Genomic DNA, 56,797 nt, shown 5'->3' with positions numbered 1-56,797 from the left:
TACTGCAGCGCCAGGGCGGTGATGGCCATGGCCAGGCGGTGCACATCGTCATCGGCAGTTTTCAGGCCGAACTCCTTGCACAGCAGGCCGACGAGCGCGGCGTGGGCAGGCTTGATCTCGCACTCCAGCTCCTGCTGCCACAGCCCGGTGGGGTCCAGCATTTCGCGAAAGTGCAGGCGCATGCACAGCTCGACCAGATCACCTTCGTGCAGGGGTTGCATGAAGCTCTGGATCAGCAGCTCGATGAACGCAGGCAAGGTGTCCGGCCAGGCATCCACGGCGATGGGGCTGCCCATGGGCTCGGTGAACGCTGCGCGGTACAGCCCGTTCTTGTCGCCAAAGTAGTAGCTGATGGACGCCGGGTTGACACCCGCCGCCTGGGCAATGTCGCGGATGGACGCCTTGGCAAAGCCGTTTTCGGCAAAGAGGCGTAAGGCGGCGTGTAGCAGCCGCGCGCGGGCCTGTGCGCCTTCCGTGGGCGGCGGGGGGGGCATGGAAGGCCGGGCTGGCTTGGGGGCTGAATCTGGCATGGAGCCGGATTACAGCACTGTTTAATCAAACGATTGATTAAATTTTTGTTTCAAAAAATATCGCGGGTGTTTCGGCCGTGTTTCTGCCAGGGCTGACCTGTTGTTTGCAGCAAGGGACGGGCAGATGGGATGGAGGTTTTGCACCGTCCCAATATATGGCGGGGAGGGGAAAGGCGACCCCTCCAGAAGTCGGCCATCCCTTGCGGAGTGCGCCCGGCCGATCAGGCCGATGGGGCGCCGGAGCCGAAGACCGCCGACCACAGCGCCAGCACGGCATCGCGCTCGGTCTGCAGTGCGGGTGGCGTGACCTGGGTGGGCGCCTCGTCCAGCCGCGCCACGTGCTGTACACGGCGCAGTTCGCGGTAGGCGTCGGCGGCTGCGTGGCCCACGCCTGGGGGCAGCAGGCCCACTTGCTCGGCCCGCTGCAGCAGTGCAATGTTGCCCAGGTTGCCCCGCAATTCGGGGTGGGCGGCAGACTGCGAGAGCACCAGGTACTGCACGGCAAATTCGGCGTCCACCATGCCGCCCGGGCTGTGCTTCACGTCGAAGCGACCGGCGGGCGTGGGGTGGGCTGAGCGCACCCGCTCGCGCATGGTCACGATCTCGCCCCTCAACGCCAGCGGGTCGCGGGCAGAGGTGATGACGGCCTCGCGCACAGCGTCAAAGCGCTCGCGCAAGGCCTCGCTGCCCATCACGAACCGCGCGCGTGTCATGGCCTGGTGCTCCCAGGTCCAGGCGGTGTTGCTGCCGCGTTGCTGCTGGTAGTTGGCGTAGGCCTCGAAGCTCGTCACCAGCAGGCCCGAGTTGCCATTGGGCCGCAGGGCCGTATCGATCTCGTACAGGTCGCCCTCGCCGGTCTTGACGGTGAGCCAGTTGATGAGCTTGCGCACAAAGGCCGCGTAGACCTCAGGCGCGCGTTCGTCGTCGTCATCAAACACAAAGACGATGTCCAGGTCGCTGCCGTAGCCCAGCTCCTTGCCGCCCAGCTTGCCGTAGCCAATGATGGCGAACTGGGGCTCGTCGCGGTGGCGGTTCTTGAGGCGGCTCCAGCACCACTGGCTGGTGATGCGCAGCACGCTGTCGGCCAGCGCGCTCAGGTCGTCGGCCACCTGCTCGACGGTGATGCGGCGCTCCACATCGCGCGCCAGGGTGCGGAAGGTTTCGGCATGTTGCGCACGGCGCAGCAGGTTGAGCAGGGTTTCGTCGTCGTCCTCGCCGGTAGAGCGCAGCGACGCCAGGCGCATGCCCAGCTCGCGTTCAAAGTCGGCCACCACAAAACGTTCGGACAACAGTGCATCGCCCACCAGCTCGTCGATCACACCGGGGTGCTGCAGCAGGTAACGCGCGGGCCACTTGGCTGCGCCCAGCAGGTGCAGCAGCTGCTCGTGCACCGAGGGCCGCTCCAGCAGCAGCGCCAGGTAGCTTTCGCGCCGCAGCAGCGGCTCCAGCCAGTTGGCCAGGCGCACGGTGGCCTCTTCGGTGACGCGTCCTTCCTTGAGCCACTGGGCCGTGCGCTGCACCAGGCGGAACAGGCGGGCCCGCGCCTCGTCACGGAGCCCGGCCACGCGTGGGTGGTTGCGCCACTCGGCCACACGCTCGCGAAAGCCCGGTGGCAGTTGCTCCAGCAGGCCTTCCAGCTCCGGAGGCGGCGGTGCCGCCGCCCGGGGGCCACCACAGCCACCACCACTGCATTGTTTTTTGCCGTTGCCACCCAGCAGGGTGTCGAACTCCTGGGCCACCAGCTCGCGGTGTGCGTCCAGCTCGTGCAGGAAGGCGCAGCAGTCCTTGTAGCCCAGGGTGCTGGCGATCCAGGCCAGGTCGTCGTCGCGGGTGGGCAGCACGTGGGTCTGCTGGTCGTCCAGGTACTGGATGCGGTGCTCCACCCGTCGCAGGAACACATAGGCCCGGGCCAGCGCGTCGGCGGTTTCCTGCGGCATCAGGCCCGCATGGGCCAGGCGCTGCAGCGCATCCAGCGTGGGGCGGCGGCGCAGCTCGGGGAACTGCCCGCCGCGCACCACCTGCAGCAGCTGCACGGTGAATTCGATCTCGCGGATGCCGCCGCGCGAGAGCTTGACGTCGTTGGCACGCTCGGGGTGCCCGGCGCTGCGTTTGGACGCATGGTCCCGGATCTGGCTGTGCAGCGAGCGCAGCGCATCGAACACGCTGTAGTCCAGGTAACGGCGAAACACAAACGGCAGCACCACGCCGCGCAGGGCCTGCACCTCGGGGCGGCCGATGCACTCGCGGGGGGCCACCACGCGGCTTTTGAGCCAGGCAAAACGCTCCCATTCGCGGCCCTGCACCTGCAGGTATTCCTCCAGCGCGGCCAGGGACACCGATGCGGGGCCCGAGTTGCCGTTGGGCCGCAGGGCCAGGTCCACCCGGAAGACAAAGCCATGCTCGGTGGTATCGCCCACCAGGCTGTAGATGGCCTTGACGGCGCGCGCAAAGTATTCGTGGTTGGAGATGCGGCCCCGGCCATCGGGCATGCCGGCGGTTTCGCCATCGTGCTCATACACATAGATGAGGTCGATGTCGCTCGAGACATTGAGCTCGCGGGCGCCCAGTTTGCCCATGCCGATGATCCACAGCTGCACGGGCTGGCCCTGTGGGCCGCGCGGGGCACCATGGCGTTCGTCCAGCTCGCGGCGCGCCTGCTGGCAGGCGCGGTCCAGGGCCAGCTCGGCCAGTTCGGTCACAGCCCGGGTGATGTCGGCCAGCGGTGTCTGCGCTTCGCAGTCCAGCTGGATCAGTCGTTCCATGACCAGCTGGCGCAGCACCCGCAGCGCGGTCCCAGTGTCGCAGCCACGCGCGCACAGGGCGTCGTAGGCCTGCTCCATGGTCGCAAGCACCGGAACACCTGGTGGCAGCAGCGGCAGGTCGTTGGCGTAGCGGCGGTGCAGGCGCTGGTAGAAGCGGGAATGCCCGGCCAGAGGTCCCTCCGGCAGAGGCTGATGGCAGCGGGGGTCAGACAGAGAAGGATGCATGGCAGCCACAGCCGGATGTTGGACGGGAAGCGGGGTGCTGGTCTGCGGGCCCGACGGCATACAAAAGCTCACTGGGCACTCGGGTCACGAGTGAACCCACGCCAGGGCTGCGGGTCATAATTCCTGCCACTTTCCATCTCACCATGATCGATCCCACCTCGCACCCCTCACGCCTGCTGAAAATAGTCGCAGGTTTTGCACGGTGGTCGCTGGGCTTGTTGCTCGCCTTCTGGCTGTTGCTGACCATCGCATGGGGGGCTCTTCATGGCTGGATTGTGCCGCGAATCGGTGATTTCCGCCCACAGTTGCAGGCGCAGGCCGCACGGGTATTGGGGGTTCCCGTGCAGATCGGCGCCATCGTGGCCCGCACCGAGGGGCTGATCCCGTCCATCGAGCTGTCTGATGTCGCGCTGCTGGATGCCTCGGGCCGCACTGCGTTGCGCCTGCATCGGGTGGTGGTGGCGCTGTCACCCCGTTCGCTGCTGCAGTGGGGGTTCGAGCAGCTTTACATCGAAGGCCCCGACCTGGATGTGCGACGGGCGAGTGACGGACGCATCTATGTGGCGGGTTTGGAGTTTGCCCAGAACCAGGGCGACAGCAGCGCGGCGGCCGACTGGTTGTTCTCGCAGGGCGAGGTCTACATCAAGGACGGCACGGTGCGCTGGACCGATGAGCAGCGCGGCGCCCCCGAGCTGGCGCTGGAAAAGGTGGACCTGGTTTTGCGCAACGGCAACTGGCGCCACAACCTCCGGGTGGATGCCACGCCGCCGCCGGAATGGGGGGACCGTTTCAGCCTGGTGGGATTGTTTCGCGCGCCGCTGCTGCGCGCCCGCGATGGCAACTGGAAGCACTGGAACGGTCAGGTGTTTGCGCACTTCACGCGGGTCGATGTGTCGCATCTGCGGCACCACGCCGATGTGGGCATCGAGGTGGCGCAGGGCCGGGGCGCGTTGCGGGCCTGGGCCGATGTGCGCAGCGGCCAGGTGGTGGGGGGCACGGCCGACCTGGCGCTGGCCGATGTGAACACCACGCTGGCCGCCGATCTGCGCCCGCTGGTTCTTCCTTCCATCCAGGGCCGGCTGGGGGGGCGGAGGCTCACCGGCGGCTTTGAGTTCTCGACGCAGGCGCTGCAGTTCCAGACCGATGATGGCCTGACCTGGCCCGGTGGCAACTTGCGGCTGGTGCACACCGATGCCAACGGCAAGGCCCCGGCGCAAGGCGAGTTGCGGGCCGACCGGCTGGACCTGGCGGCCCTGGCGCAGGTAGCCAGCCGCCTGCCGCTGGGGACGGCCGCCCACGACGCCTTGCGCACCTACACGCCCCAGGGACTGGTGGACGAGATCCAGGCCACCTGGAAGGGGCCTCTGGATGCGTTGCAGCAGTACCAGGTCAAAGGGCGTATCCGGGGGCTGGCACTGGCGGGTGCCACGGATGGCTCGGCACCCGCCCACCTGGGTCTGCGTGGCGCCAACGTGGACATCGACATGAACCAGTCAGGGGGCAAGGCGGCACTGACCATGGCGTCAGGTGCGCTGGTGCTGCCAGGGGTGTTCGAGGAACCCGTCCTGCCGCTGGACCGGCTCAGTGCCGACGTGCGCTGGCAGCTGGACGGCAGCCGTATTGCCGTGCAGGCCAATGATGTGCAGTTCGCCAACGCCGATGCGCAGGGCGATGCCCGTGCCACCTGGCACACCAGCGACGCATCCAAGGCGCCCCACCGGTCGCGCTTTCCGGGGGTGCTGGACCTCACCGGCACGCTGCACCGCGCCGACGGCACCCGGGTGCACCGCTACCTGCCCCTGTCCATTCCTGCCGATTCGCGTCACTATGTGCGCGATGCGGTGGTCGCCGGCAGCGCCAGCAATGTGCAGTTCCGCGTCAAGGGCGATCTGCACGACCTGCCCTTCAACGATCCCAAGCAGGGCGAGTTCCGCATTGCGGCGCGCGTCAAGGACGTGACCTATGCCTACGTTCCTACTGCGCTGCAGCCTGCGGGCACCCTGCCCTGGCCTGCGTTGACTGACCTCGGCGGCGAGCTGATTTTTGAGCGTTCGTCCATGCAGGTGCGCGGCGCCAGCGGCGGTTTTGCAGGCAGCAAGGGCCTGCGGCTGTCCAAGGTCGATGCCCGCATTCCAGACCTGGCGCACACCGTGGTGGGCGTGAGCGCCGATGCACGCGGCCCGCTGGCAGAGCTGCTCACGCTCATGACCACATCACCGCTGGGCCGTATGACAGGCAATGCGCTGGAGCAGGCCAGCGGCACGGGCAATGCCGACTTCCAGTTGCGACTGAGCCTGCCCATCAGCGACATCAACAAATCCAAGGTGCAGGGCAGCGTCACGTTGGCTGGCAATGAGCTGCGCATCACCCCCGACACCCCGGCGCTCACCCGCGTTCGGGGCGCCGTGCAGTTCAGCGAGACCGGGTTTTCACTGTCCAATCTGCAGGCCCAGGCGCTGGGCGGCCCCGTGCGGCTGGAAGGCGGCATGCGTGCGCTGGCAGCCAATGCCCCGGCCACCGAGTCGGCGGTGCAGATCCGCGCGCAGGGCACCGCCACGGCCGAAGGCCTGCAGCAAACCCCGCAGCTGGGCATGTTGTCACAACTGGCGCGGCGTGCCACCGGCAGCGCACCGTACACGCTGGCCCTGTCGTTTCGCCGCGGGGTGCCCGAGCTGCAGGTCAACACCAGCCTGCAGGGCCTGGCCTTGGCCTTGCCGCCCCCGCTGGGCAAGACGGCGGACAGCAGCCTGCCCCTGCGCTTTGACAACCAGGTGGCGCGCGAATCACTGGTGGGCTTGGCGAGCAGCAACGGCAGCGGGAGCAGTGCCCCCCCGTTGCGGGACCAGATCGTGCTGGACCTGGGATCACTTGGCTCCGCCACCTACCTGCGCGACCTGAGCGGCCCCCAGCCGCGCGTGCTGCGCGGCACCATCGGTGTGGGTCTGAGCAACGGCGAGTCCGCCCCGATGCCTGCGCAAGGCGTGGCTGCCAACATCAACCAGGGCAAGCTGGATGTGGACGCCTGGGACGAGGTGCTCACCCGGGCCACTGCCGCCGAGCCCGCCCTCCGGGGTGCCGCAGTGGCGACCACGCCTGCCGGGCAGGCCGTGGCACAGGACTATCTGCCCACCACCCTGGCGTTGCGCGCGCGCGAGCTCACGTTGCAAGGCCGCACGCTGCACAACGTGGTGGCAGGTGCGCTGCGCGACGGCTCCACCTGGCGTGCCAACCTCGATGCCACCGAACTCAATGGCTACCTGGAGTACCGCCAGCCCGGATCGCCCGACTTCAGCAACGGCCGTTTGTTTGCCCGGCTGTCGCGTGTGAACATGCCGCAAAGCGACGTGACCCAGGTCGAAGAACTGCTCAACGAGCAACCGGGCAACCTGCCTGCGCTGGACATCGTCGTCGAAGATTTCGAGCTGCGTGGCAAGCGGCTGGGACGGGTGGAGATGGAGGCCCAGAACCGGGGCGGTGAGGGGGTGCAGCGCGAGTGGCGCCTGTCCAAGTTCAACATCACGGCGCCCGAGGCCGCTTTCACTGCCAACGGCAACTGGGCGGTGCTCAATGCAGCCTCTGCAGGCCCCCGTTCGGCCGAGCGGCGCACCGTACTCAGCTTCAAGCTCGATATCCGCGACTCGGGCGATCTGCTGGCCCGCCTGGGCATGGCCAACGTGGTGCGGCGCGGCAAGGGCCGCATGGAAGGGCAGGTGGGCTGGATTGGCGCTCCCTTCAGCCCCGATTACCGCAGCATGACCGGGCAGATCAACCTGAATGTCGAATCCGGCCAGTTTCTGAAGGCTGATCCTGGTCTGGCCAAGCTGCTGGGCGTGCTCAGCCTGCAATCATTGCCGCGCCGCTTGACACTGGATTTTCGCGATGTGTTCAGTGAAGGTTTTGCGTTTGATTTTGTGCGCGGTGATCTACGCATTGAGCGCGGCGTGGCCACCACCAACAACCTGCAGATGAAGGGCGTCAATGCGGCCGTACTGATGGAAGGCAGCGCCAGCATCGACCAGGAGACGCAGGACCTGCGTGTGGTGGTGGTGCCAGAGATCAACGCCATGACGGCGTCGCTTGTGGCCACGGCCATCAACCCGGTGATTGGCCTGGGCAGCTTTTTGGCACAGGTGTTTTTGCGCGGTCCGCTCATCGAGGCTGCCACGCAGGAATTCCGCATCGATGGCACCTGGGCCGACCCGCGGGTGGTGCGCGTGGCCCGCCGCGGGCGCGAATCGAGCCCTGCCACCGAGGCGACGCCCCGGGCCAACCCACCCCCCAAGACTGGAGAACCTTCATGAAAGTCGCCGCCATCCAGATGGTGTCTGGCATCGCGCTGGACGATAACCTGCGTGTTGCACGCCAGCTGCTGGAACAGGCTGCGCAGGGCGGCGCTGAGTTGGCGGCGCTGCCGGAGTATTTTTGCCTGATGGGGCACAAGGACACTGACAAGCTCGCCTTGCGCGAGACCGCTGGTTCCGGAGTGATCCAGCAGTTTCTGGCCGATACCGCGCGCGCGCTTGAGATGTGGATCGTGGGCGGCACGCTGCCGATGGCCACGGGTACGCCGGACCGGGTGCGCAACACGACGCTGGTCTTCGACCCGACGGGTGCCTGTGTGGCGCGCTACGACAAGATCCATCTCTTTCGCTTCAGCAACGGCGCTGAACAGTACGACGAAGGCCGTGTCATCGACGCCGGTGACACCCCGGTGCAGTTTGATCTGCAAGCGCGCAGCGGTCAGCGCTGGCGGGTGGGGTTGTCCGTGTGTTACGACCTGCGCTTTCCGGAGTTATACCGCTCGCATGCCCGCGCAGGTGCGGACCTGCTGCTGGTGCCGAGCGCCTTCACGCACACCACGGGTCAGGCGCACTGGGAAGTGTTGCTGCGTGCCCGCGCGGTGGAAAACCTGGCCTATGTGCTGGCCCCTGCCCAAGGCGGTGTGCACGCCAACGGCCGCCATACCTGGGGCCACAGCATGCTGGTGGACCCCTGGGGCAGCATCATCGCGCAGCGCGATCAAGGCGCTGGCGTGGTAGCCGGCGAGCTGGACGCGCAGCGCCTGAGTGCCGTGCGCGCTCAGCTGCCCGCATTGACCCACCGCGTGCTGTGAAGCCAACGCCCGTCAAACGCACCCTGCTGCAGCGCTGGCGCGGAGCTTGGCGGCGCTGGTCGTTGTGGACGGCGCTGGTGCTGCTCGTGGTGTCCATGCTTGCCACCATGGTGTGGCTGGCCGGGCGCTACGAAGCCAGCCAGGTGCAGACCCGCCTGGAGCGGGACACCGCCGATGCAGTCTCGGACATCCGCACCGCGCTGACGCACAACCTGCAAAGCCTGCAGGCACTCCCCAGCGACAACCCGAGCCATCTGGCCTGGGAGGTCGAGGCGTCTGACCTGCTGCGTAACCGGCGCGAGCTCGTGCGCATTGAGCTGCGCGATGCGAATCTGCGCATGCGCACCCACGTGCAGTCGCCCTACCGCCCGGTGGCCTGGGACATGCGGCTGCGCGACAGTGGCCAGTCGGACCTCACTATCGCCTGTGCCAACGCGCGTCGCCTGGGGGGGCCAGCGTATTCCAGCAGCTACTTTCAGCCCCATGGTGACGGCCTGGGCTCGGAGATGATGGAGCTGTGTGTTCCGTTGTCTGCCAGCGGACGCACCATGGGGTATCTGGTCGCGACGTATGCGCTGCAGGACATCCTGGCCAATCTTGTGGGGCACAACCTCACGCGCAGCCAGGAAGCCTCCTTCACAGAGGCCGACGGCACCCGGCTGGCGGTGCTGGGTGCCGCGCGACGGGGGTCGCGCATGTTCTCGGCGCAGCATCTGCTGGACTTGCCAGGCAGTACATTGGTGCTGCGCATGGACAGCTGGCACAGTGCACCCAGCCTGTTCCCCAATGTGTTGACGGCCCTGGTCACGGCCATGTCGATTGCGCTGGTGACGGTGATGGTGGTGCTGGTGCGCGACAACCGCCGCCGCCTGCGCGCCGAGCGTGACCTGGCCGATGCGCTGGCCTTTCGCAAGGCGATGGAGGACTCGCTGGTGACCGGGCTTCGCGCGCGCGACCTGGAGGGGCGCATCACCTACGTCAACCCGGCCTTCTGCGAGATGGTGGGCTTCAGCCCGCAGGAGCTGCTGGGCCTGAGCATGTCGGCCCCCTACTGGCCACCCGAGCGTGTGGAGGAATACCGCCAGCGCCAGGCCATCCGTTTTGCAGGCACCATGCCACCGCGCGAGGGGTTTGAGTCCGAGTTTATGCGCAAGGACGGCACCCGGTTTCCCGTGCTGATCATCGAGGCCCCGCTCATCAATGCCCAGGGCCAGCACACAGGCTGGATGAGCGCGTTCCTGGACATCAGCGAGCAGCGCCGGGTCGAGGAGCTGTCCCGCGCCTCGCAGGAACGTCTGCAGGCCACGGCACGGCTGGCCACGGTCGGCGAGATGGCCTCGTTGCTCAGCCACGAACTCAACCAGCCGCTGGCCGCCATCTCCAGTTACGCCAACGGCTCCATCAACCTGCTGGAACATGCCGCGCCCGCCAGTGTCAGCGCTGTTGCCGGTGCTTCCTCCCCCGAGCAGGATGCCCTGGAGGATGTGCGCATGGCCATGCGCCAGATCGCCCGCCAGGCCGAGCGCGCGGGCCGCGTGATCAAGAGCGTGCACGACTTTGTGCGGCGCCGCGACCAGGCCCGCGAGGCCGTGCATGCGCAGCAATTGCTCGATGCCATCCTGCCATTGGTGAGTCTGCAGGCCCGCAAGCTGGGGGTGCGCGTGAACACCTCCATCGAGCCCGGCCTGGCGCCCGCGCTGTGCGACCGCACCATGGTGGAGCAGGTGCTTCTGAACCTCGCGCGCAATGCCATGCAGGCCATGGATGACCCTGGTGTGCGCAATCGTGTGCTGGATATCCGGGTGCGGCGTGCAGCCTCCAACCCGCACAATGGCTGGATTGAATTTGCCGTCACCGATGTGGGAACCGGGATTCCTCCCGAAGTCGCGGAAAAGCTGTTCACCCCGTTCTTCACCACCCGCCCCGAGGGCATGGGCCTGGGGCTGAGCATGTGCCGCACCGTCATCGAACAACACGGCGGTTTCCTCGGATTTGCGCCGAATGAACCCCGTGGTACGGTATTTACCTTCACGCTGCCTGTGAACAATGGCGCCACGTCCTGAGGCATATGGCATGAGCCTTTGCCGAGCCCTGGCGGTTTCATCGTGTGCGCGTGACAGATATTGCAATGGACCACTGAACTGATTTATGGAGCCCATCACCAACGCCACCGTGTACATCGTGGACGATGACGCCAGCGTGCGCGAGGCGCTGGCCTGGCTGCTGCGCTCGCGCAGGTTGCCCAGCGAGTCTTTTGATTCGGCCGAGGCCTTCGATGCCATGCTGCAAAAGCGGCCGCCCCAGCGCCAGCCCTGTTGCCTGCTGCTGGATGTGCGCATGCCTGGCATGAGTGGGCTGGCACTTTTTGACGTGCTGGCCGCGCGCGGCGACTTGGCCACCATGCCGGTGATCTTTCTCACCGGCCATGCGGACGTGCCCACCGCTGTGGACACCGTCAAGCGGGGGGCCTTTGATTTTTGCGAGAAGCCGTTTTCCGACAACGCGCTGGTGGACCGCATCGAGCAGGCACTAGCCCAATCGGCCGAGCGGCTGGCCCAGGTGCGCGAACGCAGTGACTTGCAGGTGCGGCTGAGCGAGTTGACCGAGCGGGAGCGCGATGTGATGGACCTAGTGGTCGCCGGTCTTCCCAACAAGCTCATCGCTGACCAGCTCGACATCAGCGTGCGCACGGTCGAGGTTCACCGCTCACGGGTGTTCGACAAGATGCAGGTCAAGTCCGCTGTGGAGTTGGCCAACCTGCTGCGCACGGGTAACTGAGCCCACCTTCTGGCGGGGAGTTCGCAGTCCGGGCGATCAGCCCCGCGGTCGTTCGCCCACAAAAATCTCGACCCGCCGGTTGCGCGCACGGCCCTCGGCGGTATCGTTGGTAGCGATGGGGTAACGCTCGCCCATGCCTTCGATCACGATGCGGCGGCCATCCACACCGCGCGCTGTCAGGTAGCTGCGGGTGCTTGCGGCGCGGTCCATCGACAGGGGGTTGTTGGTGGCATCGCTGCCTGTGCTGTCGGTGTGCCCCACGATGCGTACGTCACTGTTCGAGTTGTTGCGCAGGCCTGCGGCAAACTGGTCCAGGACCGGCGCGAAGTTGGGCTGGATGTCCGAGCGGCCCACGGCAAACGAGATGTCGCTGGGGATATTGAGCTTGAGCTGGTTGTCAGCCGTCTGGGTCACGGCGATACCGGTGCCCTGGGTGGCCTGTTCCATCTCGCGCTTTTGGCGCTCCATGTTTTGCGACCAGATGTAGGTGCCCAGTGCCCCGACACCGGCCCCCACCACGGCGCCGGTCCCGGCGCTGCCGCCGGTCGCGGAGCCTATGACCGCGCCTGCCAGCGCCCCAATGCCAGCTCCGGTGGCCGTACGGCGTTGGGTGTCGTCCATGTTGGCGCATCCGGTGACCAGAACGATGGCGGCGGCAGCGCCGAGAATTTGAATGTGTGTGCGCATGTGTGTGCTCCTTGAAAAAGCGGTGGCGCTGGGTGGGTGGGCCTTGCACCCGCCGCGCTGTCGGAGCGTTATCGCGTCCCGTGCAGTGGCATCACCCAGCTCACGCCATCGTGGGGCCCGCGATGAAGCTGTGCCATCGGCGCGCTGGCCCATCGGTTGTAGGACAGGGCCGTCCCTGGGGCGCAACTCACTGCCCGTTCAAGGCGCTGGCGGATGCTTGTCGCTGTCGGCGGGCGGTGGGGACTTCAGTTCCCCTCCCTTGCGACCCGAGAACATGGTCCACCACACGATAGCCACCAGTACCACCAGCGCCAGCAGCGCTTCAAGCAAAATCAGCCCCATGAAATTGACACTCCTGCGCGTTGCGTTGACCGCGCTGATTGTAGGAACGCTGGCCGCCTGCTCCACGCCCCCTGCCCCAGTCCCCGCACGCCCTGGGGGCACTCCTGCGCCGCTGCCGCCCAGTGCGGTGGTGCTGCCGGGCGACACCGGCCCGCTGCCATCGCCCATGGCGCAGCCCAAAAGTCGCTGGATTCCCGTGCGCTGGGCCGAGCTGCCGGGCTTTACCGAAGACGCGCTGCACGAAGCCTGGAACGCGTGGATCAAGAGCTGCGAGCGGCCCCAGCCGCCCTTCACTGCGTTGTGCAGCGAGGTCCGGCAGCTGAGCATTGCCACGGCCGATGAGCAGCGTGCTTGGCTCATCGCACGCCTGCAGCCCTATCGCGTTGAGGCCACTGACGGCAACGCCGATGGTTTGCTGACGGCCTACTACGAACCCATGATGGATGCGGCCCGCCAGCCCGGCAATGGGTTCACGGTGCCGATCTACCGGGTACCCGCCAGCCTGGGGGCGCGCAAGCCCTGGTACACCCGCCAGCAGATTGACACCCTGCCGGAGGCCCAGGCCGCGCTCGCGGGCCGGGCCATTGCGTGGCTGCGTGATCCCATCGAGTCCATGGTGCTGCACATCCAGGGGTCGGGCCGTCTGCGCATCACCGAGCCCGATGGCTCGGTCTCGCTGGTGCGGGTGGCCTACGCAGGCACCAATGACCAGCCCTACCAGAGCGTGGGCCGCTGGCTGCTGGACCAGGGCCTGACGCGCGATGCGACCTGGCCGGGCATCCGCGCCTGGGTGGCCGCGAACCCCCAGCGCACCAATGAGCTGTTGTGGAGCAACCCGCGCTATGTGTTCTTCCGCGAAGAGCCTTTGAGCCCGCTGGACGCCGGGTTTGGCCCGCGTGGTGCGCAGGGCGTGCCCCTGACGCCGGGCCGATCGATTGCGGTGGACCGGCAGAGCATTCCCTACGGCACCCCCGTGTGGCTGGCCTCGTCCGGCCCGCAGGTGCAGCTCAACCGCCTGGTGCTCGCACAGGACACGGGCAGCGCCATCCTCGGTGCAGTGCGTGCGGACTATTTCACGGGTTGGGGGCCAGAGGCGGGTGACATCGCGGGCCGGCTCAAGCAGAACTTGCGCCTTTGGGCGCTGTGGCCGCGCTGAGGCGCTCATGAAATGAGGCGTGGCCCCAATCTGCCCTGCCTTTTGGAGCCAGCAGAGCCAGAGCGGCGCGCCTTCAAGCCCGTGTGCGTGTGAGGTGTGTCAGCGGCAGCGCCCCGCTGGCCTTCACCTCACCCAGTGAGAAGCTGGTGTGCATGTCTTTCACGTTGGGCAGGTTCAGCAGCACGTCGCGCGCAAACTGCGAGAAGCTGTCCAGATCCCGTGCCACCACCTGCAGCTCGAAGGTGCCGGTGCCGCTGATGTAGTGGCACGACACCACTTCCGGAATCTGTCGGATGGCTTCCTCCATCTTGCGCGTGAGGTTGCCCGTGCTGCGGTCCGCATCCAGCCGCACGAAGGCCAGTACCCCGAGGCCGATCTTGTGCCGGTCGATTTCTGCGCGGTAGCCCTTGATGAAGCCTTGCTCCTCCAGCGCCCGCACGCGGCGCCAGCAGGGTGCGGCCGACAGGCCCACCCGCTGGGCCAGCTCGGCATTTGTCAGTCGGGCGTCAGCCTGCAGCTCGTTGAGGATGGCGATATCGAATTTGTCGAGAGTGTTCACAAAGTGGCCGAAATGAGAAAGATCCTTTCTCAGAATAGCCTAAACACGGCACAGAACGCAAAGACATATCAGCGGCGCAGACATACACTTACCTGCACATTAGTGCCGTGGCCCTAAACGGGCCGCATGTGCTGCCCCAGCGTGCCCACAAGGCGCGGACCCCACAAAAGCCATTGGAGACATAGCCATGAACGCCCCCCTGCCCGAGTCCATCCGCAAAGCGCTAGAGACGGTCACTCTGGATGACAAATACACCTTGGGCGAGGGCCGCGCCTTCATGAGCGGCGTGCAGGCCCTCGTGCGGCTGCCCATGCTGCAGCGCCAGCGCGATGCGGCGGCGGGGCTCAATACAGCGGGCTTCATCAGTGGCTACCGGGGCTCGCCCCTGGGCACGTACGACCAGGCGCTGTGGGCCGCCAAGAAGCACCTGGCGGCCAACAACATCGTCTTTCAGCCCGGTGTGAACGAAGAGCTGGGCGCCACCGCGGTGTGGGGCACGCAGCAGCTGGACCTGTACCCCCAAAGCAAGAAATTCGATGGCGTGTTCGGCATCTGGTACGGCAAGGGCCCGGGCGTGGACCGCTGCTCGGACGTGTTCAAGCACGCCAACATGGCGGGCACCGCCAAGCACGGCGGCGTGATTGCCATTGCCGGCGACGACCACATCAGCAAGAGCAGCACGGCCGCGCACCAGAGCGACCACATCTTCAAGGCCTGCGGCACGCCGGTGTTCTTCCCGAGCAGCGTGCAAGAGATTCTGGACATGGGCCTGCATGCGTTTGCCATGAGCCGCTTCTCGGGTGTGTGGTCGGGCATGAAGACCATCCAGGAGGTGGTGGAGTCGTCCAGCAGCATCAACATCGACCCGGACCGCGTGAAGATCATCCTGCCCGAGGACTTCGTGATGCCGCCCGGCGGCCTGCACATCCGCTGGCCCGACGCGCCGCTGGAGCAGGAAGCACGCCTCATGGACTACAAGTGGTACGCAGCCCTGGCGTACATCCGCGCCAACAAGCTCAACTACAACGTCATCGAAGGCAAACAGGACCGCTTCGGCATCATCGCCAGCGGCAAGGCCTATAACGACACCCGGCAGGCGCTGGTGGACCTGGGCTTGGATGACGACACCTGCCGCCAGCTGGGCATCCGCGTGCACAAGGTCAATGTGGTGTGGCCGCTCGAAGCCACCATCACCCGCGACTTTGCGCAAGGCCTGCAAGAGATTCTGGTGGTCGAGGAAAAGCGCCAGGTCATCGAATACCAGCTCAAGGAGGAGCTGTACAACTGGCGCCCCGATGTGCGTCCCAACGTGCTGGGCAAGTTCGACGAGCCCGAGGGCGACGCCACCGGCGGCGAATGGAGTATGCCCAACCCCAGCCAGAACTGGTTGCTGCGCGCCAAGGCCGACCTCACGCCCGCCATCATCGCCAAGGCAATTGCCAAGCGCCTCAAGAAGCTGGGTGTGCCCTCTGACATCGTGGCCCGCATGGAGGCGCGCCTGGCCATCATCGACGCCAGCGAGCGCGCCATGACGGAGCTGAAGGTGGACACGGGCGAACGCGCTCCGTGGTTCTGCAGCGGCTGCCCGCACAACACCAGCACCCGTGTGCCCGAGGGCTCCCGCGCCGTCGCCGGCATTGGCTGCCACTACATGGTCAACTGGATGCCCGACCGCCGCACCAGCACCTTCACGCAAATGGGCGGCGAGGGCGTGACCTGGGTGGGCCAGCAGCCCTTCACCACGGACGCGCACATCTTTGCCAACCTGGGCGACGGCACCTACTTCCACAGCGGCCTGTTGGCCATTCGCCAGAGCATTGCGGCGGGTGTGAACATCACCTACAAGGTGCTCTACAACGACGCCGTGGCCATGACCGGCGGCCAGCAGGTGGGCGAGCGGCCCGAGGGCCACTCGGTGCTGCAGATCATGAACAGCCTCAAGGCCGAAGGTGTGGCAAAGCTCGTGATCGTGACGGACGAGCCGCACAAATACGACGGTGTGGCCCTGGCCGATGGCGTGACGGTGCACCACCGCGACGAGCTGGACACCATCCAGCGCCAGTTCCGCGAGATCAAGGGCTGCACGGCCATCATTTACGACCAGACCTGCGCCACCGAAAAGCGCCGCCGTCGCAAGCGCGGCAAGCTGGCCACCCCTGACAAGACCGTGGTCATCAACGACCTGGTGTGCGAGGGCTGCGGCGACTGCTCGACCAAATCCAACTGCCTGAGCGTGGAGCCCGTGGAGACCGAGTTCGGCCGCAAGCGCCGCATCAACCAGAGCACCTGCAACAAGGACTACTCCTGCGTCAACGGCTTCTGCCCGAGCTTCGTCACGGTGGAAGGTGGCCAGCTCAAGAAGCCCAAGAAGGAGAAGAAGGGCGACCTGTCGGCGCTGCCCTCCATTCCTGAGCCCGTGCTACCCGTGGCTGAAAGCGCCTGGGGCATTGTGGTGGGCGGTGTGGGCGGCACGGGCGTGATCACCATCGGCTCGCTGCTGGGCATGGCCGCGCACCTGGACGGCAAGGGCGTGATCACGCAGGACGCCGGGGGCCTGGCGCAAAAGGGCGGCGCTACCTGGAGCCACATCCAGATTGCCAATCGCCCCGACGCCATCTACACCACCAAGGTTGATACCGCCAAGGCCGACCTGGTGATCGGCTGCGACTCCATCGTGGCCGCGCACAAGTACACCCTGGCTGTCATGCAGCCCGGCCGCACCTTTGTGGCGCTCAACACCCATAGCACGCCCACGGCGGCGTTTGTGAACAACCCGGACTGGCAGTTCCCTGGGGGCAACTGCGACGCCGCCATTGCCACCGCCGTAGGCGCGGCAGGTGTGGGCAGCTTTGACGCTGAGCAAGTGGCCACCCAGCTGCTGGGCGACAGCATCTACACCAACCCGCTGATGCTGGGCTACGCCTGGCAAAAGGGCCGCGTGCCACTTACCCACGCATCCCTGATGCGCGCCATGGAATTGAACGGCGTGCAGGTGGACAACAACAAGGCAGCGTTTGAATGGGGCCGCCGCTGCGCGCACGACCTGGCGGCGGTGCAGGCGCTGTTCCAGGCCGCGCAAGTGATCCAGTTCGTCAAGAAACCGTCGCTGGCCGAGATGGTGGCCAAGCGCGTGGAGTTCCTGACGGGTTATCAGAACGCCGCTTACGCTTCCGAGTACCAGGCCTTCGTCGAGAAAGTGAAGGCGGCGGAAGCAAAACTGGGCAGCGGCACCCGCCTGTCTGAGGCTGTGGCCCGCTACCTGTTCAAGCTCATGGCCTACAAGGACGAGTACGAAGTGGCGCGCCTGCACACCGACAAGGCCTTCACGGACAAGATCGCGAACATGTTCGAAGGCGATTACAAGCTGGTGCACCACCTGGCACCGCCCCTGACCGCCAAGAAGAACGACAAGGGCGAGCTGGTGAAGCAGCCGTTTGGCCCTTGGATGCGCAGCGCCTTCGGCGTGCTGGCCAAGATGAAAGGTCTGCGCGGCACGGCACTGGACATCTTCGGCAAGACTGAGGAGCGCCGCATGGAGCGTGCACTGATCGTCGAATACCGCGCCTGCGTCGACGAGCTGCTGGCCCGCCTGAACGCTGACAACCTGGCCTTGGCGGTGGAAATTGCCCGCATTCCCGAAGAGATCCGTGGTTACGGCCACGTGAAGGAACGGCACCTGAAGGCGGCGCGTCCCAAGTGGGACGGCCTGATGGCCCAGTGGCGCACGAGCGCCCCGGTCCAGCGTCAGGTCGCCTGATAGGTCCTTCTGCCGTCAGTGTCTCCCACAAAAGCCCGCCTCTGTGCGGGCTTTTGCTATTAATAGTGTAGCTATCGAGGCATGAATCCCTAGCGCATCACCCGTTTTTGGCCTGTATTTCCGCTGGCAGGCCCTTGTGGGGCCCGCAGGTGGCAAACACCCGCTGCGCGCTTGGGTCTTCCCCCTTGGGCGGCGCTCAAGGCGCCGCATACAATGCCCTGTTCTGCCCCCGCAGGCGCTTGGCGCGTGGTGTGGGCGGGTTGTGTGAATTTTGACCATCCGTTGTGGAGTCCAGTCCGTGTTTATTTCTTCCGCTTTCGCCCAAACCGCACCTGCCGCAGCCGCTGGCGGCGGTGACATCATGTCCTCTCTGACCGGCATGCTGCCCCTGGTGCTCATGTTTGTGGTGCTGTACTTCGTCATGATCCGCCCCCAGATGAAGCGCCAGAAAGAACACCGCGCCATGATCGACGCCATCGCCAAGGGCGATGAAGTGGCTACCGCCGGTGGCATCGTGGGCAAGGTGACGCGCCTGTCCGAAGGGTTTCTGCACATCGAGATCGCCAGTGGCGTGGAAGTGCAAATGCAGCGCAGCGCTGTGGTGCAGGTGCTGCCCAAGGGCTCCGTCAAGTAATCCATGAACATCCCCCTGAGGCGCTGCGCGCCCCGGCCCGTCCGGGCGCGGGGTCAGGGGGCGCGGGCGCGTAGGGCGCCTGCACAACTGAGGTGAGAGCGCGATCATGAACCGTTATCCGGTCTGGAAGTACGCGATCCTGGTGATCGTGCTGCTGGTGGGGGCCTTGTACACCCTGCCCAATTTCTTTGGCGAGGCGCCTGCTGTGCAGGTGTCGTCGGCCAAGGCCACCATCAAGGTGGATACCGCCGTGCAGCAGCGGGTGGAAGAAGCCCTCAAGGCCGCCGGTGTGACACCTGACTTTGTGGCGCTGGAGGGCAACTCGGTGCGCGCGCGCTTCGACACGCCCGACACCCAGCTCAAGGCCAAGGACGCCATCCAGAAGGCGCTGGTGCCTGACGCCAACGACCCTTCCTACATCGTGGCCCTCAACCTCGTGTCGCGCTCGCCGTTGTGGCTCAAGGCCCTGCACGCCAATCCGATGTACCTGGGGCTGGACCTGCGCGGCGGCGTGCACTTCATGCTGCAGGTGGACATGCAGGCGGCGCTGACCAAGAAGGCGGAGTCCTATGCGGGTGACATCCGCACCGCACTGCGCGACAAGAATATCCGCCATGGCGGCATCAGCCGCGACGGCCAATCCATCGACATCAAGGTGCGCGATGAAGCCACGGCCACGGCCGCGCGCAACCTGATCGCCGACCAGTTCGCCGATCTGCAGGTCACTACCACGCCCGAAGGCACCGAATTCAAGCTGCGTGCATCGATCAAGCCCGAAGCCACGCGCCGGGTGCAGGAGCAGGCGCTCAAGCAGAACATGGTCACGCTGCACAATCGCATTAACGAGCTGGGCGTGGCCGAGCCCGTGATCCAGCAGCAGGGCCTAGACCGCATCGTGGTGCAGCTGCCCGGCGTGCAGGACACCGCCAAGGCCAAGGACATCCTGGGCCGCACGGCCACGCTGGAAGTGCGCATGGTGGACGAAGGCACCGAAGCCCGCTCGGCAGAGACAGGCCGTGGCCCCGTGCCCTTCGGCTCCGAGCGCTACCTGGAACGCAACGGCCAGCCCGTCATCGTCAAGAAGCAGGTCATCCTGACCGGCGAAAACCTGACCGATGCGCAGCCGGGCTTTGACGGCCAGACCCAAGAGCCCACCGTCAATCTGACGCTGGACGCCAAGGGCTCCCGCATCTTCAAGGACATCACGCGCGAAAACGTGGGCAAGCGCATGGCCATCGTGCTGTTCGAAAAGGGCAAGGGCGAGGTGGTTACGGCACCTGTGATCCGCTCCGAAATCGGTGGCGGCCGCGTGCAGATCTCGGGCCGCATGACCACGGCCGAGGCCAATGACACCGCCCTGCTGCTGCGCGCCGGCTCGCTGGCCGCGCCCATGGAAATCATCGAGGAATACACCATCGGCCCGAGCCTGGGCGCCGACAACATCGAGCGCGGCATCCACAGCGTGGTCTGGGGCATGGTGGCCATTGCAGTGTTCATGTGCATCTACTACGCACTGTTCGGCATTTTCTCCACCGTCTCGCTGGCGGTGAACGTGCTGCTGCTGCTGGCCATCTTGTCCATGCTGCAGGCCACGCTGACCTTGCCCGGCATTGCGGCCATGGCGCTGGCGCTGGGTGTGGCGATTGACTCCAACGTGCTGATCAACGAGCGCATCCGCGAAGAGCTGCGCGAGGGTGTGTCGCCCCAGGCGGCCATCCACGCAGGGTATGAGCGTGCCTGGGCCACCATCCTGGACTCGAACGTGACCACCTTGATCGCGGGCTTGGCGCTGCTGGCGTTTGGCTCCGGCCCGGTGCGTGGCTTTGCTGTGGTGCACTGCATCGGCATCCTGACCAGCATGTTCTCGGCCGTGTTCTTCTCGCGTGGCTTGGTGAACCTGTGGTACGGCCGCAAGAAGAAGCTCAAGAGCGTGGCCATCGGTCAGGTGTGGAAGCCTGAGTCCGATAGTGCTGTGGCCAAGACGAACTAAAGGAGGAAGACCATGGAATTCTTCCGTATCCGCAAAGACATCCCTTTCATGAAGCACGCGTTGGTCTTCAACGCGATCTCCTTCATCACTTTCGCTCTGGCGGTGTTCTTCCTGCTTACGCGTGGGCTGCACCTGTCGGTGGAGTTCACGGGCGGCACCGTGATGGAAGTGGCCTATAGCCAGCCCGCCGAACTGGCTAAGGTCCGCGACACCGTAGCCGCACTGGGCTACCCCGACGTGCAGGTGCAGAATTTCGGCACCTCGCGTGACGTGATGATCCGCCTGCCCGTGCAAAAGGGCGTGACATCCGCACAGCAGAGCGAGCAGGTCCTGGGCGCCTTGAAGGCTGCAGACCCCGCAGTGACCTTGCGTCGCACCGAATTTGTAGGTCCGCAGGTGGGCGAGGAACTGGTGCACGGCGGCCTGATGGCGCTGGCCATGGTGGTCGTGGGCATCGTGATCTACCTGGCCTTCCGCTTTGAGTGGAAATTCGGCGTCGCCGCAATCATTGCCAACCTGCACGACGTGGTGATCATCCTGGGTTTCTTTGCATTCTTCCAGTGGGAGTTCTCGCTGTCGGTGCTCGCCGGCGTGCTCGCCGTGCTGGGTTACTCGGTGAACGAATCGGTCGTGATCTTCGACCGGATCCGCGAGGCCTTCCGCAAGTACCGCAAGATGACCACGCACGAAGTGATCGACCACGCCATCACCAGCACGATGAGTCGAACCATCATCACCCACGCCTCCACCGAGGCGATGGTGCTGTCGATGTTCTTCTTTGGCGGCCCGAGCTTGCACTACTTTGCATTGGCGCTGACCATCGGTATCCTGTTCGGTATCTATTCCTCGGTGTTCGTGGCGGCGGCTATTGCCATGTGGCTGGGCGTCAAGCGCGAGGACCTCGTCAAGCCCGCCAAAAAGGAGGGGGATCCCAACGATCCCCATGCCGGAGCTACCGTCTGACCCGCTAATATCTGTTCATGCACACCACGCCCCCTTCTGTTCCGCAACGCCGCCTGGCCCGCCAGGCGCGCCAGCGGTTTGTAGAGGGGATCTGTGGAGGGTTGGTGGATCTGGACAAGACCGTCCAGGACTTCCTCACCGCGTTGATGAACCAGACGGGCACAGCCCGCGAGATGCAGTCGCGCCGGGATGCGTGGCTTCTGTACCAGCAAAAACATTCCGCATGGACGGAGCGCGCCGGCAAGGCCTGGCAAGAGGCGCTGGCTCCCCACGTCAGCTCTACACGTGGCCAGCTGGCGGCTGGTGGTGGTGGGCTCAGTCAGTTCGAGCTGCTCAGCGACGATGTGGTCGAGAACAAGATCCTCGCCTCGCGCATGGCGTTGACGGTGAACGAGCAGGTCAGCCATCAGTTCGACACCTTGCGCCAGCGCACCCAGTCGCTGGAGGGGCAGGAGCTGGACAGTAGCGACATCCTGCGACCCGACACGGTATGTCTGTTGCTGGTGGAACAATGGGTGGAGGCAGGGCTACCCCGCACGGACCTGCAAACCGTGGTGGACCCCCTGCAGCGCGAGCTGGCCAACCTGCTTCAGAAGCACTACCAGGCAGTCAACGTGTTCTACGTAGAGCAGGGCATCACGCCGCAGGTCGATCTCAAATCCAAGGTGCGCCGCACGCAGGGTGGCACCGCCACGGGCAGTGGCGGGGGCGATTCGGGTTCCGGGGGCCTGGCTTCGCAAGCCCTGGCGCAGACCCGCCAGGCCATGATGGCCGCGCGCGCAGGAATGCAGCCGCCTCCCGGCATGCCCGCTGGGGCTCGGCCGATGGGGCCACCGGGCACGCAGATGCCGCCCCCCGGACATGGCGGCTACCCCCGGCCACCACACGGAATGCCCACGGCCTTTGCCACGGGCATGACGCCCTTGGCCCGGGCACGCCAGCGTGCGCAGGGTGTGATGGGGCAGTTGCGGCGGCTGCTCACGCAGCCCGCCACCGGCTTTGACATGGTGAATGCGCCCCCCGCTTCGGCCGCGCTGGCCCATGCACTCACGGCGCACCGCGTGCATGCGGACACCTACTACAGCGGCGTGGCCACGCTGATGGAGGACTACAGCCCTGCAGCCGTGGTCCAGTTGGTGGGCGCCGTGCGGGAGCGCTCCACCGAACTCAAGAAGAAAGCGACCACCTCGGGCGAGAAGGCCATCATCGAGGTGGTGGCGTTGATGTTCCAGAGCATCCTCGCAGAGGATCGGATACCGCCCGCCGTGCGGGTGTGGTTTGCCCGGCTGCAGGTGCCGGTGCTGCGTGTGGCCTTGGCTGAGCCCGAATTTTTCAGCAATCTCGACCATCCCGCCCGCAAGCTGATCGATCGCATGGGGGCCTGCGTACTCGGTTTTGACGCAACCAGCATCAATGGCAGCGCGTTGGAAGCCGAGATTCGCCGTGTGGTGCAGGTGATCGAGCAGTACCCCGAGACCGGACGCCGCGTCTTCCAGCTCGTCTATGACGAGTTCGAGAAATTCCTGGCCAAGTTCCTGACCGAAAAGCAGGTCACCTCGCGCCTGGTGAGCGTCGCCCAGCAGGTCGAGCAACGGGAAACGCTGGCGATCCAGTACACCATCGAGCTGCGCACCATGTTGCGCGACATGCCGGTGCGCGACGAGATCCGCGAGTTCCTGTTCAAGACGTGGGCCGAGGTGCTGGCGCTGTCGGCCGTGCGTGATGGCCCTCAACATGCCGACACGGTGGCCTTCAAGCGCACGGCAGCAGACCTCGTCTGGGCCGCCAGCGCCAAACCCAATCGCAGCGACCGGGCCCAGGTCATCCAGAACCTGCCCGCGCTGCTGCAACGCCTGCGCCAAGGGCTGACCCTGCTGGGCGTGAACGGCGCGGCGCAGGATGCGCAGGTCAAAGTGTTGACAGACACCCTGGCCGACGCCTTTTTGTCCAAGACGGCGTCCATTCCCCAGGCGCACATCGATGCCATGGCCAAACGCCTGGCCAACCTCGAAGACTTCATCAGTGATGCCACGCTGGGCGACATGCCGCTCAATGCGGACAACATCGAGATGATGCTGGGCATCGACGCCTCGTCCATCCACGTGATTGCTGACAACGGTGCTCCGGTGGACGATGCCATGGTAGCCTGGGCGCAGGATCTGCAGCCTGGCACCTGGTACACGCTGGACCACAACGGCGCATCGGCCCAGGTGCAGTACGCCTGGCAAAGCCAGCGCAAGCAGTTGCACCTGTTTGCTGCGGTGGATGGTAGCAGTTACCTGATCCAGTTGCGCCGCCTGGCGGCGTACCTGCAGGCTGGCTTGCTGGTGGCCCAGGACGAGGAAGGACTCACGTTGCGCGCCACGCGCGATGCCCTGGCCAAGCTGGACGCCAACCCGGAACGATTGCTGGACTGAGTCCCCGCAGGCGTTGCTCAGAGCCTGTGTGAGATCTCCTGTGAGATCGTCAACAGGCGCTTATCCGGGATGCGTGTTGGCATCCGTTGCGCCCCTCTGGCCCCGGGCGATCACGGAGCGATCAGCTAGCCCCTGCCGACCCGCTGAAACAATCCCCCCGGCAACCGCGCAATGCTGCCATCGAGTTCCAGTTCCAGCAGGGCCACCTGCAAGGCCGATGCGCCCATGCCCGTGCGGGCGACCAGAGCATCCAGCCCCATGGGGTCGTAGCCCAAGGCGGCGAGCACGGGGTCTTCGCTGCCGTCCGATACAGCGACTCCTGCGGCGTTCGCGCCTTCGTGGGGCATGCCGGACATGGTGGTGGCGGGGATCTTGAGTTCTTCCAGTACATCCTGGGCAGACTCCACCAGCTTGGCGCCTTGACGGATCAGCGCATGGCAGCCGCGTGACTGCGGTGCATGAATGGAACCTGGAATGGCAAACACTTCACGCCCCTGCTCGGCCGCCATGCGGGCTGTGATCAGCGAGCCCGATGCCAGTGCGGCTTCCACCACCAGCGTGCCCTGCGAGAGGCCCGAAATGATGCGGTTGCGTTTGGGAAAGTTGCCTGGCAGCGGTGGAGTACCCAGGGGGTACTCGCTGACGATCAGTCCGTGTGCGGCAATGCGATGGGCCAGGCCCAGGTTCTTGCGCGGATACACGCGGTCGAGCCCGGTGCCTACCACGGCGATGGTGGCGGCCCTTGCGCAAGGGGGCGTCGCCGAGTCCAGCGCGCCTTCGTGGGCGGCAGCGTCTACCCCCAGCGCAAGCCCCGACACGATGGTCAAGCCTGCGCTGTGCAGCGCCCGGGCAAACAGGCGAGCGTTCTCGGCGCCCTGGGCGGTGGGGTTGCGGCTCCCGACCACAGCGAGACACCGATCACTGGGAAAAGGCTGGTGCTCCAGCAGTGATGCCGGGCCCATGAGGTAGAGCAGCAGCGGTGGGTCTTCCGTGTCCAGCAAGGCCCGCGGATAGCGCAGGTCGCCCAGGCTCACGATGGCGCGCGCGGGGGCTTGTGGCGTAGTGTTGGCAAGCCATTGGGCGGTGGTCTGCCACAGGGCTTCCCACCCCTGCGGAATCTCGCGCAACGCCTTGGCCTGCGCGGCGGGCACACAGAGTTGCAGGGCGGCTTCGGTCTGCTGAAAGATGGATTGCGGCAAGCCAAAGCGTGCCAGCAGACGCCGCGCGGCACCGTTGCCAATGCCTGGCGTCAAGGTCAGCCGCAGCCAGGCGCCGAGCTCGTCGTGGTCCATGGATGCCAGTACGGCGCAGCAACGTGACTACCGCAGCGCAGGAACCCCGCGCGGCGATACTTGCTGCCGGCCCTCCGCGTTACTTGGGGTTGACCAATCGGTCGCCGACGCGCACGCCGTTGCGGATTTCCAGCAGCAGCGCATAGGACACGCGCTCGAAGGTGCGGAACACCATGGCGGTGCCGTTGACTTCACTGGGCAGCTTAACCATCGCCTTGTTGCTGTCGGTCATGTCCTTGATGCGGTCGCCTTTGGTGAGCAAGCTGAGCACATGGCCGGGCTCCAGTCCGTCCTGCGAACCCATGTTGATGGCCACTACCTGATTCTGGGCCGCGTAGGCCACCGCCGAGCTGCCATAGATGGACACCACTCGGGCATCCACTTCCATCTCGGGGGCGCGGGGGGTGTAGCTCAGGAACGGGCGGGCGGGTGCGGGCAGCAGGCGGTCGCCCGCGCGGACTTCCTCCTTGGTGGCCGACAGATCCACAGTGGCGGGGATGTACTCCGCCGTGTATCCACCCTTGCCGTTTGGAATTTCTTCGAACGACTCGCCACGCACCAGCTCCGCCTTGCCCAGGTACTGGGCTTCGTATCCCAGCACTTCGGCCGTGACGGGATCCTTGAGCGCCACGGCATTGCGGAACACACGGTAGTACCGGGGTTCGCCCGCCTCTGCCAGCATTGGCGACGCGGCGTCTCCGCGCACATAAACGCGGTCACCTGCCGCCATCAGCACGCGCTCTTCCGTGGTCGCGATCACGCGTGGGGCGCTCAGCAGCACTTGTTCGTCCACCACGAGCGGCTCGACCAGGAACGGCTCAATGAGGTGCTGCTTAAGTGTGGGCAGCGCGGAATCGGCCAGACTGTCGCTGCGCGTGCGGGGCGAGATACGCACGGTTTCGGGTTCGTTCGAGCGGCTGGTGCTCAGGCGGGCGTAGCCACCTTCCTTGATGAGGTACAGCGTCTGGCCAGGGAAGATCAGGTGCGGGTTGGGGATGGCCTTGAGGTTCATGCCCCAGAGCTCGGGCCAGCGCCAGGGGCGCTTGAGGTACATGCCCGAAATGCCCCACAGCGTGTCGCCCCGCTTGACGGTGTAGGTGTCGGGGGCGTTGGGGGCCAGCTCTTCCAGGGGCACTCCCCGCTCGGACACTTGCTGTGCCGTGGCGCGCTGGCCGCTGGAGATGGGGTAATTCTGCGCCTGGGCCGGCATGACCAGCAGGGCGCCAGCAATGATCGTGAGCGCGCCCAGGGCGGTCCGCCGCACGCTGGTGAATGCCGTCATGTTGTTCCTTTTCTCATGCATTGGGAAACGCCCCCTCGCTGGCACCTCGGCGCACAAAGCAGGCGTGCGGCCGGGCAAATACGTTACAAAGCTTCTTAGATTCTCTGCTCAAGCCCTTGATTCGGCAACGATTATTGGCTCGCAGGGCGGCAGTAGGCCGCAAAAGTGGCGAAAATAGCGACATCTCTTACCTGCAGCCATGGCAATCCTTCCCATTCTCTGTTACCCGGACCCCCGGCTTCACAAGGTCGCCCGCCCCGTCCAGGCGGTGGACGACCGTATCCGCACGCTGGTGGCCGACATGCTGGCCACGATGTACGATGCGCACGGCATTGGCCTCGCGGCCACCCAGGTGGATGTGCATGAGCGGCTGGTGGTCATCGACGTGTCGGAGGAGCGCGATCAGCCCCTGGTGCTGATCAACCCCGAACTGGTCTGGACCAGCGCCGAAAAGCACCTGAACGAAGAAGGCTGCCTGTCGGTGCCTGGCGTTTATGACGGCGTGGAGCGTTTTGACGCGGTGCATGTGCGGGCGCTGGACGCCCAGGGCCAGTCCCGCGTCATCGAGGCCGACGGACTGCTGGCGGTTTGCATCCAGCACGAGATGGACCACCTGATGGGCAAGGTGTTTGTGGAATACCTCTCCCCCCTCAAGCGCAACCGCATCAAGACCAAGATGGTCAAGCAGCAGCGGGAGGCGCGCGGGTGATGCGCGCAGCGCTCTGCGTCCGCTGGGGCGTCAGAGTGCTGGCGCTGGTTGCGCTGGCTTGCCAGTTGGCGGGCTGTGTGCTGCCGGCCCGCGAACGGCCCGGCGCGTTGCGGGCCGAAGTGATTGCTCGCCTGGGCCCGCCAACCGCCACGGTAGCGCTGCCCTCTGGCGAGCGGCTGCTGTACTCGGAATTACCCGCCGGGTTTGCCGCCTACAACCTCGACTTTGATGCCAGCGGCCGCCTGGTGCGCAACGAGCAGGTGCTCACGCAGCAGCGATTCGAGAACCTGCCCGTGGGCACCTGGACCCGTGCCGACCTGCAAAACACCTTCGGAATGCCCTTGCGTGTTGAGCAGGTGGCGCGCTTTGATGGTGATATCTGGACCTACCGCTTCCGGCAGAACTCGGACCTGCGACAGGCCCATGTGCACCTGGATCGCCAAGGGGTGGTGCGCCAGGTGTTGTTCACCGACGAACTGCCGAATTTTGACAACGCGCGCGATTGACTGGTTGGGTGGTCCTGCTGGGCCACTGAGTCCCGTGCCCACCTGAGCCGCTATCTGCTTTCATGAGAGTCATTTTTGCTGGTACCCCCGAATTCGCCCGTGTGGCCCTGGAGCGGCTGTTGTCTGCAGGCTTCACCGTTCCACTGGTTCTGACCCAACCGGATCGCCCCGCTGGCCGTGGCATGAAGCTGCAGGCTTCGCCTGTGAAGCAATGCGCACTGGAGCACGGCATTGCTGTCGCACAGCCCCGCAGCCTGCGCCTGGATGGCAAATACCCCGAGGATGCCGCTGCGGCGCGCGAAGCCCTGCTCGCAGCCCAGGCCGATGTGATGGTGGTGGCCGCCTACGGGCTGATCCTGCCGCAGTGGACCCTGGATCTACCGCGCCTGGGTTGCCTGAACATCCACGCGAGCCTGCTGCCGCGCTGGCGCGGCGCCGCCCCCATTCACCGCGCCATCGAGGCAGGTGATGCCGAAACCGGCGTCACTATCATGCAGATGGATGCAGGGCTGGACACGGGCGACATGCTGCTGACCGAGCGCCTGCCTATTGCCCCGGGCGATACGACAGCCACCCTGCACGACCGCCTCGCCGCGCTGGGCGGTCGCATGATCGTCGAGGCGCTGGAGCTGGCCGCCTGCGGTGGCCTCACTGCTGTGCCGCAACCGGCAGACGGCATCACCTACGCCCACAAGATCGAAAAGGCCGAGAGCACGATCGACTGGACACTGCCTGCCGCAGTCATTGGCCAGCGCATTCGCGCGTTCGATCCCTTCCCGGGGGCCAGCACCGAGTGCAACGGCGAGACGATCAAAATCTGGAGCTATGCAATTGATAGCGTTCAAGGCATATCCAACCAGCGCCCCGGGCAGATTTTGGCTGCAGATGGCGCCGGAGTGACTGTCGCGTGCGGTAGCGGCACGGCCTTGCGACTGACCACGTTGCAGCGGGCGGGCGGCAAGCGGCTGGTGGCCGCTGATTTCTTGCGCGGCTTTGACCTGCAGCCGGGCATGGTGCTGGGCGCCAACCCTGCATGAGCGTGTCTGCTGCCTTGGGCCGGACACTGCGCCACCCCTCTTTCCGTATGGCTGCCATCGATATGGCGGGCACGTCGCTGGGCATCGCCGCCTGGGGGTTGGTCACCGGGGTGGCCATGGTCAAGAGTGGCATGTCCGTCGGCATGGCGGTGTTCATGTCGCTGCTGGTGTATGCCGGCAGCGCCCAGCTTGCCGTGATTCCGCTGCTGTCCGTGGGCGCGCCGCTGTGGGTGGTGTGGCTCACGGCGGCCTGCGTTAACCTGCGGTTTGTGATCTTCAGCAGCATGTGGCGCAGCTACTTTGCGCACCTGCCGCTGCGCCAACGCCTGGCCGTGGGGTATTTCAGCGGGGACGTGATCTATGTGGCGTTCATGACGCGCTTCCCGGAACCCCGACCTGCGCCAGAACAAGTGCCGTACTTCTGGGGCGCTGCCTCCACCAACTGGCTGGCATGGCAGGTACCGTCCATCGCCGGCATCCTGCTGGCCAACGCCGTGCCCTTGTCCTGGGGACTGGGTTTTGCGGGGGTGCTGGCGTTGCTGGGCGTGCTGCTGTCCCTGTTGTTCGACCGGGCCACCTGGCTCGCTACGGGCGTTGCGGCCACGGCCGCGATTGCCGCGTTTGCCTTGCCGCTCAAGCTCAACATCCTGGTGGCGCTGGCGGCCGCCGTGGCGGCGGGACTGCTGATGGAGGCGGTGGACCGCCGCCGTCGCCAGCCTGAGCTGTTGCTGGTGCCCGCCGACAGCGTCATCCCGCCGGAAGAGCGCGAGCATGTCGAGGCGGGCGACGTGGTGCCGCTGCGCGAGGAGCGCCATCCATGAGCTGGTCCTGGATCTATCCCGTGCTGGCCACTGTGGGGCTGGCAGTGATCACGGTGGTGTCGCGCTCTTTCTTCATGATCCCGGAGCGTGAGCTCCCCCTGCCCGACTGGCTCAAGCGGGGCCTCAAATATGCCCCGCTGGCCGCGCTCACCGCCGTCATCGCGCCCGAGATCCTCATGGTGCAGGGTGAGTTGATCGACACCTTCATGGACGCCCGCCTGCCGGCCGTGCTGTTCGCCAGCGCGTATTACTTCTGGCGCCGGGGCATTCTGGGCACCATTTTGGTGGGTATGGCGGTATACCTGCCACTGCACATCGGATGGGGCTGGTAGGTGCTGGTGGCGCCGGGCCGCGTCAGCATGGCCGCCTAAAATGGCGCCCCTGATCCACCGGCCCCTCCAGGAAACCTCCCTCCATGAACATCCTTCGCTTTTCCGATCTGTGCGCCCAGGGCAAGGCCAGCAACCAGCGCGTTTTCATCCGCGCCGACCTGAACGTGCCGCAAGACGATGCCGGCAACATCACCGAAGACACCCGCATCCGCGCCTCCATTCCCGCCATCCGCATGGCCCTGGACGCCGGTGCCGCAGTTATGGTGACCAGCCACCTGGGCCGCCCGACCGAAGGCGAGTTCAAGCCCGAAGATTCGTTGGCCCCTGTTGCAAAGCGCATGGCCGAGCTGCTGGGCCGTGATGTGCCGCTGGTTGCCAACTGGGTGGACGGCGTGCAAGTGGCCCCCGGCCAGATCGTGCTGCTGGAAAACTGCCGCCTGAACGTGGGCGAGAAGAAAAACAAGGAAGAGCTGGCCCGCAAGATGGCCGCGCTGTGCGACATCTTCGTGAACGACGCATTTGGCACCGCCCACCGCGCCGAGGGCACCACCTACGGCATCGCGCAGTACGCCCCCATTGCCTGCGCCGGCCCGCTGCTGTCGGCCGAGATCGATGCCCTGACCAAGGCCCTGGCGCATCCCCAGCGCCCGCTGGCGGCCATCGTGGCGGGCTCCAAGGTGTCCACCAAGCTCACCATCCTGCAAAGCCTGGCCGACAAGGTGGACCAGCTCATCGTGGGCGGCGGCATTGCCAATACTTTCATGTTGGCGGCAGGCCTGCCCATCGGCAAGAGCCTGGCTGAGCCCGATCTGCTGGACGCCGCCAAGTCCGTGATGGCTGCCATGAAGGCGCGTGGCGCCGAGGTGCCGATTCCCACCGACGTGGTCGTGGCCAAGACCTTTGCTGCGGATGCCCCCGCCACGGTGAAGGCCGCCACGGACGTGGCGCCCGACGACATGATCCTGGACATTGGCCCCGAGACGGCTGCCCGCCTCGCAGCCCAGCTCAAGTCTGCTGGCACCATCGTCTGGAATGGCCCCGTGGGCGTGTTCGAGTTTGCTGCCTTTGAGAACGGTACCAAGCAACTCGCCAAGGCGATTGCCGAATCCTCGGCCTTCAGTATCGCGGGCGGTGGCGACACGCTGGCCGCCATTGCCAAGTACGGCATCGATAAGCAAGTGGGTTACATCTCCACCGGTGGCGGCGCTTTCCTGGAAGTGCTGGAAGGCAAAAAGCTGCCCGCTTTTGACATCCTGGAGCAGCGCGCAGCCGCTTCCGTGTAAGCAAATGCAAGGCGGGCCACCGCAAAGGTGACTCTGCCTGCTTACACGCCTTGCATCGGCACACAACTGTGACCAAAAACAACGAACTGTGTACGCCGGAGCGTAGTTAGCGTAATTTTTTCTTGTTTTTGTTGAGGATACCGCCCAGAATTATTTTTCAATCGTGCGGGTCGCATCTGTTCGGATCCTCGCAAATTCAGTCCGTAGGAGGGAATCATGTCGTTTTCAAAGGCAATCAGCTTGGCCGTGCTGGCTGGCGCTGTGGCAACTTTGGTGGGGTGCGCACAGAGGGCGCCTATTCCCGTCGCGGAAAATTTCGAGTACACCTCGCAGCCCAAGGTTCGCTCCGCCGGACATTGGGACCTGGTCTCGCGCGATGTGGTCAATCAGACGCTGGGCACCCTGGACAAGGCCGGCGTGGCCCCCAACACCCCCCTGCATGTGTCATTGCCCGCCAATGCCACGCAGTTTGAAACCGCCTTCCGCGAGTTCCTGATCACCAAACTGGTCCAGAACGGCGCCGTGGTGCAGCAGAACCTGGGCCAGGCCCTGGAAGTCTCCTACGGTATCCAGGTCGTGCGTCACAACAGCGACCGCCCGCATTTCATCCCTGGTCAGTTCACCATGCTGGCTGCAGGCCTGTTTGCCGCGTACGGTCTGCGCCATGAGCACATCGACGCCCAGCTGGCCGCAGGCCTGGGTCTGTCGATCGCCGCCGACTATGCCAACAGCATCAACTCCGGTGGCCCGACCAACACCGAGCTGATCCTGACCACCACCGTCACGCGCGGCGGCCAGTACCTGGCTCGCAAGACCGACGTGTACTACCTGGAAAACGCTGACACTCCATTGTTCACGCGCCCCTCGTACAAGAACGTCAACATGAAGGTTGTCTCGCAATGAAAACCCCTGCACTTCTTTTGACGGTGCTGGCCGGTGCCGTGCTGGCCGGTTGCGCCAACAATGCCGCGCCGGTGCGCGTCGAGCCCACCTACCAGGAAGCCGCCAGCAGCCAGTTCATCCAGAGCAGCCGCGACGCGGTGACCAAGCTGACCACCGGTTTCGACATGAACTCGCTGGGTGGCGGGCCCGTGCTCGTGGCCACCGTGGTCAACGTCAACGACCTCAGCCGCGCCGCCCCGCTGGGCCGCACGTTGTCCGAGCAGTACGCCACCAGCATGGCTGCCAGCGGCTTCAACGTGAAGGAAATCAAGCTGCGCGGTGACGTGTTCGTGCGCGAAGGCCAGGGCGAGCTGCTGCTGTCGCGTGAGATCAAGGACATTGCCCGCAACCACAATGCCTCCCTGGTGCTGGTGGGTACCTACTCTGCGGCCGCCAACTACACCTACGTGAGCCTGAAGCTCGTGCGCACCGAAGACAGCCGCATCGTGCGTGGCTACGACTACGCGCTGCCCAACGACCGCGACGTGCAACGCCTGTTGGCTGTGCCCCGCTGATCTTTCGTTCTCACCAGGGACTTGTTGCTCCCTGTGCTACCGCAAAAAGGCCGTCTCGACGGCCTTTTTTGTTGCCCGTCGGCACACCCCGGGGTGCCTGAAATCTCCACTGCACAGCGCCTCTCCTTGACGATCACGGTCCTCGGCGGGGGCATCCCGTGCCCACCCACCTAAAATCACGCCCCATGAACTTCACCGACATGCTGCGCGACGCCACGGCACAGAACAACTCCCTGCTGTGCGTGGGCCTGGACCCTGAACCCACGCGGTTTCCCGCCGCGATGCAGGGCGACCCCCGCAAGATCTATGACTTTTGCGCGGCCATCGTGGACGCCACCGCCGACCTGGTGTGTGCCTTCAAGCCGCAGATCGCCTACTTTGCCGCGCATGGTGCCGAGGACCAGCTCGAACGCCTGATGCAGCACATGCGGGCCAACGCACCGCAGGTGCCGGTGATCCTGGACGCCAAGCGCGGCGACATCGGCTCCACGGCCGAGCAGTACGCCAAGGAGGCCTTCGAGCGCTACGGTGCCGATGCCGTCACGCTGTCGCCCTTCATGGGCTTCGACTCCATCGAGCCCTATCTGGCCTACCACGGCAAGGGCGCGTTTTTGCTCTGCCGCACCTCCAACCCCGGCGGCGACGACCTGCAGACCCAGCGCCTGGCCAGCGTCGAGGGCCAGCCGCTCATGTACGAGCATGTGGCGCGTCTGGCGCAAGGCCCCTGGAACAAGAACGGCCAGCTCGGCCTGGTGGTGGGCGCCACCTACCCGCAGGAGATCGAGCGCGTACGTGCCATCGCGCCCACGCTGCCGCTGCTGATTCCGGGCGTGGGTGCCCAGGGTGGTGATGCCGCCGCCACCGTGCGCGCCGGGCTGCGCAGTGACGGGCCGATCATCGTGAACTCGTCGCGGGCCATTCTTTACGCGTCCAAAGGCGAGGACTTTGCTGCGGCCGCGCGTGCAGAAGCCATGCGCACCCGAGGCGTTCTGGAAGCTGCCCGGGGCTGAGCGCTCTCACTCCGACCGCGGTGTCTGGTCCTCTAACGGGGCTGGCACAGCCCAGGCACCAGCCCACCGACCGGACAGCCGCCCCTTCAGGAGCCGACGATGCAGTTGAAATGGCTGGAAGACTTCATCGTGCTGGCGCAGGAGCGCAGCTTCACCCGCGCGGCGGAGCTGCGGCATGTCACCCACCCCGCGTTTGGCCGGCGCATCCGCGCGCTGGAGGCCTGGGCAGGCACGCCGCTGGTGGAGCGCGGTAGCGGCGGCCCCGTCACCCTCACGCCCGCCGGGCAAAGTTTTCTGGACACCGCCGGGCAAATGGTGCGCAACCTCACCCAGTCGCACGAGGAGCTGCAAAGCCTGGCCGGGCGGCAGGCCCGCACCGTGACCCTGGCCACGGGCCGCACCTTGGCGCGCACCGTGGTGGCCGACTGGCTGGTGCGCCTGCAGCCCATTTTGCAAGGCGGCGAGCTGTGCATTCGCACCCGGGCGCTGGCCGACACCGTGGGCATGCTGGAGCGCAACGAGGCTGATTTTTCGCTCGTGTACCACCACCCGGCTCTGGCCATCCGGCTCGATGCGCGGCAGTTCACGCACCTGACGGTGGCCTCCGACCGGCTGGTGCCCGTCTCGCGCGCCACGGCGCAGGGACAGGCGTTGCACCGGTTCGGGCCCGACGCCACGCGGGTGCCCTACCTGGCCTACGCCCCCCAGCTGGCCTTGGGGCGGCTGGTGGAAGACCACCTGGCGCACAACCCCCATGCGCCCCGGCTGCAGCGCGTGGTGGAGTGCGACTCGGCCGACGCCCACTACGAATACGTGCAAAAAGGCCTGGGTGTTGCGTGGCTGCCCTGGTCCATGGTGTTTGCCGACTGCAAGGCCCAGCGCCTCGCGCTGGCGGGTGACGCCCGCATGGAGGTGCGTTTTGACGTGCGCCTGTACCGCCCCAAGCGCCGCCTGGGGCCGCTGGCCGAGGCGCTGTGGAAGGCCCTGGCGCAGCGCTGATGAGCGCGTGTCCACGGTGAGAGACCTGCGGGTTTCCCCGTGGCAGGCATCGCGAATCAGCACGACCTGGTGCCGTTTTGGCACCAACAGCCAAGGGCCGGTTTTTCACAATCCAATCCATACCTCACCCGCCCCATTCAGCCCCACGCCTTTGCCAAGGAGTTTCACCATGACCACCGTCCGTCCCTTGCGCCGTGCTGCACTGCTGTGCGGCCTGGCCGTTCTCGCTGCCCCTGCCATCGCGCAAGACGCCTACCCCAGCAAGCCCATCACCATCGTGGTGGGCTATCCGCCCGGCGGCAGCACCGACCTGACCGCACGCACGGTGGCCACCGAGCTGGGCAACAAGCTTGGCGTGCCAGTCGTGATCGAGAACCTGGGCGGTGCCGGTGGCGCGATCAGTGCGCAGAAGGTGGCCAACGCCGCACCTGACGGCTACACCCTGCTGGTGGGCGCCAACAACGAGATCGCCATCAACAAGCTCGTGACCAAGAAGGTCAAGTACGACATCAAGGACTTCACGGCCATCGGCCTCATTGCTTCCCAGCCGCTGGTGCTGGTGGCCTCCACCGGCGCGGGCGTCAAGAACATGGCGGAGTTCACGCAGAAGGTGTCCAAGAACCCCGGCAAGTTCAGCTACGGCAGCTCGGGCGTGGGCACGGCGCTGCACCTGGCGGGCGAGGCCGTGAAGGAGCAGGGCAAGCTGTTCATGACGCACATCCCCTACCGGGGCGTGGCGCCGCTCACTAGCGACCTCATGGGCAACAACCTGGAGTACGGCGTGTTCGTGCTCTCCAGCGGCCTGCCGCACATCAAGAGCGGCAAGGTGATTGCATTGGGCACCACCGAGGCCAAGCGCTCTGCCACCACACCCGACATCCCCGCGCTGGCCGAGTCGCCGCAGTACAAGAACGTGGACATCAGCGTGTGGTTTGCGCTCATGGCACCGGCCAACCTGCCCAAGCCGGTGACCGACAAGCTCAAGAAGGCACTGGCCGACAGCCTGCAATCGCCGGACTTCCGCAAGAAGATGGAAGCCAGCGGGTCCACCGTGGCCTCGCCCACCGTGAACATCGACCAGTTCCTGGTCACGGAAGTGGCCAAATACAAAAAGATTGTTGAATTCGCCAAGATCGAAGAATGAGCACCAGCACTTTCCCCCCCACATCCCTGCAGCCCCTGGTGTTTGCGCTGCCCGCCCCCGACATCGGCGCTTGGCGCGCCGGCAACACCGGCACCGAAGGCGTGTGGCACTTCGACTCGGGCCGGCCCGGCCGCCACGTGATGATCAGCGCCCTGGTGCATGGCAACGAGCTGTGCGGCGCCTGGGCGCTCAAAGGCCTGCTCGACGCCGGTGTGCGCCCGCAGCAGGGCACGCTCACGCTTGCGTTCTGCAACCTCGACGCCTTCGACCGGTTTGACCCCGGCAACCACGACGCCTCGCGCTTCACCGACGAAGACCTCAACCGCCAGTGGCTGGACGAGCGCATCGACGCGGCCGACACCAACGAGCGCCGCCGCGCCGCCGCGCTGCGCCCGTGGGTGGCACAGGCCGACTGGCTGCTCGACATCCATTCCATGCACGAGCCCTCGGCGCCGCTGCTGCTCACCGGCATCCAGCCGCGCAACCTGGCGCTGGCGCGTGCCATGCGCTCGCCCGAGCACATCGTGGTGGACTCCGGCCACAAGGACGGCGTGCGCATGCGCGACTACGGCCGGTTTGGCGACCTGGACGACAACGGCACCCGCTCGTTGCTCATCGAATGTGGCTTCCATGGCGACCCGGCCAGCCGCGCCGTGGCGCAGGACCAGTGCGTGCGCTTCATCGAACAGTCCGGCGCCCTGAGCGCCGACGCGCTGGCGCAGCAGCTGCCCGGCTGGCGCCTGCCCGACGCACCGCGCCAGTGGGCACTGGAAGTGACCGGCCCCGTGGTCGCCACCAGCAGCGCCTTCCGCTTCGTAGCGCCGTACACGGGCCTTGAAGTGTTCGAGAAGGCGGGGACGGTGATTGGCGACAACGACGGCGTGCCGGTGGTGACGCCGTACGACGACTGCGTGCTGGTCATGCCCTCGGTGCGCCAGGCACGTGCCGGGGTGACCGTGGTGCGCTTTGCGCGGCGCAGGTTGCTGTAGCCGGTGCGGTGGCTGAATGCTATCCAATTGATAGCTGTTGCAGCATATTCAACTAGCGCTACCGGCCATTTTGGCTTGTAGTCGGGGCCCCAGCACCACACAGGCCAGCGCCGCCACCACCAGCGCAATGCCCGCCCACTGCCAGGGCGCCACGCCCTCGTCCAGCAGCAGCCAGCCTGCGGTGAGGCCCACCACTGGCACCGCCAGGCTGAACGGCGCCACGCGGTTGGCGGGGTAGCGCTGCAGCAGGTTGGTCCACAGCGCGTAGCCCACGATGGTGGCGGCCCAGCCCAGGTAGGCCACGGCGGCCCATGACAGCAGCGGCACGCTGGCCAGCGTCTGCCACTGCAGCCAGCGCGCGGCGTCAGGGTCGAACAGGGCGGACAGCGCCATGAACGGCAGCACCGGCACCAGGCTGCTCCAGATCACAAAGGCCAACGGGTCAAACCCCGGGCTGTGCTGCTGTGCCAGCCGCGCCACGATGTTGGACGACGCCCACATGGCCGCGCCACACAGCGTGAGCAGCAGGCCCGCCAGCGTGGTGGCCGCCGCCACCCCCACGCCGGAGCCCGGGCCCACATAGTTCATCGCAAAACACACCAGCCCCAGCGCGGCCAGCCCCATGCCCACGCGCAACGGCAGCCCCGGCCGCTCGCGCAACAGCGCAAAGCCCAGCAGCGCCGTGAAGAACACCTGGGTCTGCAGCAGCACGCTGGCCAGCCCGGCCGTCATGCCCACCTTGAGCCCCATGAACAAAAAGCCGAACTGCCCCACGCCCTGGAACAGTCCGAACAGCAGCACCCAGCGCCAGTGCATGCGCGGCGGGCGCACCAGCAGCACCAGCGGCAGCGCTGCACACAGGTAGCGCGCGGCGCCCAGCTGGAACGGGCTGAAGCTGCGCAGCCCCCACTTCATCGCCACAAAGTTCACGCCCCAGAGGATCACCACTACCAGCGCTGCGAGCAGGTCGCGCGCACGCAGCGGGCTGGTGGCGGATGCGGCCTGTGCAGCGCCGCTCATTGCGCCGCGCGCGCTGCGTCGATGTGCGCCTTCACGCGCTGGGCCAGCGCAATGTCGCCGGGGGTCTCGGGGCTCCATTTGTCCACCGTGCGCGGCTGGTCGCTGGCATCCACGGCGGTGTACACGGCCACGCAGTGCACCACGTCCTCCAGCGGTGCGCCGTGCACGGCGCCGCTGCGCACTTCCACGGCCAGGCACATACTGGTGTCGGTGGTGTAGGCCAGGCGCGCGTGCACCTCCACCAGGTCCCCTGGGCGGATGGCGCGCACAAAGTGGGCGCCGCCCACAAACTCGGTGACGCAGGCGCCCTTGGCCCAGGCGCTGGCGCAGGCAAACCCGGCTTCGTCCACCCAGCGCAGCACCGTGCCGCCGGGGATGCGGCCTGCCTGGGGCAGCGTGGTCTGGGACGCCAGGAAGCGCAGGGTGGTTGAGTGCATGCCGGGGCTCCAAAGGATGGGGAGGCGTTCATTATTCTCCAGCGCCCCAGCTGCCGCTGCCGCCACCCGCCTCCGAACGCAGCCCAGCGCTCGCGATGCGGCCGCGTGGGCGAAGCGCTGCGTCACTTGACCTGAGTCAAAACCCTACTGCAAACGCGTCCCTACATTGAGAACCATTCCGTTTGGCCCTCGGTGCCGGTGGACGATTTCCCCATGCGATCGTCCTCAGGTTCACAGGGGCCGCCCTCCAGTCGGCGGTGCCGACACCCGCCCCTGGGGCCTACTCTAAAGCGCACGCCGTGTGGCCTGCGTCTATTGCCATGTCATTGCTTCACCGGTTGAACCTGCTCGAAAAATTCCTCATCCTGGGGACCATCGGGCTCTTGATGAGCGCCTTGCCCACCTACCTGGTGGTGCGCGACTCCCTCCACGCCATCGACCATGCGCGCCTGGAGGCGCAGGGCGTAGCCCCCGCCCAGGCGCTCACGCTGCTGGTGCAGCGCATGCAGGTGCACCGGGGCCTGTCGGTGGGCATGCTGGGCGGTGACGAGGCGCTGGCCGCGCGCCGCCCCGCCGCGCGCGATGCGGTCAACACCGCCCTGGACGACGTGAGCGCCCGCTTTGCCGCCGCCAAGGTGCCCGCCGCGCAGATGGCGGCCTGGACCCAGGCGCAGCAGACCTGGCGCACCCTGGAGCAGGCCGTGGCCGCGCGCAGCATCGAACAGGCGCAAAGCACCGCGCAGCACACCCAGCTCATCGCAACGCTGCTGCAGCTCAATGAGTCGCTGGTGCATGCCTATGGCCTGCAGATCGACCCCGAGGCCGACACCCACGCGCTGGTGCAGGCCTCGCTGGCGCAGGCCCCCATGCTGGGCGAAAAGCTGGGCATGCTGCGCGCCCAGGGCGCCAGCGCCTTGGGCAAGCGCGAGTTGACGCCCCAGGGCAAGGGCCAGCTGCTGGTGCTGCAGCAGCGCGTGGCCGAGCTGCAGGGCGACACCTTCCGCGGGCTGGACCGCGCCTTGCAGGGCAATGCCGAGCTGCAGCGCGCGCTGGGCAGCAGCGCGCAGGCTGTGCAAGGGCAGATCCAGCAGTCGCTACAGATGGTGGAGCGCAACATCCTCAACGCCACGGAGCTGCAGCTGCCGTCCAAGGATTACTTCGACGCGTTCACCCGCACCATCGAGGCGCTGAACGCACTCAACAACCTGTCGATGGCCAGCCTCGACCAGGCGCTGCAGGCGCGCGTGGCAGGGCTGCAGCGCAACCTGCTGTGGGTGGCGCTGGCCCTGGTCATCACGCTGTCGGCCACCAGTGCAATGGCGCTGGTGTTCGTGCGCTCCATGACCGGGCCGCTGTCGCAGGCCGTGGCGCTGTCGCGCGCCGTGGCACAGGGGGACCTGAGCGGCGCCCCCATTGCCCATGGCACCAACGAGGTGGGTCAGTTGCTGGAGGCGTTGCAGCAGATGCGCACACAACTCACGCAGGTGGTGCGCAACGTGCGCAGCGGGTCAGAAAGCGTGGCCACCGCCAGCGTGCAGATTGCCCAGGGCAACACCGACCTGTCGGCCCGCACCGAAAGCCAGGCCAGCGCGCTGGAAGAAACCGCCGCGTCCATGGAGCAGCTCAACGCCACCGTGCGCCAGAACGCCGACAGTGCCCAGCAGGCCAGCCAACTGGCCGCCAATGCCAGCACCGTGGCCGTGCAGGGCGGTGAAGTGGTGGCGCAGGTGGTGGACACCATGCACGGCATCAATGCCTCGTCGCAGAAGATCTCCGACATCATCGGCGTGATCGACTCCATCGCGTTCCAGACCAACATCCTCGCGCTGAACGCCGCGGTGGAGGCAGCCCGCGCGGGCGAGCAAGGCCGGGGCTTTGCGGTGGTGGCGAGCGAGGTGCGCAGCCTGGCCGGGCGCAGTGCCGAGGCCGCGCGCGAGATCAAGACGCTCATCAGTGCCAGCGTGGAGCGCGTGGCCCAGGGCAGCGCCCTGGTGGACCGCGCCGGCGCCACGATGAGCGAGGTGGTGGGCGCCATCCGCCGCGTGACCGACATCGTGGGCGAGATCAGCGCCGCCAGCCACGAACAGTCCCTGGGCGTGGCCCAGGTGGGCGAGGCCGTGACGCAGATGGACCAGGTGACCCAGCAGAACGCTGCACTGGTCGAAGAGATGGCCGCCGCCGCCAGCAGCCTCAAGAACCAGGCCGAAGACCTGGTGCACGTGGTGTCGGTGTTCCGCCTGGGCGACGATGGCGGCGGCCGCACGGCCGCAGGCGTGCTACGAATTCAATAGCTGTAGCGGCATATTGCACCAGCGCTACCGGTCTGAATGACCCGAATTGTGCTGGAGCGGGCATGAAGGGGCGTCATGGAGGGCCGTACAGCCCCCGGGGGTTCACGCCGCAGGCCCGCGCGCAATGCCCAGTTCGGCCAGTTCCGCGTCGGTGAACACCCGCGAGCGCGTGTGAAAGGCCTTGCCCTCCGGCCCCTCCAGCGAAAACGTGCCGCCCGTGCCTTCGATCACATCGATGATGAGCTGCGTGTGCTTCCAGGTCTCGTACTGCGCGCGCCCGATGTAGAAGGGGCATCCTCCTATGTCGCCCAGGTACACGTCTCCCGCACCCATCGTGATCTCACCCGGCAGATAGCAGTTGGCCGCGCTGTTGTCGCAGCAGCCGCCACTCTGGTGAAACATGAGCGCAGGGCCATGCTTTGCTTGCAGAAAGGCCACCAACTCCAGCGCGGCAGGGGTGGCGATGACTTTTTCGACCATGGTTGTCTCCAGCGTGCGATGCAAAAACGCGGCCAGTTGGAACAACGAGCCGCGTCAGTAGAAACGTATCCAGCGGTTCACAAGCCGCCCCTGGCTAGGCGTCTCCGTCGCAGACAGTGGCAGCGCCACGGCCAGACGGAGCAACGACGCCAGGGGCGGTTTTTGGACCGCCACCCCAGATCAGAAGAAGCCGAGCTTGTTCTCGCTGTAGCTGACGAGCAGGTTCTTGGTCTGTTGATAGTGGTCCAACATCATTTTGTGCGTCTCACGCCCAATGCCCGATTCCTTGTAGCCGCCAAACGCCGCATGCGCCGGGTACGCGTGGTAGCAGTTGGTCCACACCCGCCCGGCCTTGATGGCGCGGCCCATGCGGTAGGCCACATTGCCGTTGCGGCTCCACACACCGGCGCCCAGGCCATACAGCGTGTCGTTGGCAATGGCCAGGGCTTCGGCCTCGTCCTTGAAGGTGGTCACGGCCAGCACGGGGCCGAAGATCTCTTCCTGGAAGATGCGCATCTTGTTGTGGCCCTTGAACAGCGTGGGCTGCACGTAGTAGCCGCCTTCCAGGTCGCCGCCCAGGTGGGCTTGGCCGCCACCGGCCAGCACTTCGGCGCCTTCCTGCTTGCCCAGGTCCAGGTAACTCAGGATCTTGGTGAGCTGCTCTTTGCTGGCCTGCGCGCCCATCATGCTGTCGGTGTCCAGCGGGTTCTGGTGCTTGATGGCGGCCACGCGCTTGAGCACACGCTCCATGAATTGGTCGTAGATGCTTTCCTGGATCAGCGCGCGGCTCGGGCAGGTGCAGACCTCGCCCTGGTTGAACGCAAACAGCACCAGGCCTTCAATCGCCTTGTCCAAGAATGCATCGTCCTTGTCCATCACGTCGGCAAAGAAGATGTTGGGGCTCTTGCCGCCCAGCTCCAGCGTGGCGGGGATCAGGTTGTTGGCAGCGGCCTGCGCAATCACGCGGCCGGTGCTGGTGGAACCGGTGAACGCGATCTTGGCGATGCGCTTGCTCTGTGCCAGCGGCATGCCCGCCTCGCGGCCGTAGCCGTTGACGATATTGAGCACGCCGGGCGGCAGCAGGTCGGCGATCAGCTCGACCAGGATGAGGATGGAGATGGGGGTGCTTTCTGCGGGCTTGAGCACCACACAGTTGCCTGCGCCCAGGGCAGGGGCCAGCTTCCAGGCCGCCATCAGGATGGGGAAGTTCCACGGGATGATCTGTCCCACCACGCCCAGCGGTTCCTGGATGTGGTACGCCACCGTGTTCTCGTCGATGTTGCTCAAGGCACCTTCTTGCGCACGCACGCAGCCCGCAAAGTAGCGGAAGTGGTCCACGGTGAGCGGGATGTCGGCGTTCAGCGTTTCGCGGATGGCTTTGCCGTTGTCCACGGTCTCGGCGTAGGCCAGGCGCTCCAGGTTTTCTTCGATGCGGTTGGCGATCTTGAGCAGAATGTTGGCGCGCGTGGCGGCATCGGTCTTGCCCCAGGCGTCGGCCGCAGCGTGGGCGGCGTCCAGGGCCAGCTCGATGTCTTCGGCCGTGGAACGCGCAGCCTGGGTGTAGACCTTGCCGCTCACGGGCGTGATGACATCAAAGTACTGGCCCTTGACGGGCGGCACGAATTTGCCGCCGATGAAGTTGTCGTAACGGGGCTTGTAGGTGATCTTGGCGCCAGCGGCGCCGGGGGCTGCGTAAACGGTCATGGTGTTGTCTCCTGCGATGGTTGTGTGCATCGGGCGGACTCGGTGGAGCCTGTCCGATGCCAACCCCTTACTCAAAACACATGCCAGCAGGCCACGGCGCATGAAGTGTTGATTTCATTGGATTTTTTCGCCCGCCCAGGGCGGACAACTGTTGCAGCCGCCCGCATCGCGGTGTGCCGGGCCGCGACACCTGTCACGAAATGGAACAGTTGGCACACCGCTTGCGCCCACACCCTTGCCCCACGCCGTCGAGCCCGCCATACTGGCCCACACACCACAAGCGGGCCGCCCTGAGCCCGCACGGAGACAAAGCGTGCGCCCCAACACTTCCCCCGTCGCCCTGCGACAGGCCCGCCAGCACCTGCTGGACTCTGGCCAGTGCCCCAGTGGCCTGGTGGACGAGCGCCTGGCGCGCTCCTGGTCGCGCAGCATGGCGGCCGGCCTGCTGCCCACCGGGCGGCCGCAGGCCATCGACCACCCCAGCAGCGGCACGCTGCGCCAGGTGCTGGCCAGCAACCCCGAGCTGCTCGCGCATTCGCGGCCGGTGATGGAATACCTGTTCGAGCAAGTGCGCCACAGCCAGAGCGTGGTGGTGCTGGCCGACCGGCGCGGCATGCTCATGCACACGCTGGGCGATCCGTACTTTGTGGACAAGGCCGAGCGCGTGGCGCTGACCAGCGGTGCCTCCTGGCACGAGGCCCACCGGGGCACCAATGCCATCGGCACGGCGCTGGCCGAGGCCTGCGCGGTGGAGGTGCACGGCGGCGAGCATTTTCTGGAGCGCAACAACTTTCTCACCTGCGCGGCTTCGCCCATCCTATCGGCCACGGGCGAGTTGCTGGGCATCCTCGACATTTCGGGCGACTACCGCCACGGCCACGCCCACACGCTGGGCCTTGTGAGCACGGCCGCCCGCATGATCGAAAACCGCCTGCTGGCGGCCGCCTGCAAACGCAACATCCGGCTGCATCTGCACAGCGCGCCCGAGGGCATTGGCAGCGTGGCCGAGGGCATCGTGGCCGTGTCGGCCGACGGCTGGATCGTGGGTGCCAACCGCGTGGCCCTGGCGCAGCTGGGCCTGCATGCGGGGGACGTGGGCGCCACCTTGCTGGAGCGGGTGCTGGACGTGCGGCTGGATGACCTGCTCTCGCACCACAAGCGCCGCCCCCAACAGCCGCAGGCTTTGCGCACACTGCAAGGCGCCTTGCTGTTTGCCCAGGTGCAGATGGACGCCGCCTGGGTCCCCACCCCCACACGGCCCACCGCTGCGGCGACTGCTGCGCCCCAGCAAGACGCCCTGGCCCAGCTGGACACCGGCGACGCGCGCTGGCGCGCCGCCGCCGACAAGGCCCGCCGCGTTGTGGGCAAACCGATTGCAGTGCTGGTGCAGGGCGAGTCGGGCGTGGGCAAGGAGGTGTTTGCGCGCGCGCTGCACGCCAGCGGCCCGCGCCGCGATGCGCCGTTTGTGGCCATCAACTGCGCAGCCATCCCCGAGCACCTGATCGAATCCGAACTCTTCGGCCATGTGGCCGGTGCCTTCACCGGCGCGCGCAAGGAGGGCCACCTGGGCCGCCTGCGGGAGGCCCATGGCGGCACGCTGTTTCTCGACGAAATCGGCGACATGCCGCTGGCCCTGCAGACCCGCCTGCTGCGTGTGCTGCAAGAGCGCAGCGTGACGCCCGTGGGCGCCAGCAAGGCCGTGCCGGTGGACTTTGCACTGGTCTGCGCCACGCACAACCAGCTCATGCAGGCGGCGGAACAGGGGCGCTTTCGGCAAGATCTGTACTACCGCATCAACGGCCTCACCGTGCAGCTGCCCGCACTGCGCGAGCGCAGCGACTTTGTGGCGCTGCTGCAGCGCCTGCTGGCCAACCTAGCCACGGAGCAGGGCCTGGGTTTTGAGGTGCAGGTGGCGCCCGACCTGCTGGCCCGCCTGGCCGCCTACCCCTGGCCCGGCAACTTGCGCCAGCTGGCCAACGTGCTGCGCACGGCCTGCGCCATGCTGGCCGAGGGCGAAGATACCCTGGGCTGGGAGCACATGCCCGACGACCTGGTGCAGGCGCTCACGGCGGTGCCCGTCAGCCCGCGCAGCGATGCCGCAGCGGGCGCCGGTGCGGACGGCCTGCCTGCCAGCCTGAGCCTGCAGCAGCTGTCGCAGGCCGCCATCGACCAGGCGCTGCAGGCCGCGCGCGGCAACATGTCGCAGGCGGCGCGCCAGCTGGGCATCAGCCGCCAGACGCTGTACCGCAAGCTGAAGATGCCGGTGGCCTGAGGGCATGCCGGGCTTGCTGAGTTGCTATTGATTTGAGAGCTGTCGCCGCATATCGCACTAGCACTTGCGGCACTTTTGGCTGAATTTTCAGTGCGCAGCATGCCCAGGGCGTGCGCAGGGCGCGTCCGGTGGCATCAACCTCTCAGGCCTGCCCGCCCCGTGGCAACACCAGCCGTGCGCGCAGCCCCGTGCCCGGCGCGCTGAACAGCTCCAGCCGCCCGCCGTGGCTGCGCACCACGCGTTCCACGATGGCCAGGCCCAGACCCGCGCCCGGCGCGCCCGAGCGTGCCGCGCCATCGCCGCGCGCAAAGGGCTGGCGGATGCGGTCCAGCTCTGCCGGGGGGATGCCGGGGCCCTGGTCCTGCACCTCCAGCCACACGCCGTCGGCATCCGCCCCCGTGCGCAGCAGCACCGGCGGCGTGCCGTGGCGCCAGGCGTTTTCCACCAGGTTGTCCAGCGCGCGGCGCAGGGCCTGGGGGCGCACCGGCAGGTCGGGCAGCGTGCCCAGCGCCAGCCGCACGGTGCGCCCATGGTCGGCCTGCGCCTCGGCCACGGCCTGGGCCAGGTCGTTGAGCGATGCGGGGGTGGGCGCCTCGGCCTCGCCTGCGTTGGAACCGACCCGCGCAAACTGCAGGAACTGGCCCACGATGCCGTCCATCTCGTCGATGCTGCGGGCCATGCTCGCGGCCAGGGGCGCATCCACCTGTGCACCGGCAATCTCCACGCCCAGGCGCAGCTTGGTCAGCGGGGTGCGCAGGTCGTGCGACACCCCGGCCAGCATCAGCGCGCGCTCCTGCTCGGCAGCCGCCAGGCTGTGCGCCATGTGGTTGAAGCTGCGGCCCACGGTGGCGATTTCTTCGGGTCCGTCTTCGGGCAGCGGTGCTGGGGGCTGGCCCTGCGCCAGCTGCCGGGCCGCAGCCACCACCTGCGCCAGCGGGCGGTTGATGTGCCGCTGCAGCCACCAGGCCCCCAGCAGCGCCAGCAGCATGCTGGCCAGCGTGGCGGCCAGCCAGGCGCCGGTGAACTCGCGCGTGGGGAACACGCTGGGCAGGTTCAGCCAATAGGTCTCCGCCCCCTCCGGCCCCTGGTGCACCACACGCAGGGCCAGCACGCCCGTGCTGTCTCGGCGCCATACGGGTTGCGAAGTGTTCGTTGCCGCATCGTCCGCCCCCAGGCGGCGCGACACCGCCTGCACAAACTGCCGCTCCATGGGCGACAGCAGTGCGCGCCGCGCAGCGCTTTCCGCCGCCACGGGCGGGGCCGACCGCACGGCCTGCTGGTTGAAGGCCTCGACAAATGCGGCCCGCTGTGCCGGGGGCAGCGCCTGCAGCCCTGCGCGCAGCGCGCCCACATTGCGCGCCACGCCATCGGCCACCTGTGCCACGCGGGGCTGAAAGATCATCTGCCGCACCAGCACGGCCGCCACCAGCTGGCCCAGCACGATGAGCACCGCCATCAGCAGCAGGTTGCGGCCCAGCAGACTGCGCGGCCACCAGCCCCCGGTGGCTTGGGGTGTGGCGGAGGGCGTCATGGCTTGCCTCCGCCGCCCGGCGCTGCGCCATCCGGCACAAACACATAGCCCACGCCCCACACGGTGCGGATGTGGCGCGGCTGGGCAGGGTCGGCCTCGATGAGTTTGCGCAGGCGCATCACCTGCACATCGATGCTGCGGTCGGTGGCCGTGTGGTCGGGGCCATAGGCCAGTGCGATGAGCCGGTCGCGGCCCAGGGGCCGGTGCGGTTGCTGTGCCAGCGCCTGCAGCAGCGCGAATTCGCCCGTGGTCAGGGGCACGTCTTGCGCACCTTGGCCGTCCTCGGCACCGTTGCGCTCCAGCCGGCGCTCGTCCAGCCACAGTGTGAATGCGCCAAACGCGATGCGGCCGCCCGTCTGGCGCGGCCCGGTGTGTGCACCCAGCAGGCGCTGGCGGCGCACCATGGCCTGGATGCGGGCCAGCAGCTCGCGCGGGTTGAAGGGTTTGGGCAGGTAGTCGTCGGCGCCCATCTCCAGGCCCACGATGCGGTCCACGGGGTCGCCCCTGGCCGTGAGCATCAGGATGGGGATGGTCTCGCCCTGCGCGCGCAGGCGGCGGCAGATCGACAGGCCATCCTCGCCCGGCATCATCACGTCGAGCACCAGCACATCAAAGCGTTCGCGCTGCAGCAGCACATCCAGCGGCCCGGCGCCCTCCACCGTGCGTACGCTGTAGCCCTGGTCGCTCAGGTAGCGCTGCAGCAGCGCACGCAGGTCGGGTTCGTCATCGGCGACCAGGATCTTGGCCAGGGCTTCCGTCATGGGGCGGTGGAGGTGGATGGCAGTGGGTGGATGCAGCCAAGGCTGCGTGCCAATGGTAGGGCCGAAAACACCGGGTGCCAGCGCGGGCAGGTGCTCCGGTGCATGACAACGCGTGACACGTGCCGGTGGTTTGTCATGCTTTGTCATACATCGTGCATCGGGCGCCACAACTGGCTCATACCTGGCGGCCATAGTTCAGGCCAGCGCAGCACCCCGCTGCTCCGCACCCCCTGTTCTGTTGCAAGGAGCCGACCGCCATGTTCCCTTCCGTCCCGACACCGACCGCCCCCGTTGCCACTTACCGCGCCATGCTGCTGGCCGCCTTGGCCGTGGCGGCACTGTTGCATCTGGCAGCGAACGATGCCAACGCACGCAGCCGCCACACGGTGGAGCACAACGCCGACGGCAGCACCACCGCCCGCACCGGCGTGGTCCGCGCAGCGCCGGGCGGTGGGGGCGTGCTGCGCGGCCGCAGCGTGTCCACCGACGGCCAGGGCCACGGCAGTGTGCGCAGTGGCGCTGCCGTGGTGGGCCCCAACGGCGCCATGGCGGTGCGCCAGGGCCAGAGCGCAAGGAATGCCGATGGCACGGCCAGCCACAGCAGCACCTTGGCCGCCCGGGGCGACCGGGGCACGCTGCAGAGCACGGGCGCCGCCACGCGCAGCGCTGACGGCAGCGTGACCCAGGGCCGCACCACCACGGCCACCAGCGCAGCCACCGGCAACAGCGTGCAGACCAGCAGCTTTAGAGCCTATTGACGGACTCCCAGGGGTCGCGCAGTGGTTTTTGCGGGATGGGATGCAAGGCGCGGTGCGCAGTGGATAGCCCGGCTATCCACAAGTGCCGCAACGCCGCAGACCGCCCGCAAAGACCACTGCCCGAAGGGTTGGAGCGAAATCGGGCGATTGGACGCCCCGGCTGCTTGCATGGGCATGAGCCCATGCGGCGCATCCGAAGCATCCACTCATCCCGATTGCGCTCCAACGCGATCCCCTAGGAGTCCGTCAACAGGCTCTACCACCACAGACACCGGCCGCACCCGCAGCGCCAGCTGCTTTGACGCCAGCGGCGCCCCCATGGCCTGCCCTGCGCGGCCCTGATTTTTCATCTCTACTTCATTGAGCCAGGAGATCCCGCATGTCCCGTCCTTCCACCCCACTCTTCGAGTTCGCCTCACTGCGCACAGGCCTCGGCGCAGCGCTGTGCGCGCTGGCCGCCGTGTTGACCCCACCCGCCCACGCCCAGCTGCGGGGGCTGGGGCCTTTCGCGCAGGTGCGCGACACCGCTGCGGCCTTGCCCGTCGGTGTGCAGCGCGTGGTCGATGTGCCCTATGGTGCGGACCCGCTGCAGCGCATGGATGTCTACCTGCCCGCTGCTGGCGGCGCCGCCAGCAGTGCTGCGGTGGCCAGCGGTACGCGCGCGCCGGTGATCTTCATGGTGCATGGCGGCGCCTGGCGCACGGGCGACAAGGCCATGTCCCGCGTGGTGCAGGAGAAGGTGGCGCGCTGGGTGCCCAAGGGCTTTGTGTTCATCTCGGTGAACTACCGCCTGTACCCCGCCGTGAACGTGCTGCAGGAGGCGCAGGACGTGGCCATCGCACTGGCCGCCGCCCAAAGCCGCGCCGCCAGCTGGGGCGCCGATGCATCGCGGTTCATCCTGATGGGGCATTCAGCGGGCGCGCACCTGGTGTCGCTCATCAATGCGTCGCCCACCCTGGCCCAGCGCGAGGGGGCCTGGCCCTGGCTGGGCACGGTGTCGCTGGACAGCGCGGCGCTCAATGTGCCGGTGGTGATGACCGCGCCGCACTACCCGTTCTATGACGAGGTGATGGGTGCCAACCCGTTGTTCTGGGCCGCAGTGTCGCCGTACCACGCACTGTCGGGGCCGGTGCCGCCGTTCCAGTTGGTCTGTTCCACCGAGCGCCCCGACCACCCCTGCCTGCAGGCCCAGGGCATGGCCCGCCGCGTGCGCGACCTGGGCGGCCGTGCCGAGGTGCTGCCGCAGGAGCTGACCCACGGCGAGATCAACGCGCAGCTGGGCCTGGAGAGCGCCTACACGCGGGCCGTGGAGACCTTCATGGCCTCGCTGGACGCCGTGGTGGCGCAGCGGCTCAAGTAGTTGCGTTCAGTCCGCTTGCACGGCCCGCCGCAGCGCGGCACGCGCCAGCAGGCGGGTGGAGTCCAGCGTGGGCAGCGGGGAGTTGGCGTCGCTCAGGATCAGCGGGATCTCGGTGCAGCCCAGCACCACGGCATCGCAGCCGTCCTCGCGCTGCATGCGGGCGATGATCTGCTGGAACATGGCCACGCCCTCGGGGCGAATGACGCCGGGCACGAGCTCGTCCATGATGATGCGGTTGATCTCGCTGCGCTCGGCCTCGGTGGGGCGCTCCCATTGCAGGCCCTGGGCCTGCAGCGCATCGGGGTACACGCTGCTGTCCACCAGCCAGCGTGTGCCGGTCAGGGCCAGGCGCCGGTGGCCGCGCGCTGCCGCCTCGGCCGCCACCACCTCGGCAATGTGCAGCCAGGGCAGCGGCGAGTGGGGCAGCACGCGGTCCATCGCCTGGTGGATGGTGTTGTCGGGGCAGATCAGAAAATCGGCGCCTGCTCGTGCCAGTTTGTGGGCGGAGGCCAGCATCAGGTCGGCCACGCCTTGCAGGTCATTCCGGTCCAGGCAGTCCACATAGTCGGCCAGCGACGGTGTGTGCAGCGTCACCTCGGGGTGGGCATGCGGGCGGCCCAGCAGCGCAGCGCCTTCGGCGCACAGGGTGCGGTAGCACAGGGCGGCCCCTTCGGCGGAGCAGCCCACGATGCCGATGTGTTGGGGCATGGATGTGGTCCAGAGCGGTTGCAAAGGCCCATTATTGCCACCGCGCTGCCGTGGCTCGGGCCCCAAGCTCTGCCCGTCAGTCCCCGCGCACCCGCTGCGCAAACCCGCGCGTGCTGAACTGCTCCACCACAAAGTCCACAAACACCCGGGTGCGTGCGGGCAGCAGCTTCTTGCTGGGGTAGTACAGCGAGGTCGGCCCTGCATCGGCCCACCAGCCGGGTAGCACCCGCACCAGGTCGCCCCGCGCCAGCCAGGGCTGCGCAAACGGCATGGGCAGCACGGCCAGGCCCAGGCCCATCAGCGCGGCCTGGCACATGGCTTCGGGGTCGTCGAACACGATGCGCGGGCGCAGCTCCACGGGAGCCGCATCGCCCGCCTTGTTGCGCAGCGTGGTGAGGTTGATGCGCCCGGTGCGGATGTTGCGCCGGGCAATGCCATCCCATTGCGCCAGGTCCGCCGGGTGGCGCGGTGCCCGCTTGCGGCCCTGCAGCAGCGCAGGCGCGGCCACAACCACCAGGTGGATGGGGCCCAGCGTGCGCGCCACCATGTCGGGGTTCAGGTTCAGGCCGCCGCCAATGCCGGCGTCAAAGCCCTCGCCGATCAAGTCCACCTGCCGGTTCTCAAAGCGCCAGTCGGGCTGGATGGCCGGGTAGCGCTGCAGGAACTCGGTGAGCAACGGCACCAGGTACGCGCGGCCAAAGGCCTGGCCCATGCTGACCTTGAGCGTGCCCGCTGGCTGCTGCTCGGCCTCGGCCGCGTGGTCCACCGCATCGGCCAGTGCGGTGAGTGGCGGGCTCACTTGCGCCAGGAGGCGCTGCCCGCCCTCGGTCAGCGTGAGGCTGCGCGTGCTGCGCTGGAACAGCCGCACGCCCAGGCTGGCCTCCAGCCTCGCCACGTTCTTGCTCACGGCGGCGGGCGTCAGGCCCATGAGCCGTGCGGCGGCCGAAAAGCTGCCCGCCTGGGCGGACTGTACGAAGGATTCAAGGTGGCTGAGGGGCTGCATGCGGTGTATTTTCAACCAAGGGTTGAAAGATATACAGCCCATTCATGGCTACCGGAGCATGAGTGTTTTTCTGACACTGCAGGTCTTCCTGGTTCGGTTGCGAACCATTTTCTGCATACATCTCGTTGGAGAAACAACACCATGTCTTCTGTGTCTGAAACATCCCTGGTCTCCGCCCCTTCATCGCCTGGTCGCCCGCTGGCGGGCAAGGTCGCGCTCGTCACCGGCGGCGCGCGCGGCATTGGCGCGGCCATCGTGCGGCGTCTGGCGCGCGACGGGGCGGCCGTGGTCTTCACCTACAGCAGCTCCGCAGCGCCTGCGCAGACGCTGGTGGCGGACATTGCTGCGAGCGGCGGCAAGGCCCTGGCCCTGCAGGCCGACAGCGCCGATGCCGTCGCCCTCACGCAGGCGGTGGACCGCGCCGCGCGCGAGCTGGGCCGCCTGGACATCCTCGTCAACAACGCGGGCGTCGCCATCGCGGGTGAGCTCAGCAGCTTTGCGCTGGCCGACTTTGACCACACGCTCAACGTCAACGTGCGCGCCGTGTTCGTAGCCACCCAGGCCGCCGTGCGCCACATGGGCCAGGGCGGTGCCTATGGCCGCGTGATCACCATCGGCAGCACCAACTCCGACCGCGTGCCATGGGCCGGATTCAGCGTGTACGGCATGAGCAAGGCCGCCATCGTGGGCCTGACCAAGGGCCTGGCGCGCGACCTGGGCCCGCGTGGCATCACGGTGAACAACGTGCAGCCCGGCCCCGTGAACACCGACATGAACCCCGCTGACGGCCCCATGGCGGGCGACATGCACGGCCTGATGGCCCTGAACCGCCATGCCCACCCCGACGAGATCGCGGGCATGGTGGCGTATCTGGCCGGCCCGGAGTCGGGCATGGTGACGGGGGCGAGCTTGCTGATCGACGGCGGGTTTGCGGCCTGAACGGTCAGCACGGCACTCACTGCGTGGGCTTTCGCGTCCGGGGTTTTTTCTGTACAGCCGGGCCGTGGGTCGCCAGCTCTTTGGGTGTGAGCAGGTAGGCGGGGTTGTTGGCCACCATCTCCACCGCCAGGTCGATGAAGGCCCGCGCGCGCGCAGGCAGCGCCGTGCGGCTGCCGTAGTACACGTAGAGCGCCAGGTGCTGCGCCACATGCTGGGGCAGCAGCGGCACCAACTGGCCGTTGCGCACCAGCGGCGCGGCCGTCACGCCCACCAGCTGGCCCACCGCGTGGCCGCCCAGCACCGCACGGGCCTCCACCTCGATGTCGTTGGTGCAGAAGGTGGGGTGGATGGTGCGCGCCACGATGTCGTCGCCCACCTGGAACTCCCAGGGCATGGGCTTGCCGGTGGACGCATGGCGAAAGCCGCTGCAGCGGTGCTGCGCCAGGTCATCGATGCTGGCCGGCGCACCGTGGCGTGCGATGTAGGCGGGCGCAGCGCACACGATGAGCTGCAGCGTGAGCAGCCGCCGCGCCACCACGCCACCCTCGGGCGGGTAGCCCGAGCGGAAGCCCACGTCCACGCGGTCTTCCACCCAGTTGCCGATGCGGTCGTCCAGCTGCACATCGGGCTCCACCAGCGGGTGGCGGCGGCAGAACTCGTGCAGCACCGGCCAGATCACCTCCAGCAGGATGGAGCGCGGCGCCACGATGCGCAGCGGCCCCGCCATTGCCTCGCGCCCGCGCTGCGCGCCCTGCACCGCCTGCTGCAGCGTGGCCAGGCCCGGCTGCGCCGACGCCAGGAACTGGCGCCCTTCTTCGGTCAGGCTCAGGCTGCGCGTGGTGCGGTGGAACAGTCGCACGCCCAGGTGCGATTCGAGCTGCACCAGCAGCTGGCTGGACGCCTGCGGCGTGATGCCCTGTGCGGCCGCCGCCTGGCGCAGGCTGCCCAGCTCGGCGGCCTTGACGAAGTTGGCGATGGCGCGCAGTTCATTGATGGCCATGGTGGACAGGCATTGTGCGGGGCGGCTGCGTGGTGGATTGGCAAGCATTGCTTGCGAATGAATCCATAGATTATGGGCTAGTCGCATGGCAATGGCTTGCCTAAAGTTCATCGCCATGGGCACCGCCCATTGCTCAACACCACCTCAAGGACCAACCATGAATGCCGCACACACCACCCCCACCACAGCCATTCCCACCACCCGTTCTTCGTACCCCCGCGTCTGGCTGATCACCGGCGCCTCGCGTGGCATCGGCGCGCGCATTGCCGAGGCTGCGCTGGCCCAGGGCGATGCCGTGGTCGCCACATCACGCGATGCCGCATCGGTCGAAAAGCGCTTGGGCGCACACGATGCCCTGCTGCCCCTGGCGCTGGACGTGACCGATGACGCCCAGGCCCGCCATGCCGTAGGCGCGGCGCTCGACCGCTTTGGCCACATCGACGTGCTGGTCAACAACGCAGGCTACGGCTTGCTCGGCGCGGTGGAAGAGGCCACCGCCGACGAGGTGCGGCGCCTGTACGACACCAACGTGTTCGGCCTGCTGCATGTGACCCGCGCCGCGCTGCCCGCCATGCGCGCGCGCCGCGCCGGGCATGTGGTCAACATCTCGTCGCTGGGCGGTGTGCAGTCGGCCGCCGGGTTTGGTCTGTACTGCTCCACCAAGTTTGCGGTCGAGGGCATCACCGAGGCGCTGCATGCCGAACTGGCGCCGCTGGGCATCCACGCCACGGTGGTGGAGCCGGGGTACTTCCGCACCGAGTTTCTGGACAGCGCCTCACTGGCCGTGTCGCCCCGGGTGCTGGACGACTACACCGAGAGCGCCGGTGCCGTGCGCGAAGCCGCCCGCCGCATCAACCTGAACCAGCCCGGCGACCCGGTGCGCCTGGCCCAGGCCGTGATGCAGCTGGTGGCCAGCCCCACGCCGCCGCTGCGCCTGCCGCTGGGCACGGACACGCTCCAAACCATCGCCGACAAACATGCCTTTGTGGCAAAAGAGACGGCGCAGTGGCGTGCGGTGGCGGCGTCCACAGACTTCCCGGTGCAGGAAGCCGCGCTTCAGGCGGCGTGAGTCCCTGCTCCTCTTGGGGTAGCTGGCAGCACCCTGCCATCAGGCGGCAGGGGCTGTTGGGTCTCCCATTTTTGGGCCGGTGCTGGGGGCTGACCACGCTCACACAGGCCGTGCAAACTCCATCACCCAGTTCACCTCCCAGGTCGCGCCGCCATCGTTCGAAAACGCCTGCTGCCAGCGCGGGGCGCCGGTGTGCATCTGCGACCACTCGAAGCGCACGCGCACCGGGCGGCCCTCGAACAGCTCCTCGCCTTCAAACAGGCCCACACCGCCCTGGAAACCACCCACCACTGGCGGCAGCAGCAGGCCATTGGCCGGGTCCAGGCCGCCCGTGAGGTTGTCCAGCCAGTAGATGCTCCAGCGCTGCGTCACGGGGTTGAACACACGCAGTGCCATGCCCACGTAGCCGGGATTCCAGGCCAGCGGTGTGAAGGTGTCGAAGTTGCCGATGCCACCGGGCAATGGGTGGGCGGTGCCCGTGGCGTCAAAAACCTCCCAGTCGTGGCAGCCCGCGAGCCTGCGCACCAGGCGCGTGTTGCGAATGCGCCAGGGGCCCATGAGAAAGTCGAAGTCGCGCGCGGCGCTGGGCGCCACGGTGGGCGACGGGATGGGAATGAGGCGGGCTGGGGTGGACATGGTGGGGCTCCGGGGTGGTTGGTGCGTCAGGGGAGAGGTGTGCGGGTGCGTCACGCATGCAGTGCCGAGCGCGCGGTCGGCTGCAGGCGCAGCACCTCGGGCGCTGCCGCCAGCCAGGGGGCGAGACCGGGCCCCACGTCGCGCGCCCAAGCGCCGCTGTCGGCAAACGACTGCAACGCAGCCTCGTCGCCAAACAGGGCCAGGCCCACCAGCACGGGTTCGCCTTCGCGCACCGGCAGGCGGGCAAAGGTGTTGGGGCTGTGCTCGGTGCAGAACCAGGCGAGCTGGCGCGCGCCGCCACGCAGCAGGGTGGGTGCCATGCGGTGGCGGCAGAAGTCCAGTAGCGGTGGTGTGGCGGGCTCCCGCAAAGGGAACGTGGTGAGCTGCAGGACGCCGGCGGCTGCACCCTGGGTACCGGGCTCCGGCCGCGCGTGCTGCGGCAGGCCGGCCGTGGCGCCGGGCCAGGCCGGGCGGAGCAGGTGCACGTTGTCCGAATCGATCATGGTTGCATTGGCGGCGTGGCGGTGTGCCGCCCACACGGGGCCGCCATAAAAGCCCTCCAGCGCGCGGTGGCGCGCCGGCATGTCGGCAAAGCCACGCAGCCAGACGAACTGGTCGGGCCGGTCCAGGTCGCGGAACTGGCCCAGCACGCGCATGCCCTGCGCCTCCTGGGTTTCCACAAACTCCCGGTCGAACAGGTCGATGAGCACTTCGCGCTGCTGGGGGTGCAAGGTGTATTGGCGCAGTTCGACGATGGCGTGGGGATCGGTGGTTGGCATGGGGGCTCCTGAAAGATGGGGCAAGAAGGCAAAGACAGAGCGGCAGTGTGTGCTGCTATACCTGCCAACCCATGGCAGGTATTTGCGCTATCTTTGGCCTTCTGCCTTTTTGCACCGCCCCTGCCAAAGCCCATGCGCGCCAGCCGTTTGTTGTCACTCCAGATGCTGCTGGAAACGCGCGGCCGCATGAGCGCGCAGGCATTGGCCGAGGCGCTGGAGGTGTCGGTGCGCACGCTGTACCGCGACGTGGACCAGCTCAGCGCTGCAGGCGTGCCCATTTATGCCGAGCGCGGGCGCAACGGGGGTTTTGCGCTGCTGCCGGGCTGGAAGACCACGCTCACGGGCCTCACGCCGTCGGAGGCGCAGGCCGTGTTCTTGAGTGGCCTGCCCGGCCCTGCGCAGGACCTGGGTCTGGGCGGCGATGTCGCGGGCGCGCGTCTGAAGCTGCTGGCCGCACTGCCCGCCGCCTGGCGCGACGACGCGCAGCGTGTCAGCACCCGCCTGCACCTGGACCCGGTGGACTGGTACCGCGAGAGCGACCCCACACCGCACCTGCCCACCGTGGCGGCCGCCGTGTGGAGCGGCCACCAGATCACCCTGCGCTACGAGGGCTGGGCGCGCACGGCAGAGCGCACCGTGAGCCCGCTGGGCCTGGTGCTGAAAGCGGGCGTGTGGTACCTGGTGGCTTTGCCTATGGGAGCCGACGCGCGCGGGCCACGCACCTACCGGGTGTCGAACATCCTCGCGGCCACGACGCTCGACCAACCGGCCAAGCGCCCCGCACGCTTTGACCTGCCCGGCTACTGGGCTGCGTCGATCCGGCGTTTTGAGTCAGGCCTGTACACGGGCGAGGCCACACTGCTGGCCACACCCGAAGGGCTGCGGGGCCTGCGCGCGCTCAGCAGCGCGGTGGCGCGTGCGGTGGCTGCCGCTCCACCGTCGCGCCGCAAGGATGGCCGCACGTCCGTGACGATCCCCATCGAGTCGGTGGAGCATGCCTGCGGGCAGCTGATGCGGCTGTCGCCGCAGGTGGAAGTGTTGCGGCCCGTGGCGTTGCGTCGCGCGCTGGTGGCGCGGGTGCAGGCCACAGCGCGGCTGTACGGCGCGCTGTAGCGGTGCCCTGACTAAGCGGCGGTCAGCGCCTTGGGGAACGGAGCCCGAACGCCCAGGGGCTGCATCTTCACGGCGCCTGGCCGCTGCTGGGGCGGGCGCTGCACATCTGCCACGGTGCGCACGGGCTCTTCCACGCGGAACACCGCCACCGATTCCACCAGG

At 67.1% G+C, this 56,797-nt stretch carries 48 protein-coding genes (2 of these 48 only partly in view); 29 read left to right on the top strand and 19 right to left on the bottom strand.

Going from position 1 to position 56,797, the window contains the following annotated elements; genetic code table 11:
• Together C8C95_RS08630 and glnE are read right to left on the bottom strand one after the other, a co-directional pair.
• Nucleotides 1–494 carry the 5' portion of a CerR family C-terminal domain-containing protein gene (locus tag C8C95_RS08630; RefSeq protein WP_116748299.1) on the bottom strand. The gene continues 190 nt to the left of window position 1, outside the view, so only the first 494 of its 684 coding nucleotides appear in the window; its start codon is at nt 492–494; the stop codon falls past the left edge of the window.
• 257 nt (nt 495–751) lie between these two features.
• Complete coding sequence (gene glnE / locus C8C95_RS08625) at nt 752–3,517, bottom strand: bifunctional [glutamate--ammonia ligase]-adenylyl-L-tyrosine phosphorylase/[glutamate--ammonia-ligase] adenylyltransferase (RefSeq protein ID WP_116750197.1); 2,766 nt, start codon at nt 3,515–3,517, stop codon at nt 752–754.
• A gap of 143 nt (nt 3,518–3,660) precedes the next feature.
• Between glnE and C8C95_RS08620 the strand changes: the two genes are divergently transcribed.
• From C8C95_RS08620 to C8C95_RS08605, 4 genes are all read left to right on the top strand, one after another.
• Complete coding sequence (locus tag C8C95_RS08620; RefSeq protein WP_116748298.1) at nt 3,661–7,818, top strand: YhdP family protein; 4,158 nt, start codon at nt 3,661–3,663, stop codon at nt 7,816–7,818.
• Nucleotides 7,815–8,630: a carbon-nitrogen hydrolase family protein gene (locus C8C95_RS08615; RefSeq protein WP_116748297.1), complete on the top strand. Its 816-nt coding sequence runs from the start codon at nt 7,815–7,817 to the stop codon at nt 8,628–8,630. The genes C8C95_RS08620 and C8C95_RS08615 overlap by 4 nt, the downstream gene beginning before the upstream one ends.
• Nucleotides 8,627–10,693: an ATP-binding protein gene (locus tag C8C95_RS08610; protein WP_243415654.1), complete on the top strand. Its 2,067-nt coding sequence runs from the start codon at nt 8,627–8,629 to the stop codon at nt 10,691–10,693. Before C8C95_RS08615 ends, C8C95_RS08610 begins: the two co-directional genes overlap by 4 nt.
• Nucleotides 10,694–10,778: 85 nt before the next feature.
• Nucleotides 10,779–11,408, top strand: coding sequence for a response regulator (locus C8C95_RS08605; RefSeq protein ID WP_056067854.1), 630 nt, complete (start codon nt 10,779–10,781; stop codon nt 11,406–11,408).
• Between the two features lie 36 nt (nt 11,409–11,444).
• Here C8C95_RS08605 and C8C95_RS08600 read toward each other — a convergent pair whose 3' ends face one another.
• Nucleotides 11,445–12,095 (bottom strand): OmpA family protein, encoded by a 651-nt coding sequence (locus C8C95_RS08600; RefSeq protein ID WP_116748296.1) that lies wholly within the window; start codon nt 12,093–12,095, stop codon nt 11,445–11,447.
• A gap of 198 nt (nt 12,096–12,293) precedes the next feature.
• Nucleotides 12,294–12,437, bottom strand: coding sequence for a hypothetical protein (locus tag C8C95_RS23675; protein ID WP_165836524.1), 144 nt, complete (start codon nt 12,435–12,437; stop codon nt 12,294–12,296).
• Between C8C95_RS23675 and C8C95_RS08595 the strand changes: the two genes are divergently transcribed.
• Nucleotides 12,370–13,593: an MltA domain-containing protein gene (locus C8C95_RS08595; RefSeq protein WP_082522582.1), complete on the top strand. Its 1,224-nt coding sequence runs from the start codon at nt 12,370–12,372 to the stop codon at nt 13,591–13,593. The two genes, C8C95_RS23675 and C8C95_RS08595, sit on opposite strands and share 68 nt — an antisense overlap.
• A 73-nt stretch (nt 13,594–13,666) precedes the next feature.
• Here C8C95_RS08595 and C8C95_RS08590 read toward each other — a convergent pair whose 3' ends face one another.
• A complete protein-coding gene (locus tag C8C95_RS08590) occupies nt 13,667–14,152 on the bottom strand; it encodes an Lrp/AsnC family transcriptional regulator (protein WP_056067858.1) in 486 nt (161 codons plus the stop codon).
• A gap of 187 nt (nt 14,153–14,339) precedes the next feature.
• Between C8C95_RS08590 and C8C95_RS08585 the strand changes: the two genes are divergently transcribed.
• From C8C95_RS08585 to C8C95_RS08565, 5 genes are all read left to right on the top strand, one after another.
• The gene (locus C8C95_RS08585) at nt 14,340–17,909 is read left to right on the top strand and encodes an indolepyruvate ferredoxin oxidoreductase family protein (RefSeq protein ID WP_116748295.1); all 3,570 of its coding nucleotides are present in this window, start codon (nt 14,340–14,342) and stop codon (nt 17,907–17,909) included.
• A 298-nt stretch (nt 17,910–18,207) separates the two neighbouring features.
• On the top strand, nt 18,208–18,543 hold the full coding sequence (gene yajC / locus C8C95_RS08580) for a preprotein translocase subunit YajC (RefSeq protein WP_015016243.1): 336 nt from the start codon (nt 18,208–18,210) through the stop codon (nt 18,541–18,543).
• Nucleotides 18,544–18,649: 106 nt separating this feature from the next.
• Nucleotides 18,650–20,533, top strand: a complete 1,884-nt coding sequence (secD, locus tag C8C95_RS08575) for a protein translocase subunit SecD (protein WP_099731794.1) — start codon at nt 18,650–18,652, stop codon at nt 20,531–20,533.
• Nucleotides 20,534–20,545: 12 nt separating this feature from the next.
• Nucleotides 20,546–21,496 carry a protein translocase subunit SecF gene (secF, locus tag C8C95_RS08570; protein WP_056742880.1) on the top strand — a complete coding sequence of 317 codons (951 nt, stop codon included), beginning with the start codon at nt 20,546–20,548 and terminating at the stop codon, nt 21,494–21,496.
• A 17-nt stretch (nt 21,497–21,513) separates the two neighbouring features.
• Nucleotides 21,514–23,913: a DUF1631 domain-containing protein gene (locus C8C95_RS08565; RefSeq protein WP_116748294.1), complete on the top strand. Its 2,400-nt coding sequence runs from the start codon at nt 21,514–21,516 to the stop codon at nt 23,911–23,913.
• A gap of 125 nt (nt 23,914–24,038) precedes the next feature.
• Here the strand turns inward: C8C95_RS08565 and dprA are convergent, their stop codons facing one another.
• Nucleotides 24,039–25,205, bottom strand: a complete 1,167-nt coding sequence (gene dprA / locus C8C95_RS08560) for a DNA-processing protein DprA (protein ID WP_116748293.1) — start codon at nt 25,203–25,205, stop codon at nt 24,039–24,041.
• A gap of 79 nt (nt 25,206–25,284) precedes the next feature.
• Nucleotides 25,285–26,487 carry a LysM domain-containing protein gene (locus tag C8C95_RS08555; RefSeq protein ID WP_116748292.1) on the bottom strand — a complete coding sequence of 401 codons (1,203 nt, stop codon included), beginning with the start codon at nt 26,485–26,487 and terminating at the stop codon, nt 25,285–25,287.
• A gap of 199 nt (nt 26,488–26,686) precedes the next feature.
• Between C8C95_RS08555 and def the strand changes: the two genes are divergently transcribed.
• From def to C8C95_RS08495, 12 genes are all read left to right on the top strand, one after another.
• Nucleotides 26,687–27,196, top strand: coding sequence for a peptide deformylase (gene def, locus C8C95_RS08550; protein WP_116748291.1), 510 nt, complete (start codon nt 26,687–26,689; stop codon nt 27,194–27,196).
• Complete coding sequence (locus C8C95_RS08545; protein ID WP_116748290.1) at nt 27,196–27,702, top strand: hypothetical protein; 507 nt, start codon at nt 27,196–27,198, stop codon at nt 27,700–27,702. Before def ends, C8C95_RS08545 begins: the two co-directional genes overlap by 1 nt.
• Before the next feature lie 62 nt (nt 27,703–27,764).
• A complete protein-coding gene (gene fmt / locus C8C95_RS08540; protein ID WP_116748289.1) occupies nt 27,765–28,739 on the top strand; it encodes a methionyl-tRNA formyltransferase in 975 nt (324 codons plus the stop codon).
• A complete protein-coding gene (locus tag C8C95_RS08535; protein WP_116748288.1) occupies nt 28,736–29,560 on the top strand; it encodes an AzlC family ABC transporter permease in 825 nt (274 codons plus the stop codon). The genes fmt and C8C95_RS08535 overlap by 4 nt, the downstream gene beginning before the upstream one ends.
• The gene (locus C8C95_RS08530) at nt 29,557–29,892 is read left to right on the top strand and encodes an AzlD domain-containing protein (RefSeq protein WP_015016233.1); all 336 of its coding nucleotides are present in this window, start codon (nt 29,557–29,559) and stop codon (nt 29,890–29,892) included. Before C8C95_RS08535 ends, C8C95_RS08530 begins: the two co-directional genes overlap by 4 nt.
• An 83-nt stretch (nt 29,893–29,975) precedes the next feature.
• The gene (locus tag C8C95_RS08525) at nt 29,976–31,175 is read left to right on the top strand and encodes a phosphoglycerate kinase (protein WP_116748287.1); all 1,200 of its coding nucleotides are present in this window, start codon (nt 29,976–29,978) and stop codon (nt 31,173–31,175) included.
• A 216-nt stretch (nt 31,176–31,391) separates the two neighbouring features.
• Entirely contained in the window at nt 31,392–32,078 is a 687-nt protein-coding gene (locus tag C8C95_RS08520; RefSeq protein ID WP_060985874.1) for a hypothetical protein, read from the top strand.
• Nucleotides 32,075–32,632: a FlgO family outer membrane protein gene (locus tag C8C95_RS08515; RefSeq protein ID WP_116748286.1), complete on the top strand. Its 558-nt coding sequence runs from the start codon at nt 32,075–32,077 to the stop codon at nt 32,630–32,632. The genes C8C95_RS08520 and C8C95_RS08515 overlap by 4 nt, the downstream gene beginning before the upstream one ends.
• 185 nt (nt 32,633–32,817) lie before the next feature.
• On the top strand, nt 32,818–33,642 hold the full coding sequence (pyrF, locus tag C8C95_RS08510; RefSeq protein WP_116748285.1) for an orotidine-5'-phosphate decarboxylase: 825 nt from the start codon (nt 32,818–32,820) through the stop codon (nt 33,640–33,642).
• A gap of 99 nt (nt 33,643–33,741) precedes the next feature.
• Nucleotides 33,742–34,641, top strand: coding sequence for a LysR family transcriptional regulator (locus tag C8C95_RS08505; protein ID WP_116748284.1), 900 nt, complete (start codon nt 33,742–33,744; stop codon nt 34,639–34,641).
• Between the two features lie 169 nt (nt 34,642–34,810).
• A complete protein-coding gene (locus C8C95_RS08500; protein WP_116748283.1) occupies nt 34,811–35,785 on the top strand; it encodes a tripartite tricarboxylate transporter substrate binding protein in 975 nt (324 codons plus the stop codon).
• Entirely contained in the window at nt 35,782–36,774 is a 993-nt protein-coding gene (locus tag C8C95_RS08495; protein WP_116748282.1) for a succinylglutamate desuccinylase/aspartoacylase family protein, read from the top strand. The genes C8C95_RS08500 and C8C95_RS08495 overlap by 4 nt, the downstream gene beginning before the upstream one ends.
• A gap of 48 nt (nt 36,775–36,822) precedes the next feature.
• On the opposite strand, the gene C8C95_RS08490 is transcribed toward C8C95_RS08495, so the two are convergent.
• Together C8C95_RS08490 and C8C95_RS08485 are read right to left on the bottom strand one after the other, a co-directional pair.
• On the bottom strand, nt 36,823–37,794 hold the full coding sequence (locus C8C95_RS08490; protein ID WP_116748281.1) for an EamA family transporter: 972 nt from the start codon (nt 37,792–37,794) through the stop codon (nt 36,823–36,825).
• A complete protein-coding gene (locus C8C95_RS08485; protein ID WP_116748280.1) occupies nt 37,791–38,231 on the bottom strand; it encodes a hotdog domain-containing protein in 441 nt (146 codons plus the stop codon). Before C8C95_RS08485 ends, C8C95_RS08490 begins: the two co-directional genes overlap by 4 nt.
• 320 nt (nt 38,232–38,551) lie before the next feature.
• On the opposite strand from C8C95_RS08485, the gene C8C95_RS08480 reads away from it, so the two are divergent.
• Nucleotides 38,552–40,522 (top strand): methyl-accepting chemotaxis protein, encoded by a 1,971-nt coding sequence (locus tag C8C95_RS08480; protein WP_116748279.1) that lies wholly within the window; start codon nt 38,552–38,554, stop codon nt 40,520–40,522.
• A 102-nt stretch (nt 40,523–40,624) separates the two neighbouring features.
• Here the strand turns inward: C8C95_RS08480 and C8C95_RS08475 are convergent, their stop codons facing one another.
• A complete protein-coding gene (locus C8C95_RS08475; protein WP_056067904.1) occupies nt 40,625–41,002 on the bottom strand; it encodes a DUF779 domain-containing protein in 378 nt (125 codons plus the stop codon).
• A gap of 180 nt (nt 41,003–41,182) precedes the next feature.
• Nucleotides 41,183–42,706 carry an aldehyde dehydrogenase family protein gene (locus C8C95_RS08470; RefSeq protein ID WP_099731812.1) on the bottom strand — a complete coding sequence of 508 codons (1,524 nt, stop codon included), beginning with the start codon at nt 42,704–42,706 and terminating at the stop codon, nt 41,183–41,185.
• Nucleotides 42,707–43,019: 313 nt separating this feature from the next.
• Between C8C95_RS08470 and C8C95_RS08465 the strand changes: the two genes are divergently transcribed.
• Nucleotides 43,020–44,978 (top strand): sigma-54-dependent Fis family transcriptional regulator, encoded by a 1,959-nt coding sequence (locus tag C8C95_RS08465; RefSeq protein WP_116748278.1) that lies wholly within the window; start codon nt 43,020–43,022, stop codon nt 44,976–44,978.
• Nucleotides 44,979–45,120: 142 nt separating this feature from the next.
• On the opposite strand, the gene C8C95_RS08460 is transcribed toward C8C95_RS08465, so the two are convergent.
• Nucleotides 45,121–46,509, bottom strand: coding sequence for an ATP-binding protein (locus tag C8C95_RS08460; RefSeq protein WP_116748277.1), 1,389 nt, complete (start codon nt 46,507–46,509; stop codon nt 45,121–45,123).
• Complete coding sequence (gene ompR, locus C8C95_RS08455; RefSeq protein WP_116750195.1) at nt 46,506–47,270, bottom strand: two-component system response regulator OmpR; 765 nt, start codon at nt 47,268–47,270, stop codon at nt 46,506–46,508. The genes C8C95_RS08460 and ompR overlap by 4 nt, the downstream gene beginning before the upstream one ends.
• Nucleotides 47,271–47,527: 257 nt before the next feature.
• On the opposite strand from ompR, the gene C8C95_RS08450 reads away from it, so the two are divergent.
• Entirely contained in the window at nt 47,528–48,028 is a 501-nt protein-coding gene (locus C8C95_RS08450) for a hypothetical protein (RefSeq protein ID WP_207780586.1), read from the top strand.
• 379 nt (nt 48,029–48,407) lie between these two features.
• Nucleotides 48,408–49,388 (top strand): alpha/beta hydrolase, encoded by a 981-nt coding sequence (locus tag C8C95_RS08440; protein WP_116748276.1) that lies wholly within the window; start codon nt 48,408–48,410, stop codon nt 49,386–49,388.
• Nucleotides 49,389–49,394: 6 nt separating this feature from the next.
• Here C8C95_RS08440 and C8C95_RS08435 read toward each other — a convergent pair whose 3' ends face one another.
• Nucleotides 49,395–50,096, bottom strand: coding sequence for an amino acid racemase (locus C8C95_RS08435; RefSeq protein WP_116748275.1), 702 nt, complete (start codon nt 50,094–50,096; stop codon nt 49,395–49,397).
• A 76-nt stretch (nt 50,097–50,172) separates the two neighbouring features.
• The gene (locus C8C95_RS08430; protein ID WP_116748274.1) at nt 50,173–51,099 is read right to left on the bottom strand and encodes a LysR family transcriptional regulator; all 927 of its coding nucleotides are present in this window, start codon (nt 51,097–51,099) and stop codon (nt 50,173–50,175) included.
• A 141-nt stretch (nt 51,100–51,240) separates the two neighbouring features.
• Here C8C95_RS08430 and C8C95_RS08425 point away from each other — a divergent pair, with 141 nt between their 5' ends.
• Complete coding sequence (locus C8C95_RS08425; RefSeq protein WP_116748273.1) at nt 51,241–52,038, top strand: SDR family oxidoreductase; 798 nt, start codon at nt 51,241–51,243, stop codon at nt 52,036–52,038.
• Between the two features lie 16 nt (nt 52,039–52,054).
• Here C8C95_RS08425 and C8C95_RS08420 read toward each other — a convergent pair whose 3' ends face one another.
• A complete protein-coding gene (locus C8C95_RS08420; protein WP_116750194.1) occupies nt 52,055–53,038 on the bottom strand; it encodes a LysR family transcriptional regulator in 984 nt (327 codons plus the stop codon).
• 157 nt (nt 53,039–53,195) lie between these two features.
• Here C8C95_RS08420 and C8C95_RS08415 point away from each other — a divergent pair, with 157 nt between their 5' ends.
• Nucleotides 53,196–54,107, top strand: coding sequence for an oxidoreductase (locus C8C95_RS08415; RefSeq protein ID WP_116748272.1), 912 nt, complete (start codon nt 53,196–53,198; stop codon nt 54,105–54,107).
• A 99-nt stretch (nt 54,108–54,206) separates the two neighbouring features.
• Here C8C95_RS08415 and C8C95_RS08410 read toward each other — a convergent pair whose 3' ends face one another.
• The gene (locus tag C8C95_RS08410) at nt 54,207–54,743 is read right to left on the bottom strand and encodes a hypothetical protein (RefSeq protein WP_116748271.1); all 537 of its coding nucleotides are present in this window, start codon (nt 54,741–54,743) and stop codon (nt 54,207–54,209) included.
• A gap of 50 nt (nt 54,744–54,793) precedes the next feature.
• The gene (locus tag C8C95_RS08405) at nt 54,794–55,522 is read right to left on the bottom strand and encodes an NIPSNAP family protein (protein ID WP_116748270.1); all 729 of its coding nucleotides are present in this window, start codon (nt 55,520–55,522) and stop codon (nt 54,794–54,796) included.
• 132 nt (nt 55,523–55,654) lie between these two features.
• On the opposite strand from C8C95_RS08405, the gene C8C95_RS08400 reads away from it, so the two are divergent.
• Nucleotides 55,655–56,635, top strand: a complete 981-nt coding sequence (locus tag C8C95_RS08400) for a WYL domain-containing protein (protein ID WP_110960831.1) — start codon at nt 55,655–55,657, stop codon at nt 56,633–56,635.
• A gap of 11 nt (nt 56,636–56,646) precedes the next feature.
• Here C8C95_RS08400 and C8C95_RS24000 read toward each other — a convergent pair whose 3' ends face one another.
• A protein-coding gene (locus tag C8C95_RS24000) for a methyl-accepting chemotaxis protein (RefSeq protein ID WP_116748269.1) crosses the window boundary here: on the bottom strand, nt 56,647–56,797 show its final stretch. It continues 1,532 nt past the right edge of the window; 151 of the gene's 1,683 nt are visible here — the last part of the coding sequence; its start codon lies off the right edge, out of view; it ends in the stop codon at nt 56,647–56,649.

Source organism: Acidovorax sp. 99 (genome assembly GCF_003096455.1).
Taxonomy (GTDB): Bacteria; Pseudomonadota; Gammaproteobacteria; order Burkholderiales; family Burkholderiaceae_C; genus Acidovorax; species Acidovorax delafieldii.
This window is presented reverse-complemented; position numbering and strand designations above follow the sequence as displayed.

What these genes read in the sequence shown, in the direction of transcription:
- dprA (WP_116748293.1), bottom strand. Translation starts at nt 25,205, where the DNA reads ATGGACCACGACGAGCTCGGCGCCTGGCTGCGGCTGACCTTGACGCCA.
- C8C95_RS08525 (WP_116748287.1), top strand. Translation starts at nt 29,976, where the DNA reads ATGAACATCCTTCGCTTTTCCGATCTGTGCGCCCAGGGCAAGGCCAGC.
- C8C95_RS08605 (WP_056067854.1), top strand. Translation starts at nt 10,779, where the DNA reads ATGGAGCCCATCACCAACGCCACCGTGTACATCGTGGACGATGACGCC.
- C8C95_RS08485 (WP_116748280.1), bottom strand. Translation starts at nt 38,231, where the DNA reads ATGCACTCAACCACCCTGCGCTTCCTGGCGTCCCAGACCACGCTGCCC.
- secD (WP_099731794.1), top strand. Translation starts at nt 18,650, where the DNA reads ATGAACCGTTATCCGGTCTGGAAGTACGCGATCCTGGTGATCGTGCTG.
- C8C95_RS08480 (WP_116748279.1), top strand. Translation starts at nt 38,552, where the DNA reads ATGTCATTGCTTCACCGGTTGAACCTGCTCGAAAAATTCCTCATCCTG.
- C8C95_RS08585 (WP_116748295.1), top strand. Translation starts at nt 14,340, where the DNA reads ATGAACGCCCCCCTGCCCGAGTCCATCCGCAAAGCGCTAGAGACGGTC.
- C8C95_RS08595 (WP_082522582.1), top strand. Translation starts at nt 12,370, where the DNA reads ATGGTCCACCACACGATAGCCACCAGTACCACCAGCGCCAGCAGCGCT.
- C8C95_RS08545 (WP_116748290.1), top strand. Translation starts at nt 27,196, where the DNA reads ATGCGCGCAGCGCTCTGCGTCCGCTGGGGCGTCAGAGTGCTGGCGCTG.
- C8C95_RS08435 (WP_116748275.1), bottom strand. Translation starts at nt 50,096, where the DNA reads ATGCCCCAACACATCGGCATCGTGGGCTGCTCCGCCGAAGGGGCCGCC.
- ompR (WP_116750195.1), bottom strand. Translation starts at nt 47,270, where the DNA reads ATGACGGAAGCCCTGGCCAAGATCCTGGTCGCCGATGACGAACCCGAC.
- C8C95_RS08440 (WP_116748276.1), top strand. Translation starts at nt 48,408, where the DNA reads ATGTCCCGTCCTTCCACCCCACTCTTCGAGTTCGCCTCACTGCGCACA.
- def (WP_116748291.1), top strand. Translation starts at nt 26,687, where the DNA reads ATGGCAATCCTTCCCATTCTCTGTTACCCGGACCCCCGGCTTCACAAG.
- C8C95_RS08405 (WP_116748270.1), bottom strand. Translation starts at nt 55,522, where the DNA reads ATGCCAACCACCGATCCCCACGCCATCGTCGAACTGCGCCAATACACC.
- C8C95_RS08410 (WP_116748271.1), bottom strand. Translation starts at nt 54,743, where the DNA reads ATGTCCACCCCAGCCCGCCTCATTCCCATCCCGTCGCCCACCGTGGCG.
- C8C95_RS08615 (WP_116748297.1), top strand. Translation starts at nt 7,815, where the DNA reads ATGAAAGTCGCCGCCATCCAGATGGTGTCTGGCATCGCGCTGGACGAT.
- C8C95_RS08565 (WP_116748294.1), top strand. Translation starts at nt 21,514, where the DNA reads ATGCACACCACGCCCCCTTCTGTTCCGCAACGCCGCCTGGCCCGCCAG.
- C8C95_RS08425 (WP_116748273.1), top strand. Translation starts at nt 51,241, where the DNA reads ATGTCTTCTGTGTCTGAAACATCCCTGGTCTCCGCCCCTTCATCGCCT.
- pyrF (WP_116748285.1), top strand. Translation starts at nt 32,818, where the DNA reads ATGAACTTCACCGACATGCTGCGCGACGCCACGGCACAGAACAACTCC.
- C8C95_RS08505 (WP_116748284.1), top strand. Translation starts at nt 33,742, where the DNA reads ATGCAGTTGAAATGGCTGGAAGACTTCATCGTGCTGGCGCAGGAGCGC.
- C8C95_RS23675 (WP_165836524.1), bottom strand. Translation starts at nt 12,437, where the DNA reads ATGGGGCTGATTTTGCTTGAAGCGCTGCTGGCGCTGGTGGTACTGGTG.
- C8C95_RS08520 (WP_060985874.1), top strand. Translation starts at nt 31,392, where the DNA reads ATGTCGTTTTCAAAGGCAATCAGCTTGGCCGTGCTGGCTGGCGCTGTG.
- fmt (WP_116748289.1), top strand. Translation starts at nt 27,765, where the DNA reads ATGAGAGTCATTTTTGCTGGTACCCCCGAATTCGCCCGTGTGGCCCTG.
- secF (WP_056742880.1), top strand. Translation starts at nt 20,546, where the DNA reads ATGGAATTCTTCCGTATCCGCAAAGACATCCCTTTCATGAAGCACGCG.
- C8C95_RS08470 (WP_099731812.1), bottom strand. Translation starts at nt 42,706, where the DNA reads ATGACCGTTTACGCAGCCCCCGGCGCCGCTGGCGCCAAGATCACCTAC.
- C8C95_RS08495 (WP_116748282.1), top strand. Translation starts at nt 35,782, where the DNA reads ATGAGCACCAGCACTTTCCCCCCCACATCCCTGCAGCCCCTGGTGTTT.
- C8C95_RS08555 (WP_116748292.1), bottom strand. Translation starts at nt 26,487, where the DNA reads ATGACGGCATTCACCAGCGTGCGGCGGACCGCCCTGGGCGCGCTCACG.
- C8C95_RS08500 (WP_116748283.1), top strand. Translation starts at nt 34,811, where the DNA reads ATGACCACCGTCCGTCCCTTGCGCCGTGCTGCACTGCTGTGCGGCCTG.
- C8C95_RS08415 (WP_116748272.1), top strand. Translation starts at nt 53,196, where the DNA reads ATGAATGCCGCACACACCACCCCCACCACAGCCATTCCCACCACCCGT.
- C8C95_RS08515 (WP_116748286.1), top strand. Translation starts at nt 32,075, where the DNA reads ATGAAAACCCCTGCACTTCTTTTGACGGTGCTGGCCGGTGCCGTGCTG.
- C8C95_RS08490 (WP_116748281.1), bottom strand. Translation starts at nt 37,794, where the DNA reads ATGAGCGGCGCTGCACAGGCCGCATCCGCCACCAGCCCGCTGCGTGCG.
- C8C95_RS08475 (WP_056067904.1), bottom strand. Translation starts at nt 41,002, where the DNA reads ATGGTCGAAAAAGTCATCGCCACCCCTGCCGCGCTGGAGTTGGTGGCC.
- C8C95_RS08600 (WP_116748296.1), bottom strand. Translation starts at nt 12,095, where the DNA reads ATGCGCACACACATTCAAATTCTCGGCGCTGCCGCCGCCATCGTTCTG.
- C8C95_RS08535 (WP_116748288.1), top strand. Translation starts at nt 28,736, where the DNA reads ATGAGCGTGTCTGCTGCCTTGGGCCGGACACTGCGCCACCCCTCTTTC.
- C8C95_RS08400 (WP_110960831.1), top strand. Translation starts at nt 55,655, where the DNA reads ATGCGCGCCAGCCGTTTGTTGTCACTCCAGATGCTGCTGGAAACGCGC.
- C8C95_RS08530 (WP_015016233.1), top strand. Translation starts at nt 29,557, where the DNA reads ATGAGCTGGTCCTGGATCTATCCCGTGCTGGCCACTGTGGGGCTGGCA.
- C8C95_RS08420 (WP_116750194.1), bottom strand. Translation starts at nt 53,038, where the DNA reads ATGGCCATCAATGAACTGCGCGCCATCGCCAACTTCGTCAAGGCCGCC.
- C8C95_RS08460 (WP_116748277.1), bottom strand. Translation starts at nt 46,509, where the DNA reads ATGACGCCCTCCGCCACACCCCAAGCCACCGGGGGCTGGTGGCCGCGC.
- glnE (WP_116750197.1), bottom strand. Translation starts at nt 3,517, where the DNA reads ATGCATCCTTCTCTGTCTGACCCCCGCTGCCATCAGCCTCTGCCGGAG.
- C8C95_RS08620 (WP_116748298.1), top strand. Translation starts at nt 3,661, where the DNA reads ATGATCGATCCCACCTCGCACCCCTCACGCCTGCTGAAAATAGTCGCA.
- C8C95_RS08430 (WP_116748274.1), bottom strand. Translation starts at nt 51,099, where the DNA reads ATGCAGCCCCTCAGCCACCTTGAATCCTTCGTACAGTCCGCCCAGGCG.
- C8C95_RS08450 (WP_207780586.1), top strand. Translation starts at nt 47,528, where the DNA reads ATGTTCCCTTCCGTCCCGACACCGACCGCCCCCGTTGCCACTTACCGC.